Raw genomic sequence first — 42,169 nt, 5'->3', positions numbered from 1 at the left:
CGGGTGTGTTCAGCCATGCCGTCGCCGGGTTTGTGTTCGCTTCCTCCCCCGACGAGCTGCTGCCCGTCTTCACCGGTGTGCGCATCGAGATCGAGGACGAGACCCTCTCGCTGCTCGCCACCGACCGTTACCGGATGGCGCTCAAGGAACTGCCGTGGAGCCCGGTCGCGTCGTCCGCAGAGGGCGCCGCGCTGGTGCCGGCCAAGGTGCTGTCGGAGACCGCGAAGTCGATGACCTCGGGTGAGTCGGTGACGGTGTCGCTGGCCAACTCGGGCATCGGCGACGGCATGATCGGTTTCGAGGGTGACGGCAACGGCGGCACCCGGCAGATCACCACCCGCCTGCTGAACGGCGAGTTCCCCAAGGTGCGCCACCTGATGAACGTGAACGCCGCGGTGAGCGTGCGCGCCAACACCGCCGACGTGATCGCCTCGGTGCGCCGCGTGGCGCTGGTGGCCGAGCGCAACACCCCGCTGCGCATGGTGATTCGCGACGGTGCCATCGAGCTGTCGGCCGCAACCGGTGACCAGGCCCAGGCGACCGAGGCCCTGGAGGCCGTGGTCGAGAACCACGCGGGCGGCGAGATGATGGCCGCCGTGGGCTTCAACCCGCAGTACCTCAACGACGCCCTCGGGGCGCTCGACACCCCCTACGTCTACTTCGCCTTCACCGCCCCCGCCAAGCCTTGCCTGATCCAGGGGCTCGAGGCGCTCGACGGCGATCCGCAGGGCGACTACCGGCACGTCATCATGCTGATGCGCCTGCCCAACTGACCCCAGCCCCTCGGGGGTCCACCCCCGGGGTTGTGCACCCCGCCTGAGGTGCACCCCAGCACAACGGAAAGGCTCTGACATGCAGCTCGGACTCGTGGGACTCGGCAAGATGGGCGGCAACATGCGCGACCGCCTGCGCGAGAAGGGCCACACCGTTGTCGGCTACGACCGTAACCAGGACCTCTCCGACTCCACCGATCTCGCCGACATGGTGGGTCAGCTGAGCGAGTCGCCGAAGGTCGTGTGGGTGATGGTGCCCGAGCAGGTCGTCTCGTCGGTGGTGGACGAACTGCAGCCGCTGCTGGCCGAGGGCGACATTGTCATCGACGGCGGCAACTCCAAGTGGCTGAACGACAAGGTGCACGGGGCGAAGCTCGCCGAGACCGGCATTCACTACCTGGACTGCGGCGTCTCGGGCGGCGTGTGGGGCAAGCAGAACGGTTACGCCCTGATGGTCGGCGGCGAGAAGGCCGACGTCGAGCACTGCATGCCCATCTTCGAGGCGCTCAAGCCCGAGGGTGACTACGGGTTCGTGCACGCCGGCACGCTGGGCGCCGGGCACTTCACCAAGATGGTGCACAACGGCATCGAGTACGCCATCATGCAGGCCTACGCCGAGGGCTGGGAGGTGCTGCGCAAGGCCGAAGAGGTCACCGATGTGAACGCCGCCTTCGAGTCGTGGAAGGAGGGCACCGTCATTCGTTCGTGGCTGCTCGACCTGATGGTGAACGCCCTCAAGGCCGACCCCAACCTCGACGAGATCGCCGGCGTTGCCCACGATTCCGGTGAGGGTCGCTGGACCGTGCAGGCCGCCATCGACCTGGGCGTGCCCACCCCCGCCATCTCGGCCGCGCTCTACGCCCGCTTCGTCTCGCAGCAGGACGACTCGCCCGCCATGAAGGCGATCGCCGCCATGCGCAACCAGTTCGGCGGTCACGCTGTCGAGAAGGGCAAGCCCACCGACACCACCCCCACACCGCCCCGGCAGTGAGCTGAGGCCTTTCCGCAGGACAGGCACGTTGTACGTCGAACACCTCTCGCTGGCCGACTTCCGCAGTTACACCTCCGCCGACGTGCCGCTCGAGGCCGGGGTGACCGTGTTCGTGGGCGCCAACGGCCAGGGCAAGACCAATCTGGTCGAGGCCGTCGAGTACCTGTCGCGGCTGGGGTCGCACCGGGTCTCGTCCGATGCCCCGCTGGTCAGGCTCGATGCCGAGCAGGCCATCGTCCGCGGTCGGGTCAAGGCCGGCCGCTCCGATGCGCGCAGCCTGCTGCTCGAGGTCGAGATCAACCCCGGACGAGCCAACCGTGCCCGCATCAACAAGGCACCGCTGGGGCGCACCCGGGAACTGGTGGGCGTGCTGCGCACGGTCGTCTTCTCGCCCGAGGATCTGGCCATCGTCAAGGGTGACCCCTCCGACCGTCGGGCCTTCCTCGACGGCGTGGTGATCACCCGGTGGCCGCGCATGGCCGGGGTGAAGAGTGACTACGAGCGGGTCATCAAGCAGCGCAACAGCCTGCTGAAGTCGATGTCGGGCCGCTCGCTGCGTGCCCCCGACCCCGACGCCCTGTCGACGTTGGAGGTGTGGGACGAGCAGGCGGCCGCCATCGGGGCCGAGTTGTTGCTGGCCCGACTCGACTCCCTGGCCGAGCTGATGCCGGTGGCCACCGGGGCGTACGCCGAGATCGCCCCGCGGAAGGCGACCGACCCCCCGGCCGACGACCCCACACCCGCCAACCCGGACGACGCCAACCTCGAGTCAACCAACACCGCGCCCGCCAACCCCGAGGTGGCGCCCCCCGCCGACAACCGCGTGACCGCCGACTACAAGACCGGTCTCGACCTGACCCGCCCCGAGGGGGTCGAGCGCCTCACCCGGGCCGACCTGGTCGACCGCCTGCGCACCGCCATGACCGAGCGTCGGCGCGACGAGATCGCCCGCGGGGTGTCGCTGGTCGGCCCCCACCGCGACGACGTCGTCTTCAGCATCGGACGACTACCCGCCAAGGGTTACGCCAGCCACGGCGAGTCGTGGTCGCTGGCGTTGGCGCTCAAGCTGGGCACGTTCGGGCTGCTGCGTGCCGACGGGGTGGAACCCGTGCTGGTGCTCGACGACGTCTTCGCCGAACTCGACGCGACCCGCCGGGAGCGCCTCGCGGCGGCCGTCGCCGACGCCGAGCAGGTGCTGGTCACCGCGGCGGTGGGCGACGACGTGCCCGCCGGGCTGGCCGGGGCCAGGTTCAGGGTCGAGTTGGGCAGCGTCGTGCCTGACCCGCAGGGGGTGGTGGCATGAGCGAGCCACTCGGCCCGGCCACGGATCGGCCTGACGACCCCCATGACCTCGACCCCCATGACCTGGACCCGGACCGCGCCGCGGAACTCGCCGCCGAGCGTGAGGCCGAGAACCAGCAGGCCTGGCGTGACCACGACGAACTCGGCACCGACCTTGCCAGCCAGATCGCCCGACGGGTGGCGGCGGGGGGCGGGGTCACGCTGCCGCCGAGCCGCGGCATCCGTAAGCGGCGCCGACGCAGCGACCCGGTCAACCTTCGCTCCGGCTCCCACCCGGACGACCGCGACCCCCAGGAGATCGGCAGCCTGCTCGGCGGACTGGTGCGCCAACGGGGCTGGTCGAAGCAGATCAGCGTGCGCACGCTGCTGACCAGCTGGCCCGACCTGGTCGGCGAGGTCAACGCCGCCCACTCCACCCCCGAGGGCTACGCCGACGGCGTGCTCACGGTGCGCACCGAGTCGACCACCTGGGCATCATCCCTGCGCGCCATCGCCCCGGCGCTGGTGGCCGAACTGAACCGCCGACTCGGGGACGGGACCGTCGTCCGGGTGAACGTGCTCGGCCCGGTGGCGCCGAGTTGGAAGCATGGCCCGCGAGTGGTGCGTGACGGGCTCGGCCCGCGGGACACCTATGGCTGAGCGTGGCGGGCGGCCGCGGCTGACACGGGGTCTGGTTAGCATGACCGGCATGGCGGATCTGAGGGAGTGGCTGAACCACGTCACCGCCATGATCTTCGGCGCACTGCGCGTGTGGTGGCGACTGTTGCCCCAGCTGCTGGCCGTCACCGCCCTCGGCTACACCGGCCTCGAAGCGGCCCTGGTGGTGGCGCCGGCCATCTCGAGCAACCATGCCTGGCTGGCGGTGGTCGTGCTCGCCTTCGGGTTGGTGCTGCAGTTGTCGGCCGTGATCGTCTCGCTGCGCCTGATCGGGCGGGCTCTGGGCATCAACGCGCTGCTGCCCGATGACGCCATCGCCGACGACCGGAACACCTCGGCCGCGCACATGATCGCCATCACCCTGCTGCCGTTCCTGGGCATCTACTCGGTCTTCGGGCGGGTGCAGGAGGTCGTCAACTCCCTGATCGCCAACGAGATCGTGATCCGGGGCCTCGGCGAGCGGTCGGTGATGTCGACCCTCAACCCACGCACCTCCCACCAGCTGCTGGTGGTGTTGGCCGTTGTGGTCGGCGCCTACCTGGTGCGCCGCGTCGTCGACCTGCTGCACGAGAAGACCGACTTCCGCCCCCTGGGGTTGCTGGCGGCCATGATCGAGGCCTTCTTCATGTTGGTCTTCCTGTTGTCGGGACGAAGCGTGCTGCTGCGGTTCGGCAACTGGCTGCAGGAGCGGGCCTTCGCCGGCTGGGGGCGCACGCTGCAGGAGGGCTGGCGCACGTCGGCGGGGGAGCTCTCCCATTTCGTCCCACGGTTCGTGGCGTGGCTGTGGCACGTGCTCACCGACGTGCTGTGGCCGCTGTTCAAGTCCGGGCTGGCCGAGCCGCTGCTGTGGCTGGCGGTGGCGGCGCTGATCTTCGGCAGCCACGTGCTCAGCGTCGCCGAGGTGTGGCGCAAGGGTGAGCCGTTGTCGGCCCACCTCGACCGCGAGCACACCATTCAGCTGCGCCGCCGCGCCAAGCGCGAGCAGGCCAAGTCGTCCACCGCTGCCCGCAGGGCGATGCTCGAGGTGCAGGAGGCCTTCTTCGGCGACCTCGACGACAAGTACCTGCCCACCTTCCAGTCGCTGCGCCTGCTGCTGCGCACGGGCCTGCCGTTCCTCGGTGCCTATGTGCTGGCGTACGCGCTGTTCGCCTCGATCGACGAGGGGGTGTTGCGGTTCATCCTCGGAGCCCTCGGCACCCACGACACCCCGTTCTGGGTGAGCTGGCTGAGCCTGATCAACCTCATCGTCAGCCTCGTGGGCGACACCCTGAAGTACAGCCTGTTGGCCGTGGCCTTCGCCCGCACCCTGCAGGCCTTCCGCAACCAGGCCGACCCGTCGGCGCTGACCGGCGATCCCGAGCTGGGCCATGCGCCGGCGCGGGCCCAGGTCGAGCCTGCCCAGGCCCCGGCCCCCGACCACGCTCCCGCGACCGTGGGGGTGTCGTCGTGACGACGCGCAGGGTGCGACCCGTCGCCGTGCTGGTGGCGGTGGCCGCCATGCTCGCCGCCGGTTGGTTGACCACCTGGCGTGAGAACGACCCGCCCCTGGAGCAGCTCACCGCTCGTCCGAACCAGGAAGTCGTGATCAACCACGTCGGGCAGTCCGTGCGGTTCATGCAACTCGAGCTCGGGCAGGTCTACACCAACGACCGGCAGGCCCAGGCGACGGCCGCCCGCTACCTGCAGGTCACCGTACGCCTGACGACCCCGCGCGAGCGCTCGATGGTCAGCTTCGACTGCGAGGCCGAGCAGGGGGGTCAGAGCTACCAGCCGATCGGTCTGGGACGAACCCTGTTCCCCGAGCCCGGTCAGCGCAACCTGGCCAGCATCGCCTTCGAGTTCGACCCGAGCCGGGCCGCCAGCCTGCGGATCGTCTGCCGCGAGCGCAGCACCATCACCTTCCGCGAGACCACCGTGACCTACGACCCGCAGCTGGGCACCGAGGCGGGTCGTCGCCTGCTGGCGCAGTCCGCCGGAGCGCTGGTCGTCGAGGGTGAGCAGTCGACGGAGCCGATCCAGCGATGACCACCGCACCCCGCCGCGCGCAGCAGTCGCTGCCCCCCGTCCGCCGCTTCCGTGACTGGGTGTTCGCCAGCATCGTGCTGTCGCTCACCATCACCCTGGCCGTCGTCTGGGGCGTGTGGGTGACCACGCGCGTGGGTACCTATCCCCGCGGCGTGCAGCAGGGCGGCACCTGGGTCGACCCCTACAGCGGCATGGAGTTCGCCGTGATCGGGTGGCAGACCAGCCGGTGGTTGCCCGACGCCGACCGGGTGGTGGTCGCCCCCGAGGGCATGGTGTACGTCTCGGTCGTGGCCCGCTGGAAGGGTCGGGGCGACGAGGGCGGCTGCACCCTCGAGCTGGTCGGCCGTGGTCAGGAGACCTGGGACGAGACCGAGTCGTCCGACGACCTGCCCTACTCGTGCCTGCAGCGGGATCGCGAGCTCGGATCGGGCGTGGTCTACCACAACTTCGTGGTTCCGGAATCGAAGCTGCCCGAGGTGCGCGGGCTGATCCACCCGCAGTCCATGCGCTTCGACCAGGGGCCGGTGCTCAGGCCGCCCGCCTGATCAGAGGCGGTCGACGACGCCGGTCAGTCGCCTTCGCTGTACGGCTCGCGGACGACGGCCGGCACCCGCATCGTGGTCGCCTTCGAGCCGGGCACCCACCGCGACCCACCCTGCTGGGAGAGATCCTCGGAGCGGTAGCTCAGGTCGAAGACCAGCAGGATGATCTCCGACTCCGGCTGGTCACCACCGGGCTGGTCGGGGCGGGGTCCCTTCCCCGTGGTGGCGACCGGATCGAACTCGAAGTCGATCGAGCACGGGATCGGCGGGGCACCGGGAGTCACCGACGAGTAGTCGGTGTGGCTCTGGCCGCGCACGTTCTCGCCCAGGTTCACCAGGGTCTGAGTGCTGACGGCGCGCGTGTTCGGGCGGCCCGCGTAGATCGCGTCGTCCAGTTGGTACGTCGGCACTTCGGGGGAGCCGTCGACGAGCTCGACCCGGCTGCAGCTGGCCGACACGCTCAGCGTCCACGCCTTGGCGTGCTGGTCCCACGACCATTCGGCCAGTCGGGGCGTGATGCGCATGGTGCCGGTGACGATGGTGGTCCCCGTGGGAACTCGGGTCTCGATGTCACCGGCACGCCGGAAACCGTGCAGGCCGAAGACGATCGAGGACACCAGCAGTACCGCGACGCCGGGGGTCAGCACCTTCACCCAGCGGGGCACCAGACTCAGGCGGCTCGGCGGACGCCAGTCGGGGTCGAGGTCGTCGGGGTCGACCCAGATGCTCCCGGTGGTCTCGGCGGCTCCGCTGGTCATGCCCCGCAGTCTAGGTGTGGGCGGTGGCAGCACGGTAGACTGAGGGGGTTGTGCCCAGCCAAGCAGAGGAGCACGTGAGCGTGAGCGAGAACGACCAGGTCGACGGTCCTGACCTCGAGGTTTCCGACCTCCTGAACCCGGCCGGTGCGGCCGACGGCGACCCGGGCGAGGAGCGCCTGGAGGGTCTCGCGGAGCACAGCGACCACTCCGTCGCGGCGGGCAGCTACGACGCCTCGTCCATCCAGGTGCTCGAGGGCCTCGAGGCGGTGCGCAAGCGCCCCGGCATGTACATCGGGTCGACCGGTGAGCGCGGCCTGCACCACCTGGTCAGCGAGATCGTCGACAACGCCGTGGACGAGTACATGGCCGGGTACGGCGACCGCATCAAGGTCGAACTGCTCGACGACGGCGGCATTCGCGTCGTCGACAACGGCCGCGGCATCCCGGTGGCGGTGCACCCCGTCGAGGGCATCCCCACCGTCACGCTGGTGCTCACCAAGCTGCACGCCGGCGGCAAGTTCGGCTCGGGTGGCTACAAGGTGTCCGGAGGTCTGCACGGCGTGGGTTCGTCCGTGGTGAACGCCCTGTCGTCGAAGTTGACCGTCGAGGTCACCCGCGACGGCGCGCGCTACGAGCAGACCTTCACCCTCGGTGTTCCCGATGCCGATCTCGAGCGGGTCGGCGACGCCGAGGGCGATGTGACCGGCACCACCGTGACGTTCTACGCGAGCCCCGACATCTTCGAGACCACCCAGTACTCCTACGAGACGCTGGCCACCCGGTTCCGCGAGATGGCGTTCCTGAACAAGGGCCTCGCCATCGAGGTGACCGACCTGCGCGCCGGCCACGTCGACGAGCAGGGCGCCCCCGTGCACGAGGAGTTCCTGTACGAGAAGGGCCTGATCGACTACGTCACCTACCTGACGGGCAAGAAGGACGTCGTGCACCCCTCGGTGATCGCCGTCGAGGCCCACAAGCCCGAGGCGGGCATGGGTGTCGAGGTGGCGATGCAGTGGAACACCTCGTTCCAGAACTCGGTGCACACCTTCGCCAACGCCATCAACACCCACGAGGGCGGCACCCACGAGGAGGGCTTCCGGGCCGCCCTGACCAACACGGTCAACAAGTGGGGCGAGACGTGGGGCATGATCAAGAAGCGCGAGGACCGCGTCTCGGGTGACGACGTGCGCGAGGGCCTGACCGCCATCGTCTCGATCAAGCTCTCCGAGCCCCAGTTCGAGGGTCAGACCAAGACCAAGCTCGGCAACACCGAGGCCAGGTCGTTCGTCCAGCGTGTGGTCAACGACCGCCTGGGCGACTGGTTCGAGCGAAACCCGGCCGAGGGGCGCGAGATCGTCCGCAAGTCGCAGGCTGCCGCCATGGCCCGCATCGCCGCCCGCAAGGCCCGCGACATGGCCCGCAACCGCAAGGGACTGCTCGGTGGCGGTGGTCTGCCCGGCAAGTTGGCCGACTGCTCCTCGACCAACCCGGCCGAGTGCGAGGTCTTCATCGTCGAGGGTGACTCCGCCGGCGGTTCGGCCAAGGGTGGGCGCGACCCGCGCACCCAGGCGATCCTGCCGATCCGCGGCAAGATCCTGAACGTCGAGAAGGCGCGCCTCGACAAGATCCTGCAGAACAAGGAGGTCGAGGCGATCATCAACGCCCTCGGCACCGGTGTGCAGGAGGACTTCGACGTCGACAAGCTGCGCTACCACAAGATCGTGCTGATGGCCGATGCCGACGTCGACGGCTCGCACATCCGCACGCTGCTGCTGACCCTGCTGTTCCGGTTCATGCGCCCGCTGATCGACGCCGGTCACGTGTACCTGGCCCAGCCGCCGCTGTTCCGGCTGCGCTGGACGAACGCGCCGCACGAGTTGGCCTACACCGACCACGAGCGCGACGTGCTGCGTGAGGCCGGGCAGGCGGCCGGCAAGAAGCTGCCGACGGTCAACCCGATCCAGCGCTACAAGGGTCTCGGCGAGATGGATGCCTCCGACCTCTGGGAGACCACCATGGACCCCGAGGGACGCATCCTGCTGCAGGTCACTCTGGAGGACGCCGCGCGGGCCTCGGAGATGTTCGCGATCCTGATGGGCGAGGACGTCGAGTCCAGGCGGTCGTTCATCCAGCGCAACGCTCGCGACGTGCGTTTCCTCGACATCTGAGTCCGAGCGCGACCACCCGGGCAGGAGCCCGGATCTTCGGACGATTCCCCGCGCGGGCAGGGGATTCGTCCGAAGATGGTGGTGCGTCCAACGAGGGGCGCCCAGCGTTGAAAGGTTTCGTCGATGGACCACGTGGCAGACATCCAGAAGTACTCCTCGGGCGTTGACGAGGCGGTGGTCGCGAAGATGCAGCGCACCTATGCCCTGGCCCTGCAGAAGCAGGACTCGCGCACCGTCGCGTTCTCAGACCAGGCCGAACTCGACCGGGTGCGCACCAACTTCGTCAAGAAGAAGCTGGGGGTCACCGACGCGGACGACGCGATCGACGCTGCCATCAAGGACGTGGGCGCGAAGATCAAGGGCCAGAAGAACCGGCTGACCGTCTACTACCTGCTGGCCGAGCACTACGGGAAGCTGTCGGTCTTCGGGGGCTGACCCATGGTTGACCCGTGATGCCCGCTGTCGCCGGCGGGTGCGGGTTCGGGGTGTGTGTTGGGGGAGTGGATCCCGCGGGCACGCACCCCCTTTCTCGCGCGCGCGTGCCCGCGCGCGGAATCAGGGGTGCGGTAGACTGGTCCGGATGAGCATGTCGGCTTGTCACGCGCCGGGTTGACCGGCGGTGGGACGGCATGCGGCGACCCGACCGTGAGGACCCCAGACCCCCATGACTGACACTCCCGACGAGCCCACGCCCGGTACCGACGACGAGCAGGCACAGGCAGCCGAGACGCAGTCCCTGGTCGACGACATCGAGGCCCCCCAGCACGGACGCGTGGAGCCCATCGACCTGCGCGACGAGATTCAGAAGAGCTACCTCGACTACGCGATGAGCGTCATCGTCGGGCGCGCCCTGCCCGACGTGCGCGACGGTCTGAAGCCGGTGCACCGGCGCGTGCTCTACGCCATGTACGACGGCGGCTACCGTCCCGATCGCGGCTGGAACAAGTGCTCCCGCGTGGTCGGCGAGGTGATGGGTCTGTACCACCCGCACGGCGACTCGGCGATCTACGACACCCTGGTGCGCCTGGCGCAGCCGTGGGTGATGCGGGCGCCGCTGGTGTCGGGGCAGGGCAACTTCGGCTCGCCCGGCAACGACAAGGCCGCGGCCATGCGATACACCGAGTGCAAGATGGCCCCCCTGGCCATGGAGATGGTGCGCGACATCGACCAGAAGACGGTCGACTTCAAGCCCAACTACGACAACCGCGAGCAGGAGCCGACCGTGCTGCCGGCGCGGTTCCCGAACCTGCTGGTGAACGGCTCGACCGGTATCGCCGTCGGCATGGCCACCAACATCCCCACGCACAACCTGCGCGAGGTCTCCGAGGCCGTGCAGTGGTCGCTGCAGCACCCCGAGGCGACCGAGGAGGAACTGCTCGAGGCCGCCATGGCGCGCATCCAGGGCCCCGACTTCCCGATGGGCGCGCTGATCGTGGGCCGCAAGGGCATCGAGGACGCCTACCGCACCGGTCGCGGCCTGGTCACCATGCGGGCGGTGATCAAGGTCGAGGAGGACAAGAACGGTCGGCAGTGCCTGGTGGTCACCGAGCTGCCCTACATGTGCAACCCCGACAACCTGTCGCTGAAGATCGCCGAACTGGTCAACTCGGGCAAGCTCTCGGGCATCGCCAACCTGATCGACGAGACCTCGGCCCGCACCGGCCAGCGGCTGGTGATCGTGCTCAAGCGCGACGCCCAGCCGCGCGTGGTGATGAACAACCTCTACAAGCACACCCAGCTGCAGGACACCTTCGGGTGCAACATGCTGGCCCTGGTCGACGACGTTCCCCGCACGCTGCGGCTCGACCAGTTCATCAGCCACTGGGTGACCCACCAGCTCGAGGTGATCCGCCGCCGCACCAAGTTCCAGCTCGAGGAGGCCGAGGCCCGCGCCCACATCCAGCGCGGTCTGGTGAAGGCCCTCGACAAGCTCGATGACGTGATCGCGTTGATCCGTGCCTCGCGCACCACCGAGATCGCCCGCGAGGGTCTGAAGGACCTGCTCGACATCGACGACGACCAGGCCAACGCCATTCTCGAGATGCAGCTGCGTCGCCTGGCCGCGCTCGAGCGGGAGCGGATCATCGCCCGCCTGGCCGAGCTCGAGCTGCAGATCGCCGACCTCAAGGACATCCTCGCCCGCGAGGAGCGCCAGCGCGAGATCATCTCGACCGAGCTCGCCGAGATCGTCGAGAAGTACGGGGACGATCGCCGCACCCAGATCGTGGCGGCCGACGGTGACTTCTCCGACGAGGACTTCATTCCCGACGAGGACGTGGTCATCACCCTCACCCGCGGCGGCTACATCAAGCGCACCAACACCGACCAGTACCGCGTGCAACGCCGTGGTGGCAAGGGTGTTCGCGGTGCCAAGTTGCGCGCTGAGGACGAGGTCGACGCCGTCTTCACCACCACCAACCACCACTGGATCCTGTTCTTCACCACCATGGGGCGGGTCTACCGCATCAAGGCGTGGCAGGTGCCCGAGGGTGGCCGTGACGCGAAGGGCGGGCACGTCGCCGGGCTGCTCAGCTTCCTGCCGGACGAGCGCATCGCCCAGTCGATCGCCATCCGCGGCTACGACGACGCCGAGTTCCTGATGCTGGCCACCCGCAAGGGTCTGGTGAAGAAGACCGCGCTGAACGCCTACGACACCCCGCGGCAGGCGGGTGTCATCGCCATCAACTTCCGCGACGAGGACGACGAGTTGATCGGCGCCGACATCGTGGGTGCCGACGACGACGTGCTGCTGATCTCGACCAAGGGTCAGGCGATCCGCTTCTCGGCCGCGGACGACCAGGTTCGTCCGATGGGCCGGGCGACCTCGGGTGTGACGGGCATGAAGTTCCGCGAGGGCGACGAGTTGCTGTCGATGGCGATCATTCGCTCCGACGCCGACGAGGACTCGCTGTTCGTGTTCACGGTGACCGACGGCGGCTTCGCCAAGCGCACCGCCGTCTCGGAGTACCGCCGCCAGGGGCGCGGTGGTCTCGGCATCAAGGCCATGCGCCTCAACGAGGACCGTGGGTCGCTCGTCGGTGGGCTCGTGCTCGGTGAGACCGACGAGGTGATCGCCATCAAGCAGTCGGGGCAGATCACCCGGTCGTCCGTCAGTGAGGTGGCCGCCAAGGGCCGCGACACCATGGGCGTGAAGTTCGTCGGCGTGCGTGGGGAGGACTCGGTGATCGCCATCGCGCTCAACCCCGAGGCCCGCGCCAACGAGGCCCTGGGGGTCTCCGAGGATGAGGAGCCCGAGGGTGCCGACGGCGGCGATTCGGACGAGGGTCTGACCACCGAAAGCGGAGAGTCCGAGTCCAGCGCGGCGCCCGAGGAGGGTGCGAGCGGTAGCGTGGACACGACTGAGTCCGACATCGCCGACCAAGAGGATGACCAGTGAGCGAACCCAACCGCCCCGGTGGCCAGCCGTCTGTGTTCGGTCGTCCCACGCCTGAACCCGAACGGACGGGGGCCCGATTCGCCGGTCCGCAGTTCACCTCACCGGCGGACGACCAGGTGACCGCGACCCGCGCTGCGGTCGGTCAGGACGACCCGTCGCTCGGCGCCAAGGCCGCTGACAAGGCCAAAGACCTGTTCGGGTCGGCGAAGGACGCCATGTCGTCGGCCGCGACCAGCGTGTCGACGGCTGCGTCGTCCGCCGTCTCGTCGGTGGCGACCACCGTCAGCGGCGACGCCGACCGGGCCAAGAACGCCGTGCCCGGCGCTCCCGCGGTGGCGGCTCGCAAGGCGGCCAGCCACCGCACCCGCAAGGCCCGGCTGCGGCTCTCGCGCATCGATCCGTGGTCGGTGATGAAGACCGCGTTCCTGTTCGGCATCGCCGGCGGGATCATCTTCTTCGTCATGGTCTGGGTGCTCTGGGGCGTGATCGTGGCCTCGGGTGTCTTCGAGAGCGTCAACCGCGCCGTCAACGACCTGCTGGCCACCCCCGGTGCGCCCGACAAGTTCCACCTCGAGGACTACCTGAACGGCAACCGCGTGCTGGGTTTCGCGGCCATGATCGGGGCGGCCGACGTGGTGATCTTCACCGCCCTGGCCACGCTGTTCTCGTTCCTGTACAACCTCGCGGCGACCGTCATGGGTGGCCTCGAGGTGACGCTGGCCGAGGACTGACCGGGTCGTCGCGCCGGGATTTGAGCGGGCAGGCGTCGTTCCGCTAGAGTTTCCACTTGCGTGACCGCCAGCCGTTCGGCTGGATCCGGTGACGGGCCTATAGCTCAGTCGGTTAGAGCGCTGCCCTGATAAGGCAGAGGTCACTGGTTCAAGTCCAGTTAGGCCCACCAACGAAACCCCTGCTTCGGCGGGGGTTTCGTCGTTCCGAGGCCCGGTGGCGGTCACCGGCGAGCTGCGCCAGATGCTCCCGGACGACGGCGACGTTGTCACCCAGCGGCCGCATCGAGTCCACGCGCAGGCGCTCACCCTGCCACGCTCGGAAGGCCTCACTTCGTTCGAGGACGGACTCCCAGGTGGGCTCGGGGAAGCCATCGATGCCGCGCTGGCGCTCCGCCAGCCGGCGCCGGTGCTCGTCCGCGTCGCTGCAGACGACCTCGACGAACGCCAGCGGCACGCCCAGCTCGGCCGCCAGTGCCACCCACTGTTGACGGGCCGGCTCGACGTCGTTCACGGCGTCGATGATCGCGGCGTTGCCGAGCACGAGTTGTTCGCGGGCCACGGCCTCGGCCACGACGTAGGCGGCGAGTCCGGTGGGTTGGGCCCGGTCAACACCGGCTCGCCACATGGCCGCCTCGATCGGATCGACCGACAGCAGGGCGCACCCGAGCTCTCGCGCGAGTTCCTCGGCCACGGTGCTCTTTCCCGAGCCGGGAAGCCCGGCCATTGCCACCAACATGCGTTCATTCTGGGCGTTGCCAGTCCAGGTGGGGGCCCGGCGAGGGAATGCCTGCGTCGGCGAGGCGGTTGAACAGGCATGACTGCTGACACCCCCGCTCCCGCCGGCCTCACCATCGGACTCATCGGCGCCGGTCACATCGGATCGCAACTCGCGCGCCTGGCCGTGGCCGCCGGTCACCACGTCGTGATCAGCAACTCCCGCGGCCCCGAGACGCTCGCCGAACTGGTGGCCGAACTCGGTCCGCGCGCCCGCGCCGCCACCCCTGTCGAGGCCGCTGAGGCCGCCGACATCGCCGTGGTCACCATCCCGCTGAAGGCCATCGACACGGTGCCGGTCGAGCCGCTCGCGGGCAAGATCGTCATCGACACCAACAACTACTACCCGCAGCGCGACGGCCAGATCGCCGAGTTGGACGACGAGTCGACCACCACGGCCGAGCTGCTGCAGCGCCGCCTGCCCTCGTCCAAGGTCGTGAAGGCCTTCAACCACATCAACTTCGGGCACCTGACGACCCACGGTGAGCCCGCCGGAACCCCCGGACGACGCGCGCTGGTCGCGATCGGCGATGACCCCGAGGCGGTCGCCCTGGTTGGCCACCTGCTCGACCAGTTCGGTTTCGATGCCGTCGAGCTGACCCCGCTGTCGGAGGGCTGGCGCATCCAGCGCGACACCCCGGCGTACGGTCCGCGGTTCACGGCGGACGAGCTGCGGGTCGCGCTCGCTGAGGCGAAGCGTTACCGCGACATGTGAGCGGCGGGATCAGACCCGCCGCCGCACCTCGCGGATGCGGTCCATGGTCCGCAGGGTGCCCGCGGTGCGCTCCTGGTCGGCCTCGGGGCTGGCCGAGCCGTTGACGCAGGCCACGAAGAACTCGACCATGTGCGTCAGGTTGTCGTCGGCCTTCGTCACCTCGACTCGCTCCACCGACCCGTCGAGGCGCGTCAGGTCGAGCACCCGCGGCGAGTCGATGTGGTCGATGACGAGGCTGCCCAGCTCACCCTGGATCTCGCTGGGGCGGGCCGTCCGGGTGATCTTCGAATGGGACACGTCGGCGACGAAACCAGCCCCGTCGGCGGGGTAGCCGGCCAGCACGACACCCAGGCCATCGGCGCCGGTGGGGAGCTCGACCTCGACGGCGATCACGTCGCCGGGCTCGCCGAACAGCTGCACCAGCTGCGAGATCGCGTAGACCCCGAGGTCGTAGAGCGACCCGGCCGCCAACGCGGGGTCGAAGATGGCGGTGTACTCACCGGCCAGCACGAGGTCGTAGCGCGAGGAGCGCTGCGTGTAGTCCAGGCTCACCCGCCGGATCGGGCCCAGCTCGGGGAGCAGTCGGGTGATCTCGGCCGTGCCCGGGTCATGGGCCGGACGCATCTCCTCCAGCAGCACCAGCCCGCGCTCCCGGGCGAGCTCGACCAGCAGCTCCCACTCGGGAGCGGTGGGGGTGGCCGACTTCTCGACCAGCACATGCTTGCCGGCCTGGAGCGCCTGGGTGGCCTGCTCGACATGGACGAGATTGGGGCTCGCGATGTAGAGCGCGTCGCAGCGGTCATCGGACAACAGCCCTTGCCAGTCGCTGGTCGACCACTGCATGCCCAGGTCGTCCGCGGTGGTTTGTGCGCGGGTGGTGTCGCGGGAGTAGGCGCCCACCAGCTCGATCCCGGGCACGGGTTCGGCAGCCTTGGCGAACCGATGGACGATGCTGCTGGTGCCGACGGTGGCGATGCGAACAGTCACGGCCCAACTGTGGCACGGGAGCGTCGTCCGAGCGTCAGGTCCCTATCCTGTTGGCGTGGCCGACGACGAACTACTCGAGCGTTACCTGAGAGCGTGCGAAGCAATCGCCCAGTCCTTGGGAAGGCAGCGACACCAGCGCTTCAACGGCCTTGGGCAGGCAGTGCGCGGCAGCGCAGGGCATCCTGTGGTTGACCGCAACCGGGACTTGTTGCTGTTCCTGGCAGATCTTCGGAACACCATCCAGCATGAGGGCAGGCTCCGCGGAACGCCCATCGCGACGCCGCGGATCGATGCGGTGGTGGCGATCGAGGACTTGGCCGAGCAGATCGACCGGCCGATCAAGGTCAGTGAGTTCATGGTCAAGGACCCGATCTCGGTCAGGGAGCAAACCTCCCTCCCGGAGGCTGCTCGCCTGATCGTTGAGCACTCCCTGTCGCAGATTCCGGTGCTCGACGAGCACGGTCGGTACGACTGGCTGCTGACGACGAACGCGTTGGCTCGGTGGATGGGTGCCAAGTATGTTGCCGACGGTGGAGCGCTCCTGGAAGAGGGCGGCTCCGTCGCCGATGTGCGGAGGTGGGCCGAGTCCCATGATCAAGCCAAGACGGTGAGGCCCAACCTGTCCGCCAGAGAAGCCTGTCGCCTGCTCACCAAGTCGGATGCGCCCACTGCGTTGATCGTCACCAGCGACGGGGACCGCACAGGGACCATCGCCGGAATCCTGACCCGCTTCGACGTGCCGGCCATGTTGGAGAGGTTGACCGTCCGTCTCGGGGGATGAACCAAGCGGACGACGCGCCTGCAGTTCCTGCGCTGATGCAGGAAATGCAGGTGATGGGGCCAACTCCACCTGCATTTCGTGTGTGGGTGCACCAAGTGCAGGGCTGGATCGTCCGAGAGGTGCAAACCGGACATCGTGACGGGCGCGCCACAATGTCCGGCCCCACGAGCTCAACGACCGGACTTCGTGACGTCAGCGTCACGAATGCCAACCGGCGCGGGTCGTAAGAACCCTCAGCGACCCCACACCAGCGTCGCCCCAGAATGGCCCGCCAGCACCACCAGCACCAGCGACACCACCGCGGCGACCGCGGCCACGACCCGGCAGGCAAGCCCGAGCCCCGACCGGGACGACGATCGATCCGCCCACAGCAGCACCACCAGCGTCACCGCCAGCACCAGCGCCGGCCAGGGCGCCCACAGTCCCCACTGCTCGTGGGAGGCGAAGCGAGGGCTGGCGCCGATCCCGGTCTCGTCCGCGAGAGCCGGGCCGGTGAACCGGGCGGCCAAGGCACCCGCGGCGCCTCCGATCGCCACCAGGGTCGCCAGCCAGCCGTACCGATCCCGCCACCCGCGACGCCACACCACCAGCAGGGCGCCGAGCGCGGCCAGGGGCACGAGCACTACCGCGAGGTGCACGACCAGAGGGTGCAGGGGCAGTCCACCAATGTTCATCGTCGCCTACCTTGAGCGCTGGGCCGGGGCCTACTTGATCGGGTTGCCGTCGTGGTCGAGCACGAACCAGACCGACCCGACGTTCTGCCCGGACGTGTCACCGCTCGCCTTGTCATTTTGCCAGTAGTACAAAGGCCAGCCGTTGTACGTGGCCTGTTCGCGGCCGTCGGCGCGCGCGAACGAACCCAGCAGCGCGTCGTCGACCCCGGCACCAGCGGTGGGCTTGCCCAGCAGCGGCGGCCACTTCACCAGGCAGTCGCCCTCGCAGGCGCTGGCGTTCTTGGAGTCCTTCGTGAACAGGTAGAGCGTCATGCCCTTGCCGTCGACCAAGATCGATCCGAGCGGGTTGTCGGCCATCGCGAGGGCGAGCACGTCGCCCGCCGGCGCCGAGGCGCTGGAGTCCTCACCCCCCGTCTGTGACGCCGTCTGTGAGGCAGCGGACGAGGCCGACGAACTGGCTGGCCCCGCCGGAGTCGGAGCCGTCGAACTGCAGGCCGTCACGGCGAGCGCGACCAGAACACTTCCGGCGAGCACCCGCATGCGCGAGGCTGTGGTGGTGGGGAGCAGAGTGAACACGATTCCTCCTGAGAGTGGTCCCCAGTTCCTGGGAGAACCGGGATGAGGGTCATACGGACGAACCGTCCGCAGGGATTGCGCGCTCTTCTCCCGGGCCATGGCCCAGCTAAACCCGGCCAGCCCGCAATCCCGACGGCCCCCTCGTCCGTAGAACCCGATGTGACCCTGTTCTCGCTGGCCGATCGTGCCCCCGACGCGGCCCTCGTGGCCGGGCTGGCGGTCAACGACGACCAGGCGGCAGCGGCGTTCGTCCGCCGGTTCGAGGGGCCCGTCTTCGGTCTCGCCCTGGCGGTCACCCGCGACCGCGGCCTCGCCGAGGAGGTCAGCCAAGAGGTGTTCCTGCGGGCCTGGCGGGCGGCGGCGGTGTACGACCAGCGGCGTGCGTCCGTGCTCACGTGGCTGCTGACGATCACCCGCAACGCGGCCATCGACGCCGTGCGGGCCCGCCATTCGACCCCGCTCGAGGCCGAGGTGCTCGAGCGGCTGGTCGACACCACTCTGACCGCGCGGGCCGACCAGCCCGGCGACCGCGTCGAGCACCTGGCCGCCGCGGCTCGCTTGCGCAGCCTGCCGGCCGAGCAGGCCAGGGCCGTGGTGCTGGCCGTGATCGCCGGGCACACCGCCCAGCAGGTGGCCGACCTCGAGGGAATTCCCCTGGGCACCGCCAAGACGAGAATCAGAACGGGGCTGCGGCGCATGCGCGCCGACGCCGACCACATGAGCGAGGTGGACGATGACTGAGTGGCACCCCGACGAGGACGCCCTCGTCGAGCTGGCCCTGCAGGTGCCCGAACCGGACGAGCGCGCCCGCCTGAGCGCGCACCTGGCGGGCTGCGACGCATGCCGTGCCCGCTACGCGGCGATCGCCGACGGCGCGCTGCAGGTGCTCGCCGCCTCGCCCTCGATCGCGCCGCCGGCCGGCTTCTCGGGGCGGGTGCTCGAGGCCATGAATCTCGCCGGTGAGCGGACGAATGCCGTAGCCACACGCCTGTCCGAGGTGTCCCGTCTGCGACGTCGGACGATCCTGCTGCCGGTGACCGCGGCCCTCGTGCTGGGCCTCGGCGTCGGGGTGGCCGGCACCGTGGTCGTCCGCGATCGGCAGGCTCCGGCGGGCGTGGCCACCGGGGCGCACGCGGCGTCGGCCCTGCTCACCGCCGATGGCACCGTGGTCGGCACGGTGGGCCGGACGACGGTGCGGGGGCGGCAGCTGGTGGTGGTCACCGTGACCGCCGCCAAACCCGGCAAGGCCTATGAATGCGTCGTGATCGACTCCGACGGGGTGCGGCACCCGGTGGGCACCTGGACGCTGTCCGCCTCGTACGGGCGCGACACGGCCGCCGGCACCTGGACCGTCGAGGCACCCGCGGGTGGGGTGGCGCGGGTCGAACTCGTCACCACCGAGGGCAAGGTCTGGTCGCAGGCCGCCTTCTGAGCCACCGTGCCGGGCCCTGCCTGTGCAGATTCCGTCCGGTGGAGGCACAAGTGGCCGTCAGGGGGCAACTGTGGGCGCCACCCGACGGATTCTGCACGCGGAACCCCGGTGCGAGCGCCCCTTCCTCGGGCCCTACGCTGTGCCGGTGAGCACTGCCCCCCTCGATCGCCGAAGCCTGGTCAACTGGCGCAACGCCATCCTCGCCGCCTTCATGCTCGGGGGTGTCGCCGGCGCCGCGTTCGGTGCCCGCCTGCCCAGCATCCAGGCCGATCTCGGTGTCTCGAAGGGCACTCTCGGCACCATGCTGATCGGCACCACGATCGGCGCGCTCGCGGGGCTGGGGTCGTCCGCCTGGATTCACCACCGATTCGGGGCCCGCAAGGGCATTCGCAACAGCCTCCTGGTGGTCGGTGCCGGCATCGCGCTGATCGGACTGGGGGCCGGAGCGTTCGGCTCACCGGTGGTGGTGACGCTGGCGCTCGCTCTGACCGGCTGGGGCATCGGCTCGCTCGACGTGATGATCAACGTCGAGGGCGCCCTCGTCGAGCAGCAGTTCAAGAAGACCCTGATGCCGCTGATGCATGCCGCCTGGTCGGCGGGGGTGATTCTTGGTGCCGGCATCGGCGCGGGCAGCGCGGCCCTGCGCCTGCCCGTCGAGGTCCAGTTCCCGCTGCAGGGTCTGCTGGTCGCCGGCGGTGGCATCGTCCTGTCGCTGGGCATCCCCACCCACGAAGCCCCGGAGGCACCGGCCGAGAGGCTCACCCTGCAGCAGCGGGCCGGGCGCATTCTCGCCTCGGTGAAGGACGTCCGTCTCGTGCTGATCGGCCTGGTCATGCTCGGTTCCGAACTGGGTGAGGGGTCGGCCAACAACTGGCTCACCCTCGCCGTGCGCACCGAACACCACCAGCCCGAGGCCATCGCCGGCATGTTCTTCGTGCTGTTCGCGGCCTCCGAGACCCTCGCCCGGGCGCTGGGTGGGCCGGTCGTCGACCGCATCGGACGACCCAACGCCGTCCGGGTGACGAGCGTGCTCGGGCTGATCGGCATCGCCCTGTTCATCCTCACCCACGCGTGGTGGCTGGTGGCGATCGGGGTGCTGCTGTGGGCCTTCGGGGTGTCGATGGGCTTCCCGTTGGGCATGAGCGCGGCGGCCGACTCGGGCCCCAACCCCGCCGCCCGGGTCAGCTTCGTCGCGGTGATCGGCTACGCGGCCAACCTGACGGGGCCGCCGGCCATCGGCAACCTCGCCGACAACGTCGGACTGCTGAAGGCGCTGTGGGTGATCGCCGCACTGTTCGCCGTCGCCGTGCTGTGCGCGTCGGCGGTGCGGCAGGACGCCCGACCGGTCACAGCAGGGAGCGCGCCGACTCGGGCGTGACCTGTCGGAACGGGCGCCCCAACAGTCGGGCGGCGACCGCGAACTCGCGCGCCCGGTGCCCCGGGCACAGCGCCCAGTGGTGCCCGATGCCGGTGGCCGACCAGCAGTCGACCCAGTCGCCCGGGTCCATGCCGAAGTCGACCCGCGACGTGGTGTTGCCGATTCGCATCAAGGGCCCCGGCACCACCTCACCTTCGCTGGCGATGAAAGTGAGCGTGCCGTCGCGATCCTGACCGATGCCGAAGGTCGTCACCGGGCCGGGCCGCACGTCGAACTCGACGCTCACCCCGTAGCCGCGCTTGCCGTGGTAGATCCCCAGGCCGCGCAGCACCGGTCGTCCGCTCGACAGCGCCAGGTGCCCGGGGCCGTCGTGCCCCATCTCGACCACACCGTCGTCGAAGTTGAGCGCCTGGATCTCGGTGAACGAGCCGCCCACACGATCGTCAGCCGCGGGCGCCACCCCACCGGACGAACCCTGCCCGGATGATCCCAGGGCCTCGGCCGCCACCATCGCCAATGACGTGCGCAGTTCGTACTCCCCGGCGGCCGGCACCCCCCGCGCCGTCAGCAGCGAGGCACCCAGGATCATCCCGGCGGCCAACCGCTCGTGCACCTCACCGTCGAGCCCGCGGTGGTAGTAGGCGAGCGAGTCCAGATCGAAGTCCTCGACGAGTCGGTCGAGACCCACCGACACCCGAGCCCCCCACGCCAGGTCGTCGGGATTGACGGACGAGTCGAGCTCGAACACCCGCCGCGCCTCGGCCACGCGCTCGTCCGTCTGGGCCTCGGTGACGGCATCAACTCGCACCCGCAGGTCGTCGTACTCGAGGGTCTCGACGTGCCCACCGAGCTGCGTGCTCACCAGCGTGGAATCGGTGGCGACATCGAGCATGCCGGGGTAGACGTGCCCCATCAGGCCGTGGCGGCCTTCGCGCAGGCGGGCGCGCACCCCGGCGGCGCGCACCCAGCGATCGATGCGGGCCCAGGCGCGCTCCGAGTCGAGGTGACCGCTGACGGAGTCGAAGTCGATGCCGGCCCGCCGGAACAGGTTGCCGATCTCGGGCACGGAGCACTGCCCGCAGTAGGCGAGCCAGCCGCCGGTGTCGACCCGGTCGTGGTCCATGCGGGTGGTGGGTTGCAGGTCGACCACCAAGACCGGGGCCCCGGCGCGCTGCACCACCGGCAGCACCATCGAGCTCGTCAGGTACGTGGCGACGTTGAAGACCAGCAGGTCGACGTCGGCGGTGCGCAGCCGTTCCCCGGCCCTGCGCGCCTCGACGGCGTCGGAGATGAAGCCCACGTCGACCACCTCGGCGTCGAGCGCGCGAAACCTCTCGGTGATGCGCGCGGCGCCCCGCTGCAGCGTCGGCAACAGCTCAGGGAACTGGGGCCAGTAGGCCCCGAGGCCACCGGCGACGAGGCCGATGCGGGTCTTGCGGTGGGCGCGTTCAACTGACATGCTCCGAGTAAACACGAAACACTGTTCCATGTCTGGGAGAACATCGTGGACGACCCCGCCGTCAGCCTGCGTTTCACCGACGCCGGTGGCCTGGCCGCGTTCGGACTGCCCGGTCGGGGCTCGCTGCTCGCGGCCACGGACGACCCGCCCGCCCTGCTGATCCACCTGCTGGAGGGGGCCGGTACCCCCGAGGCCCGCCTGCGCCCGGTCACCTCGCAGCAGGCGGCGGCGGTGGGCTCGTCCGTGGTCAACGACGGCGACGGCCGCACCCACCGGTTCACCTTCACCGACCTCGACGGCACCGGGCTCGACGCGGTGCTGAGCGTGCGGGTGCCCGCCGGGTCGAGGCTGACTCACTGGACGATCGAGGTGACCCAGCCGGTCGGGCTGAGGGTGGCCGACGTGCAGTTCCCGTGGGTGGTGGTGCCGTACGCGACCGATGCGCACCCGACCCGCACGCTGTACCCCTACCGCGACGGCTTCCTGTACCCCTCGCTCACCCCGCTCGAGCTCGAGGCCGACCACGCGAGCGTGTGGAGTTGGGAGAACGACACCGACGTCTGGCATCACCACCCCGGCAGCACGATCGCCCCGTTCGTGGCCCACCTCACCGACGAGGGTGGGGTCTACCTGGGCTGCCACGACACCACCGGTCAGGTGAAGCACGTGAAGGCCGTGCACCATCGCCTCGGTGACTCGGGGGCGATGCGGCTGGCCGCGAGTCACGTCGTCGGGCGCACCGAGCCCGGCACCTGGACCCTGCCCTACGACGTGGTGCTGGCAGCGGTCGACGGCGACTGGCACGACGCGGCCGACCTCTACCGCGACTTCTACGACCGCGAGGTGGCCGCCCCGCGCCTGCACGAACGCGACGACGTGCCCGATTGGCTGCTCGACTCGCCGATCCACGTGGTGCTGCGGGCCTGCGGCACCGACGATGCGGCTCCCACCGATCCGAATGCCGAGGTGGTGCCCTACGAGAACGCGCTCCCGGCGCTCGACGCGATCGCCGAAGCCACCGGGTCGCCCGTGCTGCCGATCCTGATGTCGTGGGAGGGCCCGGGGCCGTGGGTCTACCCCGAGAGCTTTCCCCCGGTTGCCGGCGAGGCGTCGCTGCGCGCCTTCGCCGACCAGGTGCGCGCCCGCGGGTGGCACCTGGGCACCTACGCCAACGGCACCCAGTGGGTGACCGAGCACAAGTGGTCGGGCTATGACGGACGAGACCACTTCCGGCAGGCGGGTGGTGCCGAGACCGTGTGCCGGCGCCCCGACGGCAGCCCGTGGCGCAATGCCTGGGACCTGAAGTGGCGGCAGAGCTACACCGAGTGCCTCGGCTCGCCGATCACCCACCGGCAGGCGATTGGGTTCGTGCAGTCGGTGGTCGACCTCGGCTTCGACTGGGTTCAGTTCCTCGACCAGAACTGCGGCGTGGCGACCTTCCCCTGTTACGCGGACGACCACGATCATCCGCCACTGCCGGGGGAGTGGATGACCCATCGCATGGATGCGCTGCTCGATGCGTTCGACGAGGTCGCGGCGGGGGCAGGTCGTCCGGTCGTGTTCTCGGTGGAGCGACCACCCAACGACCATCACCAGCCTCGGCTGCACAGCGGTGACAGCCGCCCGAACCTGAAACCGGGCAGTCACCGCTGGCCGCTGCACAAGTACCTGTTCGGCGACCGGGTGCTCACCCATTCCTGCTTCGGCCTGGGTCCGACGACGCACTGGATGGCGATCAAGACCGCGATGGCGTGCGTGCTGGGTGACATGCCGGGCGCGATCCTGTCGCGTGACGGTCGGCTGCAGGCCTACGGGGGCGCCATGTGGCCGAGGTGGGACGAGCCGCCCGCCGACCAGGAGGCAATGCTGACCCTGCTGGGAGCGGTGGCAAGGCTGCGGCGCGGCGCCGGGCGCGACTTCCTCGTGTTCGGGCGCATGCTCGCCGACGAGCTGATCGGCGACGTCGACCAGGTGAGCTGGACCGATGACCGTGGGCCGTGGACCTACCCGGCCGTGATGCAGGGGGCGTGGGTGACGCCTGCCGGCACGCGGGGCGTTGCCCTGTGCAACTGGACGCGCGAACCGCGGACCGTGTCGGTGGCCGAGCGGTGGCTCGACGGGGGAGTGGTCATCTTGGTGGGCGCGGATGGTGCCCCCAGTGGTGGCCCAGTGGGACGAACGATCGAGATTGCGCCGCTGACGGCGCTCATGCTGGTCGAGCCCGAGGCTCGACGCGAGACGGAGGACGAATGAACGCACTGGTGGTCGGGGCCTACCCCGTGTACGCAACCTCGGACGAGACCGCCCAGGCCTGCGTGGCGGCCCTCGCGGAACGCGACGACGTGGCCGGGCTCGAGCTGCCCTGGGCGCCCGGGCTGGTCGTGCCGAGTGGCGCTCCCGGGCACTGGCGGCATGTGGTCACCTGCATCGGCGACGCCATGGTGCGCATGCGCCACGACCCTCGGGTCGGCCTGGCGAGCACCGATGACGACGGACGACGCCTCGCCCTCGAGGCGCTCGCCGAGGTGCGCGACCGGGTCGTGGAGCTGGGCAGTGTCGCGGCGGTCGAGGTGCACAGCGCGCCGACCGGCGCCGGCTCCGCCGAGGCGTTGGCCGCGTCGCTGGGAGAGGCCGCCGGCTGGGACTGGGCTGGCGCCGAGCTGTGGGTCGAGCACTGCGACCGCTGGCGTGACGACCAGCCGGTCGCCAAGGGGTTCCTGTCGCTGGCCGACGAACTCGAGGTGATCGGTCGGCTGCCGGAGTCGGTGGGCCTCTGCGTGAACTGGGCCCGCAGCGTCATCGAGACCCGCGACGTGGCCACCGGGCGGGAACACGTGGCGCTCGCTCGGTCGAGTGGCCGCCTGCGCGGGGTGTTCTTCTCGTCGGTCTCGGACGCCGCCAGCGTCTACGGTCCGGCTTGGGCGGATGCCCACCTGCCGCCCCTGGGATCCAGCGGTGCGGTGCCGTCGAGCCTGTTGGACGAGGGCCTCGTCCGAGACACGCTGGCGGCCGCCGGGGACGCGACCATCGGCCTCAAGATCGGCATGCAGCCGGCGGACCAACCGGTCGCCGACAAGGTGCGACACCTGATGGACGCCGTCGACCTGATCGCCCGCGCCCGCCCCTGACCCGCGCCCGTGGTCTCGACACGGTCGTTTCGCTCCCTACTCGACCGACGGTCTTCTTGAGCCACCGCTGATCGAGTAGGAGCGAGGAACGAGCGACGTGTCGAGATCACCGACGGAGGGTGACGATCGACGAGACCTCAGCCGAGGGAGTCCCAGCCTTCGTCCGCCTGCGACCACCGGTCGGCCACGTGGGCGAGCACGTCGTCCGGCAGGGGCCCCTTCTCGACCAGGGCCACGTTGTGGGCGAATCGCTCCGGCTTGATGGTGCCGACGATCGAGGTCGACACCCCGGGAGCGAAGGCGGTGAACCTGAGCGCGAACTCGTCCATGGGCAGGTCGACCTCGTAGGCCAGGGCCTGCAGCCGCACCCAGTAGTCCTCCTGGTAGCTGCCGACGGGGCGTTCGGCATGGCGCCAGGTCGCGTTGGCGATCGGTCGCTTGGCGATCACACCCGGCAGGTCGTCCACGCCGGCCGGCTCGTCCACGCCGGGAAGAATGGCCCGCAGGTTGCGCTGGTCGGCGATGTTCACCGAGCACTCGATGACGTCGCACCGGCCCGTGGCCAGGCCGTACGCCAGGTTGTCGCCGTCGTTCGAGATGCCGGTGAACCGCACCAGACCCCGCTGCTTGAGCGAGTCCAGTTCGTCCAACAGGGCCAGTTGGGCGTCGCCGAACGGACGAGGCCCGTGCAGCAGCACCACGTCGAGGTGGTCGGTGCGCAGCCGCTGGAGCGACAGCTCCACCCCGGCGCGGGTGGCCTCGGGGGTCCAGTCGTCGACCCCGTCGATCTTGTGCCCCGTCTTCGACACCAGCACGTACTCGTCGCGGCGGGACGCGAGGTGGCGCCCGATCTTCTCCTCCGAGTCGCCGTAGCAGTGGGCGGTGTCGACCAGGGTGATGCCGGCATCGAGCAGACCGTTGAGCAGGGTGCCCGTCTCGGCCTCCGTGAGGCTCGGCTCGCGCAGTTCGCTGCCTCCGAACCCGAGAATCGACGTGGTCAGTCCGGTGGCGCCCAGGGCTCGCTGTTCCATGTCGTCCAACCTAGTGGAGTCGTCCAAGCTAGTGGGGTCGGCCAACCTAGTGGGGCCGATCGTGCCTCGCCGGGGGAGTCCGTTCGTGGAACACTGGACGCATGGGGAAGCCATACTCCGTCGCCCGTTCCATCGTCGTGCGCGCCGACGCCGCTCGCGTGCACGCCCTGGTCAATGACTTTCGTCACTGGACGACCTGGTCGCCGTGGGAAGACCTCGACCCCTCCATGGAACGCACCTATCGCGGCCCCGAGTCGGGCACCGATGCCCAGTACGAGTGGTCGGGCAACAAGCAGGCCGGGTCGGGCACGATGCGCATCACCAATGTGACCGACGATGCCATCGCCATCGACCTGCACTTCGTGAAGCCGTTCCCCGCCGAGAACCGGGTGCTGTTCAGCTTCGTGCCGGTCACCGAGGGGGACGACCGCGGCGCCACCAAGGTCACCTGGAGCATGGAGGGCGAGGTGAGCGGAGTCATGCGCGTGTTCACGAAGATTCGCCCGATGGACGCCCTGATCGGCCCCGACTTCGAGCGTGGCCTCGCCCAACTGAAGGCCGAAGCCGAGGGCTGACCCCTCAGTCGGGGTCGTGCTCAGTCCAGGTCGTCTTGGGCCTCGTCCACCATCTCGTCGGTGGGGTAGGAGTCCTCCGGCGGCACGGCCACCCGCACCACCAGCGATCCCGCGTCCATGCGCGCCTCGAAGCGGGTCACCTCGTCGAGCGGGTCACCGTCGACCTCGGCCAGCTTCGGTTCGTCCACCTCGACGACCACGTGGGTGCCGGACTGTTCCTGAATGCGCGAGTGGCCGGCCCGGTGGTGCGTGACCAGATCGCCGATCACCGTCGCCCACCCGAACAGGCCCTTGGGCGAGACCATCACGGTGTCGAGCTCACCGTCGTCGACGGCACCCTCCTCGGCCAGGGTCACGCCGCTGCCGATCGACGGCGAGTTGCAGACCATCACCATGCGCACGTGCTGCGGCTTGCGCATCTGGCCGTCGACGGTGACGCGGGCCTCGAATCCACGCTTGGCCAGGGCCTTCACCCCGGCGGCCACGTAGGCGGCGCGCCCGATGGTGGACTTCAGGTTCTCGTCGGTCTCGGCCATGATGTCGGCGTCGAGCCCGATGCCGGCGGCGATCACGAACGGTTCCTCGTGGTCGGAGTCGCCGAAGGTGGCCACCCCGACGTCGATGCGGTGGTCGGCGCCCGCCAGGGCGATCTCGAGGCATTGCTCGAGGTCGTCCACCGGAAGCCCCAGGTTGCGGGCGAGCAGGTTGCCCGTGCCGGCCGGGAGCAGTCCGAGGGTCACGTCGGTCGAGCGCAGCACCCCGGCGACATTGCGCACGGTGCCGTCGCCACCCATGGCGCAGACCAGCTCGGCACCGTCGTCCACGGCCTGCCGGGCCATCTCGACACCGGGGTCGTCGACGGTGGTCGGGTACCAGCGGGGCTCGCCGTGCCCCAGCTCGGTGGCCTTGGCCGTGAGCTGCTGCTTGACGGCGTCGACGTCGTCGAACTTGCTGGGATTGAGGACGACCGCCCAGGCGAGGGCACCGGTTGGCTGCTCGTGAGTCATGCGCTCACTGTAGGGGTGATCCGCTTGAATGGCGCCGTGACCCGGACGACCGCCCCCAGCCCCCACCCCACGGGCCCCCACCCCACGGGGGTCTCGCCGCGCGAGGTGCTCGCCCTGGCGGTGCCCGCGCTCGCCACCCTGGTCGCCGAACCGCTGTTCCTGCTCGCCGACACCGCCATGGTCGGCCACCTCGGCACCCCGGCGCTGGCGGGGCTCGGGGTGGCCGGCGCCGCCCTGTCGACCGCCGTCAGTGTGTTCGTCTTCCTCGCCTACGCCACCACCGCCGTCGTGGCCCGTCAGCGCGGGGCCGGGCGGTCGGACGAGGCCCTCGCCGCCGGTGTCGACGGCATCTGGTTGGCGCTCGGCCTGGGCGTGCTCGTGGCCGTGCCCACGGCCCTGTTCGCCCCCACCGTCAACGGCTGGTTCGGCGCCGGGCCCGAGGCCGTCGCCGCCGCCACCACCTACCTGCGCATCTCGGCCCTGGGCATTCCCGCCATGCTGGCGGTGCTGGCCTGCAGCGGGGTGCTGCGCGGGTTCCTCGACACCCGCACTCCGCTGGTGACCGCCGTCGCCGGCTTCTCGGCCAACATCGTGCTCAACTACCTGCTCATCTACGTCGCCGACCTCGGCATCGCCGGCTCGGCGTGGGGCACCGTGATCGCCCAGAACGGCATGGCCGCCGCCCTGTTGGTGGTCGTGCTGCGCCGGGCGGTCGCGGCCGGGGCGGTGCTTCGTCCCCATCTCGGACGAGTGCTGCGTGCGGCCCTGGGCGGGGTGCCGCTGCTGGTGCGTACCCTCGCGCTGCGGGTGGCGATGCTGGCGACGACGTGGGCGGCGGCCGGTTTCGGTGACCTGACGCTGGCGGCCCACCAGGTGGTGTTCACGATGTTCGGCCTGCTGGCCCTCGCCCTCGACGCGCTGGCCATCGCTGCCCAGGCGTTCACCGGGTCGACGCTGGGGGCCGGTGATCGCGACGGCACCCTGGCGCTCACCCGGCTGCTCACCCGCTGGGGTGTGTGGGGTGGGGTGGCGCTGACGGTCGTGCTGGTCGCCACGGCGTGGATTCTGCCGCCACTGTTCTCGTCCGACGTCGACGTGCAGCACCGGATCGTCGCGGGACTGCTGGTGCTGGCGGTGTTCCAACCGGTCGCCGGCGTCGTCTTCGTGCTCGACGGGGTGCTCATCGGGGCGGGCGACGGACGAGCCCTGGCCTGGTTGCAGGCCGTCGTGCTGGTGCCCTACCTGCCGGTGCTGGTCTGGCTGCGGCTCGATGCCGACCGGTTCACGTCGTGGTGGGGCATCGCCGCGCTGTGGGCGGCCTTCGGCTGGTTCCTGTGCTGCCGGGCTGTGGCGCTGGTGATGCGCGAACGGTCCGGACGGTGGATGCGGCTCGGAGCCTGAGACGAGGTCAGCTCAGCTCGAGGTCGACCATCAGCTCGCCGGCCAACGCCTGCAGCGCGGCGACGGCTCCCTCGGCGGCCCCGGCATCGGCCACGTGGGCCTGCACGGTCGCGCGGAAGAGTCGTCCGCCCGCCATCGGCGCCTCGGCGATCTCGGACTCGAACCGGTCGATCGAGACGTGGTGGTCGCGCAGCACTGCGGTGATCTCCTGCACGATGCCCGGGCGGTCGTTGCCCACCAGGTCGAAGCTGATCGGCTCACCCGCCGGCGGTTCGGCCACCACGCCTGAGTGCACCGTCACCTCGAGCAGGCCCTTCAGCGGTGCCAGCGCCTCGGCCAGTTCGGACGAGCGGGCGTCGTCGACCTCGACCTCGACGATGCCGGCGAACGTGCCCGCCAGCTCGGCCAGCTGACTGCGCGACCAGTTGCCGCCGTGGGCCGAGACCACGTCGGCGAGGGCGCTGACGAGGCCGGCGCGGTCGTCGCCGATGACGGTGAGCACGAGGGTTGCCATGACGGCGATCCTAATCGCGACCGACGGTCAGCGTCGCTCGTCGATGGCCTCGCGCTCGTCGGCGACCGAGTCCTCGAGCTTGCTGAACAGGTAGGAGGCGATGATGCCCACCACCAGCAGGCCCAGGCCGAAGGCGATCGCCACCCCGAGACTCAGCCGGGCCTCGGCGAGCCCCGTCGGGGTCAGCGCGGGGAACACGACGGTCGGGAAGATGGCCAGTGACGAGCCCACCACCAGACCAAGAATGGCGTGGTACATGCCGGCGTAGTACCTCGTGAAGGCCCAGTTGGCCGCCTTGGCGAAGGCCAGCACGCACACCACCAGTCCGAGGAACAGGGGGACGACGACCCGCAGGTCGAGGGCGGCGATGCCGGCGGCCATCCGGTCGTAGAGCCCCAGATAGATCAGGAAGTTCGAGGGGCTCATGCCGGGCACGATCACGCCCAGCCCGATCAGTCCGCCCGACAGCAGCCAGGCGCCGATGCTGGGAGCAACGTTGAGGGCCAGACGCCCGCCGAGCAGCATCAGCGCGAAGATGCCCAGTGCGGTCGCGGCCAGGATCACGAAGTGGCGGGTGGATCGTCCCTGCCTGCCCGCGGTGCGGTACAGCGAGGGGAAGGTGCCGATCACGAATCCGATGAACAGGCAGGTGAACTGGGCGGCGAAGCGTCCGAAGGCGGCCTCGACCACGATCGAGAACAACACCACGCCCACGCCACCGCCGATGCCGACCGGCAGGAACCACAGCAGGTTGCGCAGGAAGCGGTGCTGAGGCTTGGCGAGGAAGCGGATCAGGGGGTCGTAGATGCGGAAGATGACGGCCAGCACCCCGCCGGACAACCCGGGCAGGATGAATCCGATGCCGACCATGACTCCCTTGAGGAAACGGGTCAACCACCCGCGCACCGATTCGCGCTCGGCCAGGTGGTCGTCGTGAGGGGCTGCGCTCATGGCTGGGAAATCTACCGGCTCGCTCGAAGTGCCGGGCGGTGACAGTCCTTCCTTCTGGGCAGTCCTTCCTTGGGCACTCCTTCCTTCTGGGCCTGAATGCGCCTAGCGTTGACCCATGACCACGACACACCCGGGCCCCCTCGACATCGAGATGGAAGAGTGGGACGAGGATCTGCACCAGCGCTACCCGAATCCGCCCGGCGCGGAGGCTGACGCGGAGCAGAACTCCGAGCACCAGTTCCGCGACTACGCGGCCGAGGTTCGTCCGTCGGTCAAGGAGTTCTACCGACTCAACCACCTCAACCAGACCTACGACTTCGCGACCGCCAAGGTCGCCGAGTACGGCGGGCTGAACCACAAGCGCATGGGCGTGTGGGAGGCGATGGAGTACCTCAACGAGCTGGTGGACGACTCCGACCCCGACACCGACGCCACCCAGATCGAGCACCTGCTGCAGACCTCCGAGGCGATCCGTGCCGACGGGCACCCGCGCTGGTTCGTGGCCACCGGGGCGATCCATGACCTGGGCAAGATCCTGTGCCTGTGGGGCGAACCGCAGTGGGCCGTCGTGGGCGACACCTACGTGCTGGGCCACCCGTTCTCCGACAAGATCGTCTTCCCGGAGTTCTTCGCCGACAACCCCGACACGCAGCGCCCGGAGTTCCAGACCGAGACCGGCATCTACGAGCCCGGCTGCGGGCTGTCGAACGTGCAGATGAGCTGGGGGCACGACGAGTACATCTACCGCGTCGCCCGTGACTACCTGCCGATCGAGGCGCAGTACATGCTGCGCTTCCACTCGTTCTACCCCTGGCACCGCGAGGGCGCCTACGAGCACCTCACCGACGCGACCGACCGCGAGATGATGAAGTGGGTGCTCGAGTTCAACAAGTACGACCTGTACACGAAGACCGACGTGCGCCCCGATCCGGTGGCCCTCAAGCCCTACTACGAGGAGTTGTTCGCGGAGTTCTTCCCCGCGACGATCAATTGGTGAGCGGTTCGGGGGTCCGCTGAAAGATAGTCTCGAGGCATGACCGATGCACCGATGCCTCGAAACTTCCTGCTCGTGCGCACCCCCGAGGGTGAGAAAGTGCGCATCGCGGCCCGCGGACGAGGGTTGCTCGGCATCCCGATGATCAACCGGGGTACGGCGTTCACCTTGGACGAGCGCCGCCAGCTCGGTCTGACGGGTCTGCTGCCGTCACGGGTGAGTTCCATCGAGACCCAGGTGCGCCGGGTGTACAAGCAGTACCAGATGGCTCCCGGCGACCTGGGCAAGTACCTCATGCTCGAGGCACTGCAGGAGCGCAACTTGGTGCTCTACTACCGGCTCTTGAGCGAGCACATCGAAGAGATGCTGCCGATCATCTACACGCCCACCGTCGGACGGGCCATCCAGGAGTTCAGCCGCTGGTTCTCCAAGCCCAAGGGGCTGTTCCTGTCGATCGACCAGCCCGAAGACATCGAGGCCTCGCTGCAGGCCTGGAGCCACCGCGCCGACGACGTCGACCTGATCGTGGTCACCGATTCCGAGGGCATTCTGGGCATCGGTGACCAGGGCGTGGGTGGGGTCAGCATCACCGTCGGCAAGCTCGCTGTGTACACGGCGGCCGCCGGCATTCACCCGCACCGGGTGCTGCCGGTGGTGCTCGACACCGGCACCGACAACCTCGACCTGCTGTCGGACGAGAACTATCTCGGCGCCCGCCACGGTCGCGTGCGCGGAGAGCGCTACGACGCCTTCATCGACCAGTTCGTGAAGGCGGCCACCAAGCTCTACCCGAAGGCGTTGCTGCACTGGGAGGACTTCTCCGCCGACAACGCCCATCGCATCCTCACCCGCTACCGCGAGGAGATCTGCACCTTCAACGACGACATCCAGGGCACCGCCGCGGTGGTGGTGGCGGCCGCGCTGGCCGCCTGCCGTCGCACCCGGACGAAGCTCTCCGACCACCGGATCGTCATCCACGGTGCGGGCACCGCCGGCATCGGCATCGCCGACCTGATGGTCGACATCATGGTCTCCGAGGGTCTGCCGGAACATGAGGCCCGCGCCAAGTTCTGGGGGCTCGGCTCGCGCGGACTGCTGCGCGAGGGCACCCGGTTGCGCGACTTCCAGGAGCGGTTCGCTCGTCCGGCTTCGGAGGTCGACGGGTGGGCCGGGAACGGGTCGTTCGACCTGGCCGACGTGGTGGCCACGGTGCGCCCGACGATGCTGATCGGCACGTCGGCCCAGCCCGGTGCCTTCACCGAACAGGTGGTCACCGAGATGGCGCGGCACTGCGAGCAGCCGGTGATCATGCCGTTGTCGAACCCGACCTCGAAGTCCGAGGCTCAACCCGTCGACATCGTGCGCTGGACGAATGGCCGCGCCCTGATCGCCACGGGATCACCGTTCGCCCCGGTCGAGCACAACGGGGTGGTGCACGAGATCGCGCAGGCCAACAATGCGCTGGTCTTCCCCGGGCTCGGGTTGGGCGTGGTGGTGTCGCGGGCGACGCGGGTGACCGATCACATGATCGCCGCGGCAGCGCGCGCGGCTGCGGCGGCGGTGACCCGCCGGACGCCCGGCTCGCCGATCCTGCCCAGCGTGGCCAATCTGCGGTCGGTCTCTGCGCGGGTCGCGCTCGAGGTGGCGGCGGCTGCGGCCGAGGAGGGTGTGGCCACCGTCGAGCTGACCGACCCGGTTCAGGACGTCATGCAGAGCATGTGGGTGCCCAACTACCCCGAGGTCGAAGTCATCTGACCGCGTCACTCCGTGGGGGCGTCGGAGACCTGAACCTTCGGGTGCGGCGTCTGGTGGGTCTGCTCCCACTCCTTGTTGCCGGGCAGTCCGTCCAGACCGGGGTTTGGCTCGGCGGTGCCCTTGAGGGCCGTGCCCCGTCGCGAGGCCAGCACCACGGCGCCGATGCCGATGATCGCCGCGACCGCCGCGATGGCGTAGCGCCAGGCGTTCGGGGTGCCGTTCAGGTCTGACATCGCGACCGCCGCCGGGGCGATCAGCACGGCCACCAGGTTCATCACCTTGATCAGCGGGTTGATGGCCGGACCGGCGGTGTCCTTGAACGGGTCACCGACCGTGTCACCGATCACCGTCGCGGCGTGGGCGTCGGAGCCCTTGCCGCCGTGGTGACCGTCCTCGACGAGCTTCTTCGCGTTGTCCCAGGCGCCGCCCGAGTTGGCCAGGAAGACCGCCATCAGGGTGCCACAGGCGATGGCGCCGGCGAGGTAGCCAGCCAGCGCCGGGGTGCCGAGACCGAAGCCCACCGCCACGGGGGCGGTGATCGCCAGCAGACCGGGGGTCACCAGCTCACGCAGCGAGTCGCGCGTGCAGATGTCGACGACCTTGCCGTACTCGGGCCGTCCGGTTCCCTCCATGATTCCGGGGATCTCGGCGAACTGGCGCCGCACCTCGAACACGACGGCACCGGCGGCTCGTCCGACCGCCTGGATCGCCAGCCCCGAGAAGAGGAAGACGACGGCGGCACCGATGATCAGCCCGACCAGCACCGCCGGCGAGAAGACGACGGCCTGCAGCTCGAAGTCGCGGTAGGCGGCGGCCTTGGTGAGGGCATTCGAGATGGCATCGGTGAACGAGCCGAACAGGGCGGTCGCCGCGAGCACGGCGGTCGCGATCGCGATGCCCTTGGTGATGGCCTTGGTGGTGTTGCCCACGGCGTCGAGCTCGGTCAGGATCTGCGCGGCCTCGCCGTCGACGTCACCGGACATCTCGGCGATGCCCTGGGCGTTGTCAGAGACGGGTCCGAAGGTGTCCATGGCCACGATCACGCCGACCGTGGTGAGCAGACCGCAGCCCGCCAGCGCGATGGCGAACAGGCCGACCACGCCGCCGCCGCCCAGCAGGAACGCGCCGAAGACGGCGAACGCGATGATCACGGCGGTGAACACACTCGACTCGAGACCCAGCGAGATGCCCGACAGGATCACCGTCGCGGCGCCGGTCACCGAGGTGTTGCCGACGTCCTGCACAGGCTTGTCCTCGGTGCCGGTGTAGAAGCCGGTCAGCGCCAGAATGACGGCGGCCAGCACGATGCCGATCGCCACCGATCCGAGGGCCACCAGGCGCGGGTCGCCGATGCCGGCGGTGTGCTCGACGCCGAGCGCCGCGAACGACGAAGGCAGGTAGACGAACGACGCGATCGCCGACAGCACCAGCGAGATGCCGGCCGACAGGTAGAACGCGCGGTTGATCGTCCGCAGCCCGTTCTCACCGGCCTTGGGACGAGTCAGGTACACCCCGATGACGGCCGTGATGACGCCGACGGCGGGAATGATCAGCGGGAACACCAGGCCGGACTCACCGAAGGCGGCTCGTCCGAGGATCAACGACGCCACCAGCGTGACTGCGTACGACTCGAACAGGTCGGCGGCCATGCCGGCGCAGTCACCGACGTTGTCGCCCACGTTGTCGGCGATGGTGGCGGCATTGCGGGGGTCGTCCTCGGGAATGTTCTGCTCGACCTTGCCGACCAGGTCGGCGCCGACATCGGCGGCCTTGGTGAAGATGCCGCCGCCGACGCGCATGAACATCGCCAGCATCGCGGCGCCGAAGCCGAAGCCCTCCAGAATCGTGGGGGCGTCGCCGCGGAAGATGATCACCACGATGGCCGCACCCAGCAGGCCGAACCCGATGGTGGCCATGCCGACGGAGGCTCCAGTGCGGAAGGCGATCTTCATGGCCGGGTTGCGGCCCTGGTCGCGGGCGGCGGCGGCGACGCGCACGTTGGCGCGCACCGCGAGCCACATGCCCATCCAGCCGATCATCGCCGAGAAGCCGGCGCCGATCACGAAGGCAACCGAGCGGGCGATGCGCAGCACCCACGGGTTGCCGTCACCGTGGGTGGGCAGGGCGAGCAGCACCAGGAAGGCGATTCCGGCGAACCAGCCCAGCGTGCGGAACTGTCGACCCAGGAAGGCGGAGGCGCCCTCCTGCACGGCCTTGGCGATGGCCTGCATGTTCTGGGTGCCGTCGCTGGCCCGCAGCACCTCGCCGCGGAACTTGAGCGACATCCCGATGGCCACGGCCGCGAGGGCCGCGATCACCACCACGATGGTCAGGTTGGCGGCGCTGAGGCCCACCTGCAAGGGAGTCAGGGCCAGCGGGGCCAGTTCCAGCGTGGTGAGACCAAGGGGCATGAGGGACAACCTCCAAGACGGCGACGACCGCGGGTGAGCGGCGACCCAGAGACCTCATCGTCCCGGGCGGTGTGAGCCTAACAGCCACCACCGGTCGGAGCCACAGCGCGGGCTAGAGCATCCAGCCCGCATGCCCGTCCGCTTGGTACAGCGGCTCGCCGTCGAGGGAGACCACGAACGATCCCGCCCGCAAACCCGCGTGGAAGTCGGCACCCATCGCGGCCGCCACCTGCGGAACCACCCCCTGGCCCTCGTTGGCGATCCAGTGGCAGCGGTGCTCGGCCACGGCGGCCAGCAGGCGATCGCCGAACTCGCGCCGGGCGTCCGCATCGAGGTAGGCGAGCACCGCCGAGTGCACGATCACCGGCTCGACGTCGCGAGGGACGAGCCGGAGCACCTCGTCGAGCACGCCGGGGTGGGTGATGTCGCGGGGAATGACCCGCACCGGATTGCGACGATGCGCCTCGATCGCGGCATCGAGTCGGACGAGGCGTGACGTCTGCCCCGGCCACACCAGGGTGCGCAGCCAAGCGGCGTCGGCGGGCCGCAGCGGGTCGAGCGGATGCAGGTCGACGCCGAGCCGCCAGTCGATCTGTGGAAAACTCTGGGGACAACCTGTGGAGCCCTCGACCGAGACCGTGATCTCGCCGACGGGGTCGGCCACCGCCGGGTGACTGAGCGTGGCCAGCGATTGTTGGGCGTGATTCACGTAGTGAATGCGGAACTGCTCCGGGTTGAGAACCAGCCCCGCCGAGGCTCCGAACTCGATCAGCGCGACCGGTTGTCCACAGCTTTGGACGACTTTGTCCACAGCCGGCAGCAGCACCGCGGCACGGGCCGCCTCGTTGGTCTGGGTGTGCCGGGTGGCGGTGGTGCGGGCGACCTCGGGCCAGTGCTCGTGCAGGGCGGTGCGCAGGCGCGGGTACTCGTCCGGTCGCGCGGTGTCTCGGTCGGGTTCGACCAGGTCGGGCACCACGAACCGGGCGGCCGCGAACACCAGGTTCGGCTGGCGCTCGCGGAGCGGAAGGGTCTCGATCAGGGCCACTGTCTCGGCGTCATCGGCGACGCCCAGGGCCCACGCCTCGTAGACGGCGGAGTGATCGCGGGCCTCGTGCTCGGCGAAGCGGAGGTAGCGGGTCGGCACGTCGGGGGTGGCGGCTGCTTCCATGCGGTGAGCCTTTCACGGTGGGCGGGTTCGGTGCGGCGGGTGCTCACCGGGTTGGTGTGCGGGCGGCGCGGTCCGGATCGGCGGTGTTGGTGTGCAGCCAGCGCACCCGAGTGGCGGTTCGCGTCCCGTGTGGGGAACGAACCCTGTTTCGGGTGCGCGTTTCACACACTTTCGGCGTGGATCAACGGGGGCGCGGGCGCGCGACGTGCACGATCCAGGCGGCGAGCAGGGCCACCGCGAGCGCCGTCTGCCCCACGCTGACCACGCGGCCGACGATCTCGAGCCGTGCCTGGTCGCCCCACGGCAGCAGGATCTGGGTCGGGGTGCTGCCGTCACCCGGGAATCCCCCAGGCCCACCACCCCCGGGCCCCGGCCCCCCACCGCCCGGGCCACCCGGAACATCAGTCCGCTGCCGTGAGCGCTCCCACTGACGAGCGGACGACCCCAGCACCGCGTGCAGGTTCACCAGGTTCATGGCGCCGGCGATCGCGTGCAGCCCCACCCGCCACCACGAGGCTGCCGCCCATGCCGCGGCCACCGCGATGTTGGTGACGAGGTAGCGCTCATGCGAGCGGGTGGGCAGCGCGAAGAAACAGAAGCCCAGCACCACGGTCGCGAGCACCACGTCGGCACCGTCGTGGCGTCGCACCAGACCGGCGACCACCACCAGCGTCGCCACCCCCAGCAACACCAGGCCGGCGACATGGGCCGAGGTGGCGAACGGTGTGCCCGTGAACAGTCCCCAGGAGTCGGGCAGCCAGGTGTCGATGCCGCCGTTGAACACGCTCACCAGCGGCGGTTCCCCGACCAGCGCCCACAGGTTGTAGGCATTCGCCGACAGGTTGGGGTAGAGGTCGACGGTGGTCAGCGACTGGCGCCAGAACCCGACGAGATCGCCCCACACCGGGGTGTGCTCGAGCCCCGGGGCGAGCACGCGGTACCGGAACAGCGTGAGCAGTCCCAACCCGGTGGCCGCACCGGCCAGCAGCGTGGTCAGCAGGCGCCACCGCTGCCGCACCAGGTGGGTCGCCAGCACGGCCACGGCCAGCACGACCAGCACCAACACCCCTTGTGGTTTGGCCATCGTGGCCAGCACTCCAGCGATCGCCGCCAGTTCTGACCAGCCCTTCGTCCAACACACCAGGGCCGCGAGCGTGAACACCGTCACCAGGGCGTCGAGCTGGCCCCACAGCGCCGAGTCGTACCAGAGCACGGGGGTGAGGGCGAGCAGGCCGGCGGCCATCACGGCGGCGCTCGTCCGCCGCTTCTGGGGAGCGATCGCGTGGGCCAAACCGGCCGCCAGGGGCACGCAGAGCACATCCGCGACGACGGCGGGCAGCTTCACCAACGTGGGCAACCAGGTCGCGTGGTCGCCGGCCAACCACGCCATCGCGCCCATCGCGGCCACCCCGACCGGCGGGTAGTTCGCGGACGAATCGACGGCATACACGCTGGTCAGCCCGTGGTCGCGCGCGGCGGCGGCCCACTGCACGAAGAGTTCGAGGTCGGCCCGGTAGCCGGCCCCGGGGTAGACCACGAGGCCCAGCCAGCAACGCAGCGCGGCCGCCACCAGCGTGATGACCGCCACCGGGAACCACGGTGTTCTCATGGGGCCGCACCCTAGCCGCGACTTCGCTCAGCGAACCTGTCAACCAGCTGTGAGTGTGCGGGTGACGGCACCGGGCTCCGACAGGATGGAACCCATGCTTCCCACCCCCACCCCGCAGCAACTGCGCTGGCAGCGCGCCGGCATGGGCGTCTTCTTCCACGTCGGGCTCAACACCTTCGCCGACCTCGAATGGTCCGACGGCACCCTGCCCGCCGCCTCGTTCGACCCCACCAATCTGGACGCCGACCAGTGGGTGCGGGTCGCGAAGGCCGCGGGCGCCACCTATGTCGTGCTCACCGCCAAGCACCACGACGGTTTCTGCCTGTGGCCGACGGCGACAACCGACTACTCCGTCGCCTCGTCGCCGTGGCGGGGCGGTGAGGGTGACCTCGTCCGCGAGGTGCGCGAGGCCTGCGACCGGCACGGGCTGGGCTACGGCCTCTACCTGTCGCCCTGGGACCGTCACGACCCGCGCTACCCCGACGAGGCTGCCTACGACGAGGTCTACCTGGCCCAGTTGACCGAGCTGCTGACCAACTACGGCCCGCTGCACGAGATCTGGTTCGACGGCGCCGGCTCCGAGGGCCACACCTACGACTGGCCGCGCATCATGGCTGTGGTCGACGAGCTGCAGCCCGACGCGATGGTCTTCAACATGGGACGACCCACCATCCGTTGGGTCGGCAATGAAGACGGGGTGGCCGCCGATCCGGTGCACTACCTGACCACGCGCACCGAGTTGTCGAACTACACCGACGCCGAACTCGAGCTCGGCGAGGAGGTCTACCTGCCGCCCGAGTGCGACGTGTCGCTGCGTCCGGGCTGGTTCTGGCACCCCGCCGAGTCGCCGCGCTCGCTCGAAGAACTGCTGCACATCCACGACTCGTCCCTCGGGTTGGGGGCGGGTTTGCTGCTCAATCTGCCCCCGGACGACCGCGGGCTCATCCCCGACGAGGACGTCGCGCGACTCGCGCAGTGGCGCTCGGAGCTGCGGCGTCGCTTCGAGGTCAGCCACGAGGCCGAGGTCGTGCCAGTCGAGGGCGGCACCCTGCTGCGGTTCGGTGGCGAGGTCACCGTCGATTCCGTGTGGTTGCACGAACGGTTGGACGAGGGCCAGCGCATCTTCGAGCACTCCCTCCATGCCCGTGGGGCCGAGGTGGCCAGTGGAGGCACCGTCGGCGTGCGGCGCCTGCACCGGTTCGACCCGGTGACGGCGAGCGAGTTCGTCGTCCGGCATGACGATGGCGTGATCGAGACGGCCAGCGGACACCTCAGCCAACCTGCTTGAATCGTTTCATGGCTTCCCTCGGCTTCGTGACCAGCCCCGCCCTCGACCTGCCCGACGACCTCGACGCCGACTTCGTCGAGCCCTACCTGATGGGTCGCTTCGTCGGCCCCGCGGACGATGGCTCGACCCGGGTGCTCCCCGACCCCCTGCGCGGCCTGGGTGGGCTGCCGGTGCTCGGCGGCGCGGTGCTGTTCCCGGGGTCGATGACGCTCGCCGACCCGGCGACCCCGCTGGCGGTCATCACCGACCACCTCGACCGGGTGGCGGAATCGCTCGCTGCGGCGGGCTCGGCCGGTGGGGAACAGGCAGGTGGCGAGCAGGGCAGTGGGGAGCAGGCCGACCGCGGCTGGGTCGTGCTCGGCAGCGGTGCCAGCCGTACGATCCCCGACCACGTCGACCGCCAGGTCGGGCTCGAGCGGCTCGCTGAGGTGGTGCGCGAGGCGACGGCGCGGCTAGGGGCGGTGGGCTACGACGTGCTGGTGGAGCCGCTGCGGCAGCAGGAGTCGAACGTGTTCACCACTCTCGCCGAGACCGGCGCCTTCCTCGACGATCACGGGCTCGGCAATCGCATGGTCTGCGACACCTTTCACCTGTTCTCTCAAGCGCAGACCAGCGCCGATGCCGTCGCCCAGGTGCGGCGGATCGGGCACGTGCACCTGTCGGGCCATGACCGGCTGGCGGTTCACCGTGACGAGCAGGCCGTCTTCGAGGTGTCCGATGCCCTCGTCGAGGCGGGCTACGTCGGCCGGTTCTCGCTGGAGTGTTCGTGGCCGAACGGTGTGGACGACGTGCGCGCCGACCTCGAGGTGAGCCGCCGCCGTCTTCCGTGACCGGTACCGCTGCCCCATCGGGGGAGTAGGCCCCGCCCGGGTCGCCTCGTCGCCCTGCGATCACCCGCAAACTCGTAGGAAACGGTGCGGCTCTCAGGAAGTTTCCTGGGTGGTCTCAATCGGTCAGTGCAACGGTGAGTAGTTGTTGCAGTTTCTCACGTGGGGTGAGGGCGTTGAGAGTTTCGCGGGGTCGGTCGTTGAGGAGGTTCTGGACGTGGAGGATCTCGGCGTCGGTGATCTGGGCGAAGTCGGTGGGTTTTGGCCAGAAGTCGCGGATCAGGCCGTTGGTGTTCTCGTTGCTGCCTCGTTGCCACGGGCTGTGGGGGTCGCAGAAGTAGACCTGGGTGTGGGTGGCGAGGCTGAACGTGGGGTGCTCGGCCATCTCGGATCCTTGGTCCCAGGTGAGTGACTTCATCTGCATCTGCGCTGGCAGGGTGGCGGCCATGGCGATCAACGCGTCGACAACGGTGGTGCTGTCGTGTTGGTCGGGCAGCCGATGGAGCAGGACGAACCGTGAGGCGCGTTCGACCAAGGTGATGATGGCGGTCTGGTTGCGTGCTCCGAGGACCAAGTCACCCTCCCAGTGGCCCGGGATCGCTCGATCGGCTGCCTCGGCCGGTCGTGTGGAGATGTGATGACCCTGCAGCCATGGTCGTCCCGTCCGGGGCGGTAGCTTCGAGTGGGGGATGCGGTGGGTCCGTCCGGATCGCAGTGCCTTGTCGATCCTCAGTTCCTCGCGCAGGGAACCCCTGCCCTGGACGTAGAGGGCCTGGTAGATCGTCTCGTGGCTCACGGAACCATCTTTGCCATGCTGCGCCGCCAGACGGATCGACACCTGCCGGGGCGACCAGTGAGAGTTCAACCCCTCGACGACCCGTTGCCGCAGCACGGGATCGTCCAACCTTGACCGTTTCGGACGTCCCCGACGGCCCGCGGCCGCGGTCTCGGCAGCCTCAGCCCGATACCCGGTCGGTGTCGAGTTGCGGGCGATCTCTCGGCTGACCGTCGACGCCGACACCCCCAGCTGGCCGGCGATGCGCCGTAACGACCACCGCTGGACCAACCCGACATGGATCAACGTCCGATCCGCCAACGACAACCGGGCCCCGTGTGACGGCGCCGGGTGCGGCAGCACCGGCCGTACAACCTCGACCTCAACAACCAGACCGCCATGACGACCACGCTTCAGATCCATGCCAGCAGCATGCAACCAACCAGCAGCCGTCCCCGCGCTCACACCCACCTGATCCGCGGCCCTCTGCGCCGAGTACCCCGACGCCGCCAACCACAGCACCCACTCCCGCATCCACCCCGGGTAACCCGGATTCCCACGACGCATGCAACACCTCCGAACAACGTGTTGCACTGACACCCTGACTCCACCCTG

38 protein-coding genes and 1 tRNA gene are annotated in these 42,169 nt (G+C 69.7%); 25 read left to right on the top strand and 14 right to left on the bottom strand.

Annotated elements, in window-relative coordinates; genetic code table 11:
- The 7 genes from dnaN to ACSDQ9_RS13760 form a co-directional block, all read left to right on the top strand.
- A partial coding sequence (gene dnaN / locus ACSDQ9_RS13790; RefSeq protein WP_435147957.1) for a DNA polymerase III subunit beta occupies window positions 1-773 on the top strand: 773 nt, incomplete at its 5' end.
- A 79-nt stretch (window positions 774-852) separates the two neighbouring features.
- Complete coding sequence (gene gnd / locus ACSDQ9_RS13785; protein WP_435147955.1) at window positions 853-1,764, top strand: phosphogluconate dehydrogenase (NAD(+)-dependent, decarboxylating); 912 nt, start codon at window positions 853-855, stop codon at window positions 1,762-1,764.
- Window positions 1,765-1,792: 28 nt separating this feature from the next.
- Entirely contained in the window at window positions 1,793-3,067 is a 1,275-nt protein-coding gene (locus ACSDQ9_RS13780) for a DNA replication/repair protein RecF (RefSeq protein ID WP_435147953.1), read from the top strand.
- Window positions 3,064-3,705 (top strand): DciA family protein, encoded by a 642-nt coding sequence (locus tag ACSDQ9_RS13775; RefSeq protein ID WP_435147951.1) that lies wholly within the window; start codon window positions 3,064-3,066, stop codon window positions 3,703-3,705. The genes ACSDQ9_RS13780 and ACSDQ9_RS13775 overlap by 4 nt, the downstream gene beginning before the upstream one ends.
- A gap of 49 nt (window positions 3,706-3,754) precedes the next feature.
- Complete coding sequence (locus tag ACSDQ9_RS13770) at window positions 3,755-5,173, top strand: hypothetical protein (RefSeq protein ID WP_435147949.1); 1,419 nt, start codon at window positions 3,755-3,757, stop codon at window positions 5,171-5,173.
- Complete coding sequence (locus ACSDQ9_RS13765) at window positions 5,170-5,748, top strand: hypothetical protein (RefSeq protein ID WP_435147947.1); 579 nt, start codon at window positions 5,170-5,172, stop codon at window positions 5,746-5,748. Before ACSDQ9_RS13770 ends, ACSDQ9_RS13765 begins: the two co-directional genes overlap by 4 nt.
- Complete coding sequence (locus ACSDQ9_RS13760) at window positions 5,745-6,293, top strand: hypothetical protein (protein ID WP_435147945.1); 549 nt, start codon at window positions 5,745-5,747, stop codon at window positions 6,291-6,293. Before ACSDQ9_RS13765 ends, ACSDQ9_RS13760 begins: the two co-directional genes overlap by 4 nt.
- Before the next feature lie 23 nt (window positions 6,294-6,316).
- Here the strand turns inward: ACSDQ9_RS13760 and ACSDQ9_RS13755 are convergent, their stop codons facing one another.
- Window positions 6,317-7,048 carry a hypothetical protein gene (locus ACSDQ9_RS13755; RefSeq protein ID WP_435147944.1) on the bottom strand — a complete coding sequence of 244 codons (732 nt, stop codon included), beginning with the start codon at window positions 7,046-7,048 and terminating at the stop codon, window positions 6,317-6,319.
- A 176-nt stretch (window positions 7,049-7,224) separates the two neighbouring features.
- On the opposite strand from ACSDQ9_RS13755, the gene gyrB reads away from it, so the two are divergent.
- The 5 genes from gyrB (at window position 7,225) to ACSDQ9_RS13730 (ending at window position 13,514) form a co-directional block, all read left to right on the top strand.
- Window positions 7,225-9,216 carry a DNA topoisomerase (ATP-hydrolyzing) subunit B gene (gene gyrB / locus ACSDQ9_RS13750; protein ID WP_435147961.1) on the top strand — a complete coding sequence of 664 codons (1,992 nt, stop codon included), beginning with the start codon at window positions 7,225-7,227 and terminating at the stop codon, window positions 9,214-9,216.
- A gap of 123 nt (window positions 9,217-9,339) precedes the next feature.
- Window positions 9,340-9,651 carry a DUF2853 family protein gene (locus tag ACSDQ9_RS13745; RefSeq protein WP_435147943.1) on the top strand — a complete coding sequence of 104 codons (312 nt, stop codon included), beginning with the start codon at window positions 9,340-9,342 and terminating at the stop codon, window positions 9,649-9,651.
- 229 nt (window positions 9,652-9,880) lie between these two features.
- Window positions 9,881-12,613: a DNA gyrase subunit A gene (gyrA, locus tag ACSDQ9_RS13740; protein WP_435147941.1), complete on the top strand. Its 2,733-nt coding sequence runs from the start codon at window positions 9,881-9,883 to the stop codon at window positions 12,611-12,613.
- Window positions 12,610-13,344: a DUF3566 domain-containing protein gene (locus tag ACSDQ9_RS13735; protein WP_435147940.1), complete on the top strand. Its 735-nt coding sequence runs from the start codon at window positions 12,610-12,612 to the stop codon at window positions 13,342-13,344. The genes gyrA and ACSDQ9_RS13735 overlap by 4 nt, the downstream gene beginning before the upstream one ends.
- Window positions 13,345-13,437: 93 nt before the next feature.
- Window positions 13,438-13,514, top strand: a tRNA-Ile gene (locus ACSDQ9_RS13730).
- Here the strand turns inward: ACSDQ9_RS13730 and ACSDQ9_RS13725 are convergent.
- Window positions 13,493-14,080, bottom strand: a complete 588-nt coding sequence (locus ACSDQ9_RS13725) for an AAA family ATPase (protein WP_435147938.1) — start codon at window positions 14,078-14,080, stop codon at window positions 13,493-13,495. The two genes, ACSDQ9_RS13730 and ACSDQ9_RS13725, sit on opposite strands and share 22 nt — an antisense overlap.
- Before the next feature lie 78 nt (window positions 14,081-14,158).
- Between ACSDQ9_RS13725 and ACSDQ9_RS13720 the strand changes: the two genes are divergently transcribed.
- Window positions 14,159-14,833, top strand: coding sequence for an NADPH-dependent F420 reductase (locus tag ACSDQ9_RS13720; protein WP_435147936.1), 675 nt, complete (start codon window positions 14,159-14,161; stop codon window positions 14,831-14,833).
- A gap of 9 nt (window positions 14,834-14,842) precedes the next feature.
- On the opposite strand, the gene ACSDQ9_RS13715 is transcribed toward ACSDQ9_RS13720, so the two are convergent.
- Window positions 14,843-15,820, bottom strand: a complete 978-nt coding sequence (locus tag ACSDQ9_RS13715) for a Gfo/Idh/MocA family protein (protein WP_435147934.1) — start codon at window positions 15,818-15,820, stop codon at window positions 14,843-14,845.
- 55 nt (window positions 15,821-15,875) lie between these two features.
- Between ACSDQ9_RS13715 and ACSDQ9_RS13710 the strand changes: the two genes are divergently transcribed.
- The gene (locus ACSDQ9_RS13710; protein WP_435147932.1) at window positions 15,876-16,601 is read left to right on the top strand and encodes a CBS domain-containing protein; all 726 of its coding nucleotides are present in this window, start codon (window positions 15,876-15,878) and stop codon (window positions 16,599-16,601) included.
- A gap of 233 nt (window positions 16,602-16,834) precedes the next feature.
- Here ACSDQ9_RS13710 and ACSDQ9_RS13705 read toward each other — a convergent pair whose 3' ends face one another.
- Window positions 16,835-17,275, bottom strand: a complete 441-nt coding sequence (locus ACSDQ9_RS13705) for a DUF2231 domain-containing protein (protein WP_435147930.1) — start codon at window positions 17,273-17,275, stop codon at window positions 16,835-16,837.
- Between the two features lie 30 nt (window positions 17,276-17,305).
- Entirely contained in the window at window positions 17,306-17,851 is a 546-nt protein-coding gene (locus tag ACSDQ9_RS13700; RefSeq protein ID WP_435147928.1) for a COG4315 family predicted lipoprotein, read from the bottom strand.
- A 159-nt stretch (window positions 17,852-18,010) separates the two neighbouring features.
- On the opposite strand from ACSDQ9_RS13700, the gene ACSDQ9_RS13695 reads away from it, so the two are divergent.
- The 3 genes from ACSDQ9_RS13695 to ACSDQ9_RS13685 all read left to right on the top strand — a co-directional run bounded on the left by ACSDQ9_RS13695 (window position 18,011) and on the right by ACSDQ9_RS13685 (window position 20,661).
- Window positions 18,011-18,592 carry a sigma-70 family RNA polymerase sigma factor gene (locus ACSDQ9_RS13695; RefSeq protein ID WP_435147926.1) on the top strand — a complete coding sequence of 194 codons (582 nt, stop codon included), beginning with the start codon at window positions 18,011-18,013 and terminating at the stop codon, window positions 18,590-18,592.
- A complete protein-coding gene (locus ACSDQ9_RS13690) occupies window positions 18,585-19,283 on the top strand; it encodes a hypothetical protein (protein WP_435147924.1) in 699 nt (232 codons plus the stop codon). The genes ACSDQ9_RS13695 and ACSDQ9_RS13690 overlap by 8 nt, the downstream gene beginning before the upstream one ends.
- 145 nt (window positions 19,284-19,428) lie before the next feature.
- The gene (locus ACSDQ9_RS13685; protein ID WP_435147922.1) at window positions 19,429-20,661 is read left to right on the top strand and encodes an MFS transporter; all 1,233 of its coding nucleotides are present in this window, start codon (window positions 19,429-19,431) and stop codon (window positions 20,659-20,661) included.
- Here the strand turns inward: ACSDQ9_RS13685 and ACSDQ9_RS13680 are convergent.
- On the bottom strand, window positions 20,630-22,120 hold the full coding sequence (locus ACSDQ9_RS13680; RefSeq protein WP_435147920.1) for an arabinose isomerase: 1,491 nt from the start codon (window positions 22,118-22,120) through the stop codon (window positions 20,630-20,632). The genes ACSDQ9_RS13685 and ACSDQ9_RS13680 overlap by 32 nt on opposite strands.
- Window positions 22,121-22,165: 45 nt before the next feature.
- Here ACSDQ9_RS13680 and ACSDQ9_RS13675 point away from each other — a divergent pair, with 45 nt between their 5' ends.
- Together ACSDQ9_RS13675 and ACSDQ9_RS13670 are read left to right on the top strand one after the other, a co-directional pair.
- Entirely contained in the window at window positions 22,166-24,373 is a 2,208-nt protein-coding gene (locus ACSDQ9_RS13675; protein ID WP_435147919.1) for a DUF6259 domain-containing protein, read from the top strand.
- Entirely contained in the window at window positions 24,370-25,248 is an 879-nt protein-coding gene (locus tag ACSDQ9_RS13670; protein ID WP_435147917.1) for a DUF4862 family protein, read from the top strand. The genes ACSDQ9_RS13675 and ACSDQ9_RS13670 overlap by 4 nt, the downstream gene beginning before the upstream one ends.
- A gap of 137 nt (window positions 25,249-25,385) precedes the next feature.
- On the opposite strand, the gene ACSDQ9_RS13665 is transcribed toward ACSDQ9_RS13670, so the two are convergent.
- On the bottom strand, window positions 25,386-26,279 hold the full coding sequence (locus ACSDQ9_RS13665; RefSeq protein ID WP_435147915.1) for an aldo/keto reductase: 894 nt from the start codon (window positions 26,277-26,279) through the stop codon (window positions 25,386-25,388).
- Window positions 26,280-26,380: 101 nt separating this feature from the next.
- Here ACSDQ9_RS13665 and ACSDQ9_RS13660 point away from each other — a divergent pair, with 101 nt between their 5' ends.
- Window positions 26,381-26,854 (top strand): SRPBCC family protein, encoded by a 474-nt coding sequence (locus ACSDQ9_RS13660; RefSeq protein ID WP_435147913.1) that lies wholly within the window; start codon window positions 26,381-26,383, stop codon window positions 26,852-26,854.
- A 20-nt stretch (window positions 26,855-26,874) separates the two neighbouring features.
- Here ACSDQ9_RS13660 and ACSDQ9_RS13655 read toward each other — a convergent pair whose 3' ends face one another.
- Window positions 26,875-27,861 carry a diacylglycerol/lipid kinase family protein gene (locus ACSDQ9_RS13655; protein ID WP_435147911.1) on the bottom strand — a complete coding sequence of 329 codons (987 nt, stop codon included), beginning with the start codon at window positions 27,859-27,861 and terminating at the stop codon, window positions 26,875-26,877.
- A 36-nt stretch (window positions 27,862-27,897) separates the two neighbouring features.
- On the opposite strand from ACSDQ9_RS13655, the gene ACSDQ9_RS13650 reads away from it, so the two are divergent.
- Window positions 27,898-29,262 carry an MATE family efflux transporter gene (locus ACSDQ9_RS13650; RefSeq protein WP_435147910.1) on the top strand — a complete coding sequence of 455 codons (1,365 nt, stop codon included), beginning with the start codon at window positions 27,898-27,900 and terminating at the stop codon, window positions 29,260-29,262.
- Between the two features lie 7 nt (window positions 29,263-29,269).
- Here ACSDQ9_RS13650 and ACSDQ9_RS13645 read toward each other — a convergent pair whose 3' ends face one another.
- Both ACSDQ9_RS13645 and ACSDQ9_RS13640 read right to left on the bottom strand, forming a co-directional pair.
- The gene (locus tag ACSDQ9_RS13645) at window positions 29,270-29,776 is read right to left on the bottom strand and encodes a glycine cleavage system transcriptional repressor (protein WP_435147908.1); all 507 of its coding nucleotides are present in this window, start codon (window positions 29,774-29,776) and stop codon (window positions 29,270-29,272) included.
- Window positions 29,777-29,803: 27 nt separating this feature from the next.
- Window positions 29,804-30,727, bottom strand: coding sequence for a DUF368 domain-containing protein (locus ACSDQ9_RS13640; protein ID WP_435147906.1), 924 nt, complete (start codon window positions 30,725-30,727; stop codon window positions 29,804-29,806).
- Between the two features lie 115 nt (window positions 30,728-30,842).
- Between ACSDQ9_RS13640 and ACSDQ9_RS13635 the strand changes: the two genes are divergently transcribed.
- Together ACSDQ9_RS13635 and ACSDQ9_RS13630 are read left to right on the top strand one after the other, a co-directional pair.
- Window positions 30,843-31,724 carry an inositol oxygenase family protein gene (locus tag ACSDQ9_RS13635; protein WP_435147904.1) on the top strand — a complete coding sequence of 294 codons (882 nt, stop codon included), beginning with the start codon at window positions 30,843-30,845 and terminating at the stop codon, window positions 31,722-31,724.
- A 51-nt stretch (window positions 31,725-31,775) separates the two neighbouring features.
- Window positions 31,776-33,476 carry an NAD-dependent malic enzyme gene (locus ACSDQ9_RS13630; protein ID WP_435147959.1) on the top strand — a complete coding sequence of 567 codons (1,701 nt, stop codon included), beginning with the start codon at window positions 31,776-31,778 and terminating at the stop codon, window positions 33,474-33,476.
- A gap of 5 nt (window positions 33,477-33,481) precedes the next feature.
- Here ACSDQ9_RS13630 and ACSDQ9_RS13625 read toward each other — a convergent pair whose 3' ends face one another.
- The 3 genes from ACSDQ9_RS13625 to ACSDQ9_RS13615 form a co-directional block, all read right to left on the bottom strand.
- Window positions 33,482-35,887, bottom strand: coding sequence for a sodium-translocating pyrophosphatase (locus tag ACSDQ9_RS13625; protein ID WP_435147902.1), 2,406 nt, complete (start codon window positions 35,885-35,887; stop codon window positions 33,482-33,484).
- Window positions 35,888-35,999: 112 nt separating this feature from the next.
- Entirely contained in the window at window positions 36,000-37,055 is a 1,056-nt protein-coding gene (locus ACSDQ9_RS13620; protein ID WP_435147901.1) for a DUF2332 domain-containing protein, read from the bottom strand.
- Between the two features lie 181 nt (window positions 37,056-37,236).
- On the bottom strand, window positions 37,237-38,664 hold the full coding sequence (locus ACSDQ9_RS13615; RefSeq protein WP_435147899.1) for a hypothetical protein: 1,428 nt from the start codon (window positions 38,662-38,664) through the stop codon (window positions 37,237-37,239).
- A gap of 94 nt (window positions 38,665-38,758) precedes the next feature.
- On the opposite strand from ACSDQ9_RS13615, the gene ACSDQ9_RS13610 reads away from it, so the two are divergent.
- The gene (locus ACSDQ9_RS13610; RefSeq protein ID WP_435147898.1) at window positions 38,759-39,952 is read left to right on the top strand and encodes an alpha-L-fucosidase; all 1,194 of its coding nucleotides are present in this window, start codon (window positions 38,759-38,761) and stop codon (window positions 39,950-39,952) included.
- 8 nt (window positions 39,953-39,960) lie between these two features.
- On the top strand, window positions 39,961-40,782 hold the full coding sequence (locus tag ACSDQ9_RS13605) for a sugar phosphate isomerase/epimerase family protein (protein ID WP_435147897.1): 822 nt from the start codon (window positions 39,961-39,963) through the stop codon (window positions 40,780-40,782).
- A gap of 115 nt (window positions 40,783-40,897) precedes the next feature.
- Here the strand turns inward: ACSDQ9_RS13605 and ACSDQ9_RS13600 are convergent, their stop codons facing one another.
- The gene (locus ACSDQ9_RS13600) at window positions 40,898-41,977 is read right to left on the bottom strand and encodes an IS30 family transposase (RefSeq protein ID WP_435143774.1); all 1,080 of its coding nucleotides are present in this window, start codon (window positions 41,975-41,977) and stop codon (window positions 40,898-40,900) included.
- Between the last annotated feature and the right edge of the window lie 192 nt (window positions 41,978-42,169).

Origin of the sequence: Aestuariimicrobium soli (assembly GCF_051192575.1) — a bacterium.
GTDB classification, from domain to species: domain Bacteria; phylum Actinomycetota; class Actinomycetes; order Propionibacteriales; family Propionibacteriaceae; genus Aestuariimicrobium; species Aestuariimicrobium soli.
This window is presented reverse-complemented; position numbering and strand designations above follow the sequence as displayed.

What these genes read in the sequence shown, in the direction of transcription:
- gnd (WP_435147955.1), top strand. Translation starts at nt 853, where the DNA reads ATGCAGCTCGGACTCGTGGGACTCGGCAAGATGGGCGGCAACATGCGC.
- ACSDQ9_RS13775 (WP_435147951.1), top strand. Translation starts at nt 3,064, where the DNA reads ATGAGCGAGCCACTCGGCCCGGCCACGGATCGGCCTGACGACCCCCAT.
- ACSDQ9_RS13770 (WP_435147949.1), top strand. Translation starts at nt 3,755, where the DNA reads ATGGCGGATCTGAGGGAGTGGCTGAACCACGTCACCGCCATGATCTTC.
- ACSDQ9_RS13760 (WP_435147945.1), top strand. Translation starts at nt 5,745, where the DNA reads ATGACCACCGCACCCCGCCGCGCGCAGCAGTCGCTGCCCCCCGTCCGC.
- ACSDQ9_RS13755 (WP_435147944.1), bottom strand. Translation starts at nt 7,048, where the DNA reads ATGACCAGCGGAGCCGCCGAGACCACCGGGAGCATCTGGGTCGACCCC.
- ACSDQ9_RS13745 (WP_435147943.1), top strand. Translation starts at nt 9,340, where the DNA reads ATGGACCACGTGGCAGACATCCAGAAGTACTCCTCGGGCGTTGACGAG.
- gyrA (WP_435147941.1), top strand. Translation starts at nt 9,881, where the DNA reads ATGACTGACACTCCCGACGAGCCCACGCCCGGTACCGACGACGAGCAG.
- ACSDQ9_RS13725 (WP_435147938.1), bottom strand. Translation starts at nt 14,080, where the DNA reads ATGTTGGTGGCAATGGCCGGGCTTCCCGGCTCGGGAAAGAGCACCGTG.
- ACSDQ9_RS13720 (WP_435147936.1), top strand. Translation starts at nt 14,159, where the DNA reads ATGACTGCTGACACCCCCGCTCCCGCCGGCCTCACCATCGGACTCATC.
- ACSDQ9_RS13705 (WP_435147930.1), bottom strand. Translation starts at nt 17,275, where the DNA reads ATGAACATTGGTGGACTGCCCCTGCACCCTCTGGTCGTGCACCTCGCG.
- ACSDQ9_RS13690 (WP_435147924.1), top strand. Translation starts at nt 18,585, where the DNA reads ATGACTGAGTGGCACCCCGACGAGGACGCCCTCGTCGAGCTGGCCCTG.
- ACSDQ9_RS13680 (WP_435147920.1), bottom strand. Translation starts at nt 22,120, where the DNA reads ATGTCAGTTGAACGCGCCCACCGCAAGACCCGCATCGGCCTCGTCGCC.
- ACSDQ9_RS13670 (WP_435147917.1), top strand. Translation starts at nt 24,370, where the DNA reads ATGAACGCACTGGTGGTCGGGGCCTACCCCGTGTACGCAACCTCGGAC.
- ACSDQ9_RS13665 (WP_435147915.1), bottom strand. Translation starts at nt 26,279, where the DNA reads ATGGAACAGCGAGCCCTGGGCGCCACCGGACTGACCACGTCGATTCTC.
- ACSDQ9_RS13660 (WP_435147913.1), top strand. Translation starts at nt 26,381, where the DNA reads ATGGGGAAGCCATACTCCGTCGCCCGTTCCATCGTCGTGCGCGCCGAC.
- ACSDQ9_RS13655 (WP_435147911.1), bottom strand. Translation starts at nt 27,861, where the DNA reads ATGACTCACGAGCAGCCAACCGGTGCCCTCGCCTGGGCGGTCGTCCTC.
- ACSDQ9_RS13645 (WP_435147908.1), bottom strand. Translation starts at nt 29,776, where the DNA reads ATGGCAACCCTCGTGCTCACCGTCATCGGCGACGACCGCGCCGGCCTC.
- ACSDQ9_RS13640 (WP_435147906.1), bottom strand. Translation starts at nt 30,727, where the DNA reads ATGAGCGCAGCCCCTCACGACGACCACCTGGCCGAGCGCGAATCGGTG.
- ACSDQ9_RS13635 (WP_435147904.1), top strand. Translation starts at nt 30,843, where the DNA reads ATGACCACGACACACCCGGGCCCCCTCGACATCGAGATGGAAGAGTGG.
- ACSDQ9_RS13630 (WP_435147959.1), top strand. Translation starts at nt 31,776, where the DNA reads ATGCCTCGAAACTTCCTGCTCGTGCGCACCCCCGAGGGTGAGAAAGTG.
- ACSDQ9_RS13625 (WP_435147902.1), bottom strand. Translation starts at nt 35,887, where the DNA reads ATGCCCCTTGGTCTCACCACGCTGGAACTGGCCCCGCTGGCCCTGACT.
- ACSDQ9_RS13620 (WP_435147901.1), bottom strand. Translation starts at nt 37,055, where the DNA reads ATGGAAGCAGCCGCCACCCCCGACGTGCCGACCCGCTACCTCCGCTTC.
- ACSDQ9_RS13615 (WP_435147899.1), bottom strand. Translation starts at nt 38,664, where the DNA reads ATGAGAACACCGTGGTTCCCGGTGGCGGTCATCACGCTGGTGGCGGCC.
- ACSDQ9_RS13610 (WP_435147898.1), top strand. Translation starts at nt 38,759, where the DNA reads ATGCTTCCCACCCCCACCCCGCAGCAACTGCGCTGGCAGCGCGCCGGC.
- ACSDQ9_RS13605 (WP_435147897.1), top strand. Translation starts at nt 39,961, where the DNA reads ATGGCTTCCCTCGGCTTCGTGACCAGCCCCGCCCTCGACCTGCCCGAC.
- ACSDQ9_RS13600 (WP_435143774.1), bottom strand. Translation starts at nt 41,977, where the DNA reads ATGGATCTGAAGCGTGGTCGTCATGGCGGTCTGGTTGTTGAGGTCGAG.